The 57,671-nt window shown below is 45.2% G+C and carries 62 protein-coding genes and 1 pseudogene; 61 read left to right on the top strand and 2 right to left on the bottom strand.

Annotated elements, in window-relative coordinates:
- Positions 1-55 precede the first annotated feature (55 nt).
- From ACYQ3Q_RS05550 to ACYQ3Q_RS05470, 17 genes and pseudogenes are all read left to right on the top strand, one after another.
- Positions 56-2,731, top strand: a complete 2,676-nt coding sequence (locus tag ACYQ3Q_RS05550) for an ATP-binding protein (protein WP_459927631.1) — start codon at positions 56-58, stop codon at positions 2,729-2,731.
- 35 nt (positions 2,732-2,766) lie between these two features.
- A complete protein-coding gene (locus ACYQ3Q_RS05545; protein ID WP_459927630.1) occupies positions 2,767-3,849 on the top strand; it encodes a response regulator transcription factor in 1,083 nt (360 codons plus the stop codon).
- A 274-nt stretch (positions 3,850-4,123) separates the two neighbouring features.
- Positions 4,124-5,374: an urea ABC transporter substrate-binding protein gene (urtA, locus tag ACYQ3Q_RS05540; protein ID WP_459927629.1), complete on the top strand. Its 1,251-nt coding sequence runs from the start codon at positions 4,124-4,126 to the stop codon at positions 5,372-5,374.
- 90 nt (positions 5,375-5,464) lie between these two features.
- Positions 5,465-6,373, top strand: a complete 909-nt coding sequence (urtB, locus tag ACYQ3Q_RS05535; protein WP_459927628.1) for an urea ABC transporter permease subunit UrtB — start codon at positions 5,465-5,467, stop codon at positions 6,371-6,373.
- Between the two features lie 31 nt (positions 6,374-6,404).
- Complete coding sequence (gene urtC, locus ACYQ3Q_RS05530) at positions 6,405-7,511, top strand: urea ABC transporter permease subunit UrtC (protein ID WP_459927627.1); 1,107 nt, start codon at positions 6,405-6,407, stop codon at positions 7,509-7,511.
- Between the two features lie 58 nt (positions 7,512-7,569).
- Positions 7,570-8,322 carry an urea ABC transporter ATP-binding protein UrtD gene (urtD, locus tag ACYQ3Q_RS05525; protein ID WP_459927626.1) on the top strand — a complete coding sequence of 251 codons (753 nt, stop codon included), beginning with the start codon at positions 7,570-7,572 and terminating at the stop codon, positions 8,320-8,322.
- On the top strand, positions 8,315-9,007 hold the full coding sequence (gene urtE, locus ACYQ3Q_RS05520; RefSeq protein ID WP_459927625.1) for an urea ABC transporter ATP-binding subunit UrtE: 693 nt from the start codon (positions 8,315-8,317) through the stop codon (positions 9,005-9,007). The genes urtD and urtE overlap by 8 nt, the downstream gene beginning before the upstream one ends.
- Before the next feature lie 31 nt (positions 9,008-9,038).
- A complete protein-coding gene (locus ACYQ3Q_RS05515) occupies positions 9,039-9,347 on the top strand; it encodes an urease subunit gamma (RefSeq protein ID WP_459927624.1) in 309 nt (102 codons plus the stop codon).
- Positions 9,348-9,432: 85 nt separating this feature from the next.
- Positions 9,433-9,810: an urease subunit beta gene (locus tag ACYQ3Q_RS05510; RefSeq protein ID WP_459927623.1), complete on the top strand. Its 378-nt coding sequence runs from the start codon at positions 9,433-9,435 to the stop codon at positions 9,808-9,810.
- A gap of 24 nt (positions 9,811-9,834) precedes the next feature.
- The gene (ureC, locus tag ACYQ3Q_RS05505; protein ID WP_459927622.1) at positions 9,835-11,541 is read left to right on the top strand and encodes an urease subunit alpha; all 1,707 of its coding nucleotides are present in this window, start codon (positions 9,835-9,837) and stop codon (positions 11,539-11,541) included.
- Positions 11,542-11,709: 168 nt separating this feature from the next.
- The gene (locus tag ACYQ3Q_RS05500; protein WP_459927621.1) at positions 11,710-12,141 is read left to right on the top strand and encodes an urease accessory protein UreE; all 432 of its coding nucleotides are present in this window, start codon (positions 11,710-11,712) and stop codon (positions 12,139-12,141) included.
- A gap of 32 nt (positions 12,142-12,173) precedes the next feature.
- Entirely contained in the window at positions 12,174-12,815 is a 642-nt protein-coding gene (locus ACYQ3Q_RS05495) for an urease accessory protein UreF (RefSeq protein ID WP_459927620.1), read from the top strand.
- A 135-nt stretch (positions 12,816-12,950) separates the two neighbouring features.
- Complete coding sequence (ureG, locus tag ACYQ3Q_RS05490; RefSeq protein ID WP_459927619.1) at positions 12,951-13,562, top strand: urease accessory protein UreG; 612 nt, start codon at positions 12,951-12,953, stop codon at positions 13,560-13,562.
- Positions 13,559-14,437 (top strand): urease accessory protein UreD, encoded by an 879-nt coding sequence (locus ACYQ3Q_RS05485; RefSeq protein ID WP_459927618.1) that lies wholly within the window; start codon positions 13,559-13,561, stop codon positions 14,435-14,437. The genes ureG and ACYQ3Q_RS05485 overlap by 4 nt, the downstream gene beginning before the upstream one ends.
- 99 nt (positions 14,438-14,536) lie before the next feature.
- Positions 14,537-14,722, top strand: coding sequence for a hypothetical protein (locus ACYQ3Q_RS05480; RefSeq protein ID WP_459927617.1), 186 nt, complete (start codon positions 14,537-14,539; stop codon positions 14,720-14,722).
- Positions 14,661-15,025 (top strand): annotated as a pseudogene (locus ACYQ3Q_RS05475) (hypothetical protein); the annotation flags it as partial. The gene ACYQ3Q_RS05480 and the pseudogene ACYQ3Q_RS05475, both read left to right, overlap by 62 nt.
- Positions 14,999-15,382, top strand: coding sequence for a hypothetical protein (locus ACYQ3Q_RS05470; RefSeq protein WP_459927945.1), 384 nt, complete (start codon positions 14,999-15,001; stop codon positions 15,380-15,382). The pseudogene ACYQ3Q_RS05475 and the gene ACYQ3Q_RS05470, both read left to right, overlap by 27 nt.
- An 80-nt stretch (positions 15,383-15,462) precedes the next feature.
- On the opposite strand, the gene gpr is transcribed toward ACYQ3Q_RS05470, so the two are convergent.
- Positions 15,463-16,449: a GPR endopeptidase gene (gene gpr, locus ACYQ3Q_RS05465; protein ID WP_459927616.1), complete on the bottom strand. Its 987-nt coding sequence runs from the start codon at positions 16,447-16,449 to the stop codon at positions 15,463-15,465.
- 461 nt (positions 16,450-16,910) lie between these two features.
- Here gpr and rsmD point away from each other — a divergent pair, with 461 nt between their 5' ends.
- On the top strand, positions 16,911-17,480 hold the full coding sequence (gene rsmD, locus ACYQ3Q_RS05460; protein ID WP_459927615.1) for a 16S rRNA (guanine(966)-N(2))-methyltransferase RsmD: 570 nt from the start codon (positions 16,911-16,913) through the stop codon (positions 17,478-17,480).
- Positions 17,481-17,975 carry an ATP synthase subunit B family protein gene (locus ACYQ3Q_RS05455; protein WP_034140298.1) on the top strand — a complete coding sequence of 165 codons (495 nt, stop codon included), beginning with the start codon at positions 17,481-17,483 and terminating at the stop codon, positions 17,973-17,975. It begins immediately after the preceding gene.
- A gap of 54 nt (positions 17,976-18,029) precedes the next feature.
- Here the strand turns inward: ACYQ3Q_RS05455 and ylbJ are convergent, their stop codons facing one another.
- On the bottom strand, positions 18,030-19,181 hold the full coding sequence (gene ylbJ, locus ACYQ3Q_RS05450; RefSeq protein WP_459927614.1) for a sporulation integral membrane protein YlbJ: 1,152 nt from the start codon (positions 19,179-19,181) through the stop codon (positions 18,030-18,032).
- Between the two features lie 86 nt (positions 19,182-19,267).
- Here ylbJ and ACYQ3Q_RS05445 point away from each other — a divergent pair, with 86 nt between their 5' ends.
- The 42 genes from ACYQ3Q_RS05445 to ACYQ3Q_RS05240 all read left to right on the top strand — a co-directional run.
- On the top strand, positions 19,268-20,032 hold the full coding sequence (locus ACYQ3Q_RS05445; RefSeq protein WP_459927613.1) for a patatin-like phospholipase family protein: 765 nt from the start codon (positions 19,268-19,270) through the stop codon (positions 20,030-20,032).
- Positions 20,033-20,196: 164 nt separating this feature from the next.
- A complete protein-coding gene (locus ACYQ3Q_RS05440; RefSeq protein ID WP_459927612.1) occupies positions 20,197-21,396 on the top strand; it encodes an acetate/propionate family kinase in 1,200 nt (399 codons plus the stop codon).
- Between the two features lie 62 nt (positions 21,397-21,458).
- On the top strand, positions 21,459-21,992 hold the full coding sequence (locus tag ACYQ3Q_RS05435; protein ID WP_459927611.1) for a YceD family protein: 534 nt from the start codon (positions 21,459-21,461) through the stop codon (positions 21,990-21,992).
- A 32-nt stretch (positions 21,993-22,024) separates the two neighbouring features.
- A complete protein-coding gene (gene rpmF, locus ACYQ3Q_RS05430) occupies positions 22,025-22,204 on the top strand; it encodes a 50S ribosomal protein L32 (protein WP_082075005.1) in 180 nt (59 codons plus the stop codon).
- 246 nt (positions 22,205-22,450) lie between these two features.
- The gene (gene fapR, locus ACYQ3Q_RS05425) at positions 22,451-23,008 is read left to right on the top strand and encodes a transcription factor FapR (protein WP_459927944.1); all 558 of its coding nucleotides are present in this window, start codon (positions 22,451-22,453) and stop codon (positions 23,006-23,008) included.
- A 28-nt stretch (positions 23,009-23,036) separates the two neighbouring features.
- Positions 23,037-24,020: a phosphate acyltransferase PlsX gene (gene plsX, locus ACYQ3Q_RS05420; protein ID WP_459927610.1), complete on the top strand. Its 984-nt coding sequence runs from the start codon at positions 23,037-23,039 to the stop codon at positions 24,018-24,020.
- A gap of 37 nt (positions 24,021-24,057) precedes the next feature.
- On the top strand, positions 24,058-25,059 hold the full coding sequence (locus ACYQ3Q_RS05415) for a beta-ketoacyl-ACP synthase III (protein ID WP_459927943.1): 1,002 nt from the start codon (positions 24,058-24,060) through the stop codon (positions 25,057-25,059).
- The gene (gene fabK, locus ACYQ3Q_RS05410) at positions 25,056-26,012 is read left to right on the top strand and encodes an enoyl-[acyl-carrier-protein] reductase FabK (RefSeq protein ID WP_459927609.1); all 957 of its coding nucleotides are present in this window, start codon (positions 25,056-25,058) and stop codon (positions 26,010-26,012) included. The genes ACYQ3Q_RS05415 and fabK overlap by 4 nt, the downstream gene beginning before the upstream one ends.
- 3 nt (positions 26,013-26,015) lie before the next feature.
- Positions 26,016-26,954, top strand: coding sequence for an ACP S-malonyltransferase (fabD, locus tag ACYQ3Q_RS05405; protein ID WP_459927608.1), 939 nt, complete (start codon positions 26,016-26,018; stop codon positions 26,952-26,954).
- 1 nt (position 26,955) lies between these two features.
- Positions 26,956-27,699: a 3-oxoacyl-[acyl-carrier-protein] reductase gene (gene fabG, locus ACYQ3Q_RS05400; protein ID WP_459927607.1), complete on the top strand. Its 744-nt coding sequence runs from the start codon at positions 26,956-26,958 to the stop codon at positions 27,697-27,699.
- A 36-nt stretch (positions 27,700-27,735) separates the two neighbouring features.
- Entirely contained in the window at positions 27,736-27,963 is a 228-nt protein-coding gene (gene acpP, locus ACYQ3Q_RS05395; protein ID WP_034140309.1) for an acyl carrier protein, read from the top strand.
- Between the two features lie 151 nt (positions 27,964-28,114).
- Positions 28,115-29,074 (top strand): NAD(P)H-dependent flavin oxidoreductase, encoded by a 960-nt coding sequence (locus tag ACYQ3Q_RS05390; RefSeq protein ID WP_459927606.1) that lies wholly within the window; start codon positions 28,115-28,117, stop codon positions 29,072-29,074.
- A 23-nt stretch (positions 29,075-29,097) separates the two neighbouring features.
- Positions 29,098-30,309 (top strand): beta-ketoacyl-ACP synthase II, encoded by a 1,212-nt coding sequence (fabF, locus tag ACYQ3Q_RS05385; RefSeq protein WP_459927942.1) that lies wholly within the window; start codon positions 29,098-29,100, stop codon positions 30,307-30,309.
- Positions 30,310-30,328: 19 nt separating this feature from the next.
- Positions 30,329-31,114 carry a ribonuclease III gene (gene rnc, locus ACYQ3Q_RS05380; RefSeq protein WP_459927605.1) on the top strand — a complete coding sequence of 262 codons (786 nt, stop codon included), beginning with the start codon at positions 30,329-30,331 and terminating at the stop codon, positions 31,112-31,114.
- Complete coding sequence (gene smc, locus ACYQ3Q_RS05375) at positions 31,107-34,703, top strand: chromosome segregation protein SMC (protein ID WP_459927604.1); 3,597 nt, start codon at positions 31,107-31,109, stop codon at positions 34,701-34,703. Before rnc ends, smc begins: the two co-directional genes overlap by 8 nt.
- Before the next feature lie 401 nt (positions 34,704-35,104).
- A complete protein-coding gene (ftsY, locus tag ACYQ3Q_RS05370) occupies positions 35,105-36,040 on the top strand; it encodes a signal recognition particle-docking protein FtsY (protein ID WP_459927941.1) in 936 nt (311 codons plus the stop codon).
- The gene (mtnP, locus tag ACYQ3Q_RS05365; protein ID WP_459927940.1) at positions 36,040-36,822 is read left to right on the top strand and encodes an S-methyl-5'-thioadenosine phosphorylase; all 783 of its coding nucleotides are present in this window, start codon (positions 36,040-36,042) and stop codon (positions 36,820-36,822) included. Before ftsY ends, mtnP begins: the two co-directional genes overlap by 1 nt.
- Positions 36,823-36,836: 14 nt before the next feature.
- Positions 36,837-37,874: an S-methyl-5-thioribose-1-phosphate isomerase gene (gene mtnA, locus ACYQ3Q_RS05360; RefSeq protein ID WP_459927603.1), complete on the top strand. Its 1,038-nt coding sequence runs from the start codon at positions 36,837-36,839 to the stop codon at positions 37,872-37,874.
- 12 nt (positions 37,875-37,886) lie between these two features.
- On the top strand, positions 37,887-39,188 hold the full coding sequence (locus ACYQ3Q_RS05355; RefSeq protein ID WP_459927602.1) for an amidohydrolase: 1,302 nt from the start codon (positions 37,887-37,889) through the stop codon (positions 39,186-39,188).
- Positions 39,189-39,456: 268 nt separating this feature from the next.
- Entirely contained in the window at positions 39,457-39,825 is a 369-nt protein-coding gene (locus ACYQ3Q_RS05350) for a putative DNA-binding protein (RefSeq protein WP_459927601.1), read from the top strand.
- A 102-nt stretch (positions 39,826-39,927) separates the two neighbouring features.
- On the top strand, positions 39,928-41,286 hold the full coding sequence (gene ffh / locus ACYQ3Q_RS05345; RefSeq protein WP_459927600.1) for a signal recognition particle protein: 1,359 nt from the start codon (positions 39,928-39,930) through the stop codon (positions 41,284-41,286).
- Positions 41,287-41,420: 134 nt separating this feature from the next.
- Positions 41,421-41,792 carry a hypothetical protein gene (locus ACYQ3Q_RS05340; protein ID WP_459927599.1) on the top strand — a complete coding sequence of 124 codons (372 nt, stop codon included), beginning with the start codon at positions 41,421-41,423 and terminating at the stop codon, positions 41,790-41,792.
- Positions 41,793-42,131: 339 nt separating this feature from the next.
- A complete protein-coding gene (rpsP, locus tag ACYQ3Q_RS05335) occupies positions 42,132-42,398 on the top strand; it encodes a 30S ribosomal protein S16 (RefSeq protein WP_034140318.1) in 267 nt (88 codons plus the stop codon).
- A 25-nt stretch (positions 42,399-42,423) separates the two neighbouring features.
- Positions 42,424-42,654 (top strand): KH domain-containing protein, encoded by a 231-nt coding sequence (locus tag ACYQ3Q_RS05330; protein WP_034140319.1) that lies wholly within the window; start codon positions 42,424-42,426, stop codon positions 42,652-42,654.
- 64 nt (positions 42,655-42,718) lie between these two features.
- Complete coding sequence (rimM, locus tag ACYQ3Q_RS05325; RefSeq protein ID WP_459927598.1) at positions 42,719-43,222, top strand: ribosome maturation factor RimM; 504 nt, start codon at positions 42,719-42,721, stop codon at positions 43,220-43,222.
- Between the two features lie 81 nt (positions 43,223-43,303).
- Positions 43,304-44,113: a tRNA (guanosine(37)-N1)-methyltransferase TrmD gene (gene trmD, locus ACYQ3Q_RS05320; RefSeq protein WP_459927597.1), complete on the top strand. Its 810-nt coding sequence runs from the start codon at positions 43,304-43,306 to the stop codon at positions 44,111-44,113.
- A 225-nt stretch (positions 44,114-44,338) separates the two neighbouring features.
- A complete protein-coding gene (locus tag ACYQ3Q_RS05315) occupies positions 44,339-44,896 on the top strand; it encodes an RNA methyltransferase (protein WP_459927596.1) in 558 nt (185 codons plus the stop codon).
- Positions 44,897-45,043: 147 nt separating this feature from the next.
- Positions 45,044-45,391: a 50S ribosomal protein L19 gene (gene rplS, locus ACYQ3Q_RS05310; protein WP_034140323.1), complete on the top strand. Its 348-nt coding sequence runs from the start codon at positions 45,044-45,046 to the stop codon at positions 45,389-45,391.
- Between the two features lie 368 nt (positions 45,392-45,759).
- Positions 45,760-46,272, top strand: a complete 513-nt coding sequence (lepB, locus tag ACYQ3Q_RS05305; protein WP_459927595.1) for a signal peptidase I — start codon at positions 45,760-45,762, stop codon at positions 46,270-46,272.
- A 207-nt stretch (positions 46,273-46,479) separates the two neighbouring features.
- On the top strand, positions 46,480-47,316 hold the full coding sequence (gene ylqF / locus ACYQ3Q_RS05300; RefSeq protein WP_459927594.1) for a ribosome biogenesis GTPase YlqF: 837 nt from the start codon (positions 46,480-46,482) through the stop codon (positions 47,314-47,316).
- Positions 47,317-47,417: 101 nt separating this feature from the next.
- A complete protein-coding gene (locus ACYQ3Q_RS05295; protein ID WP_459927593.1) occupies positions 47,418-48,200 on the top strand; it encodes a ribonuclease HII in 783 nt (260 codons plus the stop codon).
- Positions 48,201-48,315: 115 nt separating this feature from the next.
- The gene (locus tag ACYQ3Q_RS05290; RefSeq protein ID WP_459927592.1) at positions 48,316-48,675 is read left to right on the top strand and encodes an NADH-quinone oxidoreductase subunit A; all 360 of its coding nucleotides are present in this window, start codon (positions 48,316-48,318) and stop codon (positions 48,673-48,675) included.
- Positions 48,666-49,187 (top strand): NADH-quinone oxidoreductase subunit B, encoded by a 522-nt coding sequence (locus ACYQ3Q_RS05285; protein WP_034140327.1) that lies wholly within the window; start codon positions 48,666-48,668, stop codon positions 49,185-49,187. The genes ACYQ3Q_RS05290 and ACYQ3Q_RS05285 overlap by 10 nt, the downstream gene beginning before the upstream one ends.
- Positions 49,177-49,665 carry an NADH-quinone oxidoreductase subunit C gene (locus ACYQ3Q_RS05280; RefSeq protein ID WP_034140328.1) on the top strand — a complete coding sequence of 163 codons (489 nt, stop codon included), beginning with the start codon at positions 49,177-49,179 and terminating at the stop codon, positions 49,663-49,665. The genes ACYQ3Q_RS05285 and ACYQ3Q_RS05280 overlap by 11 nt, the downstream gene beginning before the upstream one ends.
- An 11-nt stretch (positions 49,666-49,676) precedes the next feature.
- Positions 49,677-50,780 carry an NADH-quinone oxidoreductase subunit D gene (locus ACYQ3Q_RS05275; RefSeq protein WP_459927591.1) on the top strand — a complete coding sequence of 368 codons (1,104 nt, stop codon included), beginning with the start codon at positions 49,677-49,679 and terminating at the stop codon, positions 50,778-50,780.
- 25 nt (positions 50,781-50,805) lie between these two features.
- Positions 50,806-51,873 (top strand): NADH-quinone oxidoreductase subunit NuoH, encoded by a 1,068-nt coding sequence (nuoH, locus tag ACYQ3Q_RS05270; RefSeq protein ID WP_459927590.1) that lies wholly within the window; start codon positions 50,806-50,808, stop codon positions 51,871-51,873.
- A gap of 4 nt (positions 51,874-51,877) precedes the next feature.
- Positions 51,878-52,279 (top strand): NuoI/complex I 23 kDa subunit family protein, encoded by a 402-nt coding sequence (locus ACYQ3Q_RS05265; RefSeq protein ID WP_459927589.1) that lies wholly within the window; start codon positions 51,878-51,880, stop codon positions 52,277-52,279.
- A gap of 2 nt (positions 52,280-52,281) precedes the next feature.
- Positions 52,282-52,785, top strand: coding sequence for an NADH-quinone oxidoreductase subunit J family protein (locus ACYQ3Q_RS05260; RefSeq protein WP_459927588.1), 504 nt, complete (start codon positions 52,282-52,284; stop codon positions 52,783-52,785).
- Positions 52,782-53,126: an NADH-quinone oxidoreductase subunit NuoK gene (gene nuoK / locus ACYQ3Q_RS05255; protein WP_034143437.1), complete on the top strand. Its 345-nt coding sequence runs from the start codon at positions 52,782-52,784 to the stop codon at positions 53,124-53,126. Before ACYQ3Q_RS05260 ends, nuoK begins: the two co-directional genes overlap by 4 nt.
- Positions 53,127-53,147: 21 nt before the next feature.
- Positions 53,148-55,100 (top strand): NADH-quinone oxidoreductase subunit L, encoded by a 1,953-nt coding sequence (nuoL, locus tag ACYQ3Q_RS05250; RefSeq protein WP_459927587.1) that lies wholly within the window; start codon positions 53,148-53,150, stop codon positions 55,098-55,100.
- On the top strand, positions 55,100-56,647 hold the full coding sequence (locus ACYQ3Q_RS05245; RefSeq protein WP_459927586.1) for a complex I subunit 4 family protein: 1,548 nt from the start codon (positions 55,100-55,102) through the stop codon (positions 56,645-56,647). Before nuoL ends, ACYQ3Q_RS05245 begins: the two co-directional genes overlap by 1 nt.
- The coding region (locus ACYQ3Q_RS05240) for an NADH-quinone oxidoreductase subunit N (protein ID WP_459927585.1) at positions 56,647-57,671 on the top strand (1,025 nt) is incomplete at its 3' end. The genes ACYQ3Q_RS05245 and ACYQ3Q_RS05240, both read left to right, overlap by 1 nt.

The raw sequence follows: 57,671 nt of genomic DNA, 5'->3' as shown, positions 1-57,671 counted from the left end.
TTGAAGCGTCAAACTGACTCCGTTGCCTTTTTATTTACTTACGGAGGGGATTTATTTGCCACCCAAAATCTTAATTAAACAATCTACGATTAGTGCCTTAATGTTAGGTATCTTCTTTTTTATTGCCATACTGTTGGGCAGTAGTATTTTATATATGAGTTCAAGTATCAAAGATGAACAGGCTGCAGAAAAGAGAAGGACTGAATTCAAACAACTTGGCATCAATTTAGCAAATGCTTCGGATTATTTAACAGATGAAGCACGTAAATTTGCGGTAACAAGAGATAAGATTCATATGAGTAAATACTGGGAGGAAATCAACGTTACTAAAACGCGGGATAATGTGATATCACGACTTGGGGAGCTAAATTCTCCGAGTGAAGAAATGGCACTGTTAGCTGAGGCGAAAAAGAATTCAGATGCGTTAGTGGAGACAGAAAGGCGTTCGATGAGGCTGGTAATTGATGCTTTATGGGTGTCGGATGAGAAAATGCCGCTTGAAGTGGCTTCCTTTCGATTGAGTGCGGAAGATCAAAAGTTAAGTACTGAGGATAAACTTACCAAAGCGCGGGACATCATGTTTGATGCAAAGTATGACTTTGATAAACGGAGCATCATGGACCCTATAGCAGGATTTCAACAAATTATGAATGCCCGCTTAGAAGCAGAACTGGAGATTGCCAGAAATGCTACCAGTAGGGCAGCGATCTTGCAAGCAGTCCTGGCTGCCATTATCATCTGCGTGGTTGCGGTATTGCTGAGAATTATCTCCATCCAAGTAACGTACCCGATCCAGAATTATACGAAACTGTTAAAGGTGTTTTCATTTAGCAGTGAAAACTTTAGTCTAACGCCAGAGGGCTCTCTGGAGCTTAGGTTACTTGCTACTACATTTAATGACTTATATCAGTCGTTTCAGGAGGAATTGGTAAAAAGGAAACGTGCTGAAGATAAGATGAAAGCTGCCAAAGAAGAGGCCGAGAAGGCCAATGCAGCCAAAAGTGAATTTCTGGCAAATATGAGTCATGAGATAAGAACTCCCTTAAATACAATCATTGGCTATCACTTTTTACTTAATAATGCTGAATTTGCACCAAAACAAAAACAATATGTGCAAAATATAGGTATGGCGGCTAAAAGTCTTTTGGGAATCATCAATGAAATACTTGATTTTTCTAAAATCGAAGCTGGCCGGATGACCCTAGAAGCTGTTGAATTTAATCTCTACGAGACAATCAAAGGGCTCTGCAGTATGGTTCAAATAGATGCCCAGCGCAATGGTTTGGAGGTGCGCTGTGTAATCAGACCGGATGTTCCACATTATGTAAAGGGGGATACTACGAGATTAAAGCAAGTCCTTTTGAATCTTTTATCGAATGGAATTAAGTTCACAGATCAGGGTGAGCTGGAAGTTGTAGTTGAAGTTTTAAGAAACGATGGAAAGCAGGCTCAACTACGGTTTAACGTATCAGATACCGGGATTGGCATATCTGAGAAACAAATAAAGCAACTGTTTGAGGTGTTTACACAGGGTGATGCCTCAACTTCACGAAAATATGGGGGAACGGGCTTAGGGCTAGCTATCTGTAAAAAAATTGTCGGACTTATGGCAGGTGAGATTAGTGTCAGTAGTGTGGTAGGGGCTGGGTCAACCTTTAGTTTTACTGCGAACTTCGAAGTCGTCGATCGAGCACCTATGTCTTTAAAAGTAGACAAACTAAACCAGGGCATGTTTGCTACTAAAAAGATTTTATTAGTAGAAGATAATCAAATTAATGTGCAAATGACCCGAGAAATTCTTGAAAATTCAGGGTTTGAAACGGATACCGCTCAGGGCGGTTATACTGCTATTCAAATGGTCAGAAGAACACGCTATGATGCTATTTTAATGGATATTCGCATGCCTGAAATAGATGGGTATGAGGCGACCCATCGGATTTTAGAGATATTAGGGAAAGCTGCCCCGCCTATTATCGCCTTATCGGCGGATGCAGTTGAAGGGGTTGCTGAAAAGGCAAAATTGGCAGGAATGAGCGGGTATGTGACCAAACCGTTAAATCCTCTGAAGCTGATTGAGATTTTGATAAGGTGTCTTAGCAGTGAAACGACAGAAGACCTCCTGCCAGAAATTAATCTCCCAGCCCCAAATCAGAAAATTTGGCTCGATTTTGCAAGCGGTATCGAGCGTTTGGGAGGCAAACAAGAAAAATATAAACATATTCTCGAAAGATTCACCGAAAACCACGGAAATGACTATAACACTATTAATCAGTTGTTAGAGACTGGTAATTTTGCTGAAGCAAAGCTACTATTACATACCCTAAAGGGGATTGCAGCAAATATTGGAGCAATCCAGCTTAAGGAAGCATCTCAACGTCTAGAAAATGCTGTAGACTACCAGGATGAAGAGGAGATCTATAAGGAGAAATGCCAGTTTGAAATAGTCTTAATCGAAAGTTGTAACTGTGTGGTTCAGTTTGTAGCTGGCTTACCAGTAGAACCTGAGAAGATTTATGTTGAAAATATTGATAATGAAAACCAGATAATTAAATTAGTAAAGCTATTGGAAGAGGGAGATTCGGAGGCCTCCTCGGTTTATGCTGCTTGTAGATATTATCTTAAGCAAGAGTTAAGTCCTCTGGACTACAGCCAACTGAATGAGAAAATCACCACCTACAATCTTGAAGAAGCAGCTGTATATTTAAAAAAACTTATTGCTGAAATAGGATGAACTAAGACTGTCTCGACAGGGAGGGATTTTAGTAAATGTATAAAGTGCTAATTGTCGATGATGACAAAGTGGTAAGGTATATGTTAAAGAGGTATAAGAAGTGGGCTAACATTGGATTTAGTGTGGAAGAGGAAGCAAGTGATGGTAAAGAAGCATTGAGAAAGCTTTCATCTGGTCAAATTGACCTTGTCATAACGGATATTAAAATGCCAGGTATGGATGGGATAGAGTTCTTAAGTGAGCTTAGATTCAGAAAATGGGAAGTTTGTTCAATTTTACTCAGTACGCATAGCGATTTTGAGTACGCTAAACAAGGAATACGGTTAGGTGCCTTTGATTTTATAACCAAACCTTTAGAGGAGGATGTTCTGAGTGAAGCCTTGGAACGAGCGAAAAAATATTTAGATGAAAAAAATCAACAGAGAATCAGGGTAGAAGAAGAACGTAGGCTGATTGAAGACAGCCTGACGCATTTTTATCCGAAAAGACGAGAAGAAAGAATGGTAGTTCTCATCTTAGCAGGAAACTTAGCAGCTCTAACGGAAGCAGAAGCAGCCTTTTCTGAATTAACTAAGCTGTTGGATCAAGACCTGTTTAAAACAGCCAAGTTGCTGGAAATAATGCTTTCGAACCTTAGTGGGGCGATATATCAGGAGTTCTCCTGGATCCAAAAGGTTGAAGAAGCTGCTTTTAGTAGTGTTTTGCAGCACGTTGATTCCATGCAGGGCATGAAGTCAGAGTTTCTCAGCTGTATTAGGGGGCTGATCACTGTCGTCAAAAAATATGAGCTTCATCAAAGCGATAGTATAGTCAGAAAAACGTGCATATATATAACCGATCATATTGAAAAAGATATCAATCTTGAATTGGCTGCCAATGAGGTACATGTGAGTAAAGACTATCTGGGAAAACTTTTTAAACAAAAAACGGGCGTTAGTTTTAATGACTACCTGACAAAAATTAAAATGGAATATGCCAAGCATCTGCTTGGAACGGGTGAGTATAAGAACTATGAAGTAAGTGAAAAAATTGGCTATAGCAGTCCAGATTATTTCTGCCGTCTATTTAAGAATTATACTGGTTATACGCCTATGCAATTCAGAAAATTAGGGGTCTAAGTTAATTGCGGCAAACTTTTTTCTCCGATTTCTTAGGGGAAAATATCTAGTATTTACGGTTTGATTTCATTGGCATTAATGGCATAATGGTTACAAATAGAGTTGCTCAATTTGTAACCAGCAACGGCGCTGTGAGGAATGAACAGTATCCACGAGGATATCGAACATTCTTTACAGCGCTTTTTTGGTTAGTACGTTAGCGCTAACGAGATATTTCAACATTGATTCTGGCCAGTCATGTTGGAAAAGATCAATGATAGGAGAGGGGTAAGTTATGAGGAATTATTTTTCATTAGAAATTAGAAAACGGGCAACTGGGATTATCTCAGCAATGCTTATTGCAGGGTTAATTCTGACCGGATGTGGAGCCGCTCAGACGAGCAAACCTGCGGAAACCACGAGTTCAGAAGATACAATCAAGGTGGGGATCTTACATTCGTTAAGTGGAACGATGGCTATCAGTGAAGTATCCGTTAAGGATGCAGAAATGATGGCTATTGACGAAATCAACGCATCTGGTGGAGTGTTAGGTAAAAAAATCGTGCCAGTTATAGAAGATGGTGCTTCAAACTGGCCAAACTTCGCGGAAAAAGCTAAGAAACTGTTACAACAAGATAAAGTGGCAACAGTATTTGGCTGCTGGACTTCAGCAAGTCGTAAGGCAGTACTCCCGGTGTTCGAAGAAAATAATGGCTTGCTCTGGTATCCTGTTCAATATGAAGGGATGGAAGCATCTCCAAATATTTTTTACACTGGGGCAGCTCCTAATCAGCAGATTGTACCTGCTGTAGAATGGTTGCTTGAGAATAAAGGGAAGAAATTCTTCCTGTTGGGGTCTGATTATGTGTTCCCAAGAACCGCCAATAAAATTATTAAAGCTCAATTAACAGCTATGGGTGGCGAAATGATTGCTGAAGAATACACACCGCTTGGACATACCGACTTTAGTACCATTGTCAATAAAATCAACGCGGCCAAGCCTGATGTTGTGTTCAATTCGTTGAATGGAGATAGTAATGTCGCTTTCTTTAAGCAACTTAAGGATGCAGGTATTACTTCCAAAGAGCTCACAACACTTTCGGTAAGTGTCGCTGAAGAAGAAATCCGGGGGATTGGCGCGGCAAACATGATGGGTCATTTGGTATCTTGGAACTATTACCAAACGACAGACACGCCTGAGAATAAAGAATTCGTAAAGAAATATAAAGCAAAGTATGGCGCAGACCGTGTAACGGATGATCCTATCGAAGCTGCTTATAATGCAGTGTACTTATGGGCAGCCGCTGTTAATAAAGCAGGCTCAACGGATGTGGCTAAAGTAAAGGAAGCTGCTAAAGGAATTGAATTTAAGGCACCTGAAGGTTTGGTGAAAATTGATGGTGAAAACCAACACCTTTGGAAACCTGTAAGAATTGGTGAGGTAACTGAAGATGGTTTGATTAAAGAGATCTGGAGCACAAAAACAACAGTTAAACCGGATCCGTTCCTAAAATCATACGATTGGGCGAAGGGTCTTAGTAATTAGTGAAGAAACTTTGTGGGTTGTGGTTAAACGGTGCAGGTCAGATAACCTGCACCGTTGCTGCTAATACGCACACGAAAAGGTGGTGGAAAAATGGGAACGTATATCCTGCAAATATTTAATGGAATCAGTGTTAGCTCGATACTTATACTAGCTGCGTTAGGGCTTGCCATCACCTTTGGTTTGATGAAAGTCATCAATATGGCTCACGGTGAATTTATCATGATTGGAGCCTATGTTGCTTATCTCGTGCAAAATCTATTTATAGCGCATCTGGATAAGAGCCTTTTTGGATTATATTTTATTATGGCTATTCCAGCTTCGTTTATCATTTCCGGTCTTTTTGGGTTAGTTCTAGAAGGGACAGTAATCCGCCATCTTTACAATAGACCGTTGGATAGCATACTGGCAACCTGGGGCGTCAGTTTAGTGCTCCAGCAACTGGCAAGAAGTATTTTTGGAGCCCCTAATGTTGATGTAAAAAGCCCAGGCTGGTTGGAAGGCGGACTTGTTCTAAGCCAAGGGCTGCAACTACCCTATAAGCGTCTGTTTATTATCGCCTTAGTCATTGCTTGTATTTTAGGTATGATTGTCCTGCTTTATAAAAGTAAAACAGGACGTCGCATCCGAGCGGTCATGCAGAATAGGGAAATGGCGGAGAGCATGGGAATTAATACTAGGAGAGTAGATGCTTATACGTTTGCCATTGGATCTGGGCTTGCTGGAATTGCTGGGTGTGCTTTAACGTTGCTGGGTTCAATCGGGTCCACTTTAGGTACTAATTATATTGTGGATACGTTTATGGTTGTAGTCCTTGGCGGAGTAGGAACGCTTTTGGGAACTGTAGCAGGGGGACTATTAATCGGTACAACCAACACCTCGATTGAGTTTTTCACTAATACCTCGCTGAGTAAGGTGCTAGTCTTTATCATGATTATTTCATTTTTACAATGGAGGCCCAAAGGGCTGTTTAACATCAGTAGTCGTTCGCTCGACGAATAGGGTATATTCTTACAGAAAGGGGGACAGAACTGTGGTCGAGGTTCGAGGTGCGTGGTTCGAGGTGCGAAGTATAGTAAAATCAAAAGAAAAATTAGTATTCTCAGTTATCATCTTGGTTTTAATGCTAGCTCCTTTGTTTTTATCAGATTTCAGAGTAAACTTGCTCGGAAAATTTATTACCTATGCTATTTTGGCAATTGGTTTGGATTTGATCTGGGGATTCACGGGTATTTTAAGTCTTGGACACGGGGTGTACTTCGGGCTAGGAGCATACTGTATGGCCATGTATCTCAAATTAGAAGCTGCCCAAGGAAAACTACCGGATTTTATGTCTTGGAGCGGACTTGAGAGACTTCCTTGGTTTTGGCAACCTTTTTCCTATGGTTTTTTTGCAATCTCTATGGCAATTCTGATACCGACCCTATTGGCATTCTTTATTGGTTTTTTAACATTCAAGAATCGTATCAGGGGAGTATATTTCTCCATCTTATCCCAGGCTTTATCCATTATTTTCGTTGTACTGTTTGTTGGTCAACAGGCCTATACCGGTGGAACAAACGGTCTGACAAGCTACAAGACTATCATGGGCTTTTCGTTATCAAGTGGCTCAACGAAGCTTGTTTTGTATTACATCTCGATCGGCCTTCTCGTTTTGTCCTTTACTTTTTGTAATTTTTTAATTAAACAAAGAATCGGCAGGATCCTAGTAGCCATTCGGGACGGAGAAAACAGGGTCAGGTTCTCGGGGTATAATCCTACAACTTATAAAATATTTGTCTATTGTCTATCTGCAGGCTTAGCAGGGCTTGCCGGAGCAATCTTTGTCCCTCAGGTCGGTATTATTTCCCCGGCCGAAATGGGCATAGTGCCATCCATTGAAATGGTTATCTGGGTAGCAATTGGTGGACGTGGAACCTTGATCGGCGCTGTTATTGGGGCAATACTTGTCAATACCTTAAAAAGCGGGATCAGTGAAAGTTTCCCGGATCTATGGTCTTACTTTATTGGGTTTGCCTTTATTTTCATAGTCTTGTTTATGCCAAACGGTATTGTCGGATTGGTCAAAAACATTGCCGGGAAGTTTGGTAATCAGGCCCATAAAGATAGTCAGCGGATAAGGACAGATAAAGTGGCCTGATCAATTATGTAATACAAGGACTAAGGATTTTCGCAGATGAACGAAAGGCGGTGGGGATATGGATTCGGTATTAACTATTGATAATCTAACTGTAAGTTTTGATGGCTTTAAGGCCGTTAATAATGTGAATACTGGGATCCAGAAAGGGGAGATCCGTTTTTTCATCGGGCCGAACGGTGCAGGAAAAACAACTTTGCTTGATGCTATTTGCGGGAGGGTGAAGCCTCAGTCAGGGCAGGTTACGTTTTTTGATAGAGATGTTACCAGGTATGCGGAGCATGAGATTGTAAATGTAGGAATCGGACGGAAGTTTCAGGTACCCTCCGTATTTACTAACATGACTATTTATGAAAACATGGAACTTGCTGTTGTGAAGGATCGTTCGTTGTATTCTTCCATGTTTCAAAGACTGAAAAAGGAGCAGATCGAGAGGATTGAAGATATCTTAGTATCGATTGGCTTGTATGATAAAAGATTTAACACCCCGCTAGCCTTAGCGCATGGTGAAAAGCAGTGGCTGGAAATCGGTATGCTGCTCGCCCAGGAGCCTAAATTAATGCTTTTGGATGAACCAGTTGCTGGCATGGGTCGGGCTGAGACCGACAAGACTGGGGAACTTTTGAAAAGGATAGCTCAAAATTGTACCATTATTGTTGTCGAACACGACATGGAATTTGTCAGGGATTATGCAAGTAAGGTTACGGTGCTGCATGAAGGGGCGATATTAGATGAAGGCAGTGTCTATGACGTTCAGAATAATCAAAAGGTAATAGATGTGTATCTAGGACGGGGTGGGGAACGGGATGCTTGAGATAACTACCCTTGAGGCCTATTATGGGGAAAGTATTATTCTAAATGGAATAAATCTGCGTGTGGCAAAAGGGCAGATCGTCTGCCTTCTAGGTCGAAACGGGGTAGGAAAGACAACTTTTTTAAAAAGTATTATGGGCTTGGTTAGGACCCCTAAAGGAAGCATTAAGATCAATGCTCAGGAACTCATCACTAAGCCCACTTTTTTTAGGGCTCGACAAGGGATTAGTTATGTGCCGCAAGGCAGGGATATTTTCCCGCAATTAACCGTCCATGAAAACCTGCTACTTGGCCTTGAGGCATGCGGAGGGCAGGGAAGTATTGATGAAACGATCTATGAATTATTTCCGGTTTTGAAGGCCATGCTAAAAAGAAAAGGAGGAGACCTTAGCGGAGGGCAGCAGCAGCAACTGGCTATTGCCCGGGCCCTAGTGTCAAAGCCCAAATTGCTGATTTTGGATGAACCTACTGAAGGAATACAGCCGTCCGTGATCCAAGAAATCGGACGTGTCATCAAGCAATTAAAAATGGAAACAAACTTGACAATTCTGATTGTAGAACAGTATTTGGAGTTTGTCATTGAGGTATCCGATTACTATTACGTGATGGAAAAGGGACTTATTGTGACAGAAGGGTTCACTAAGGATCTAAATCAAGAGGAAATTCAGAAACGTATGGCTATATGATTAATAATTAGTTACGGAGGGGGGTTAGACGATGCATCTAAGTCCGACTGAAAGAGATAAACTGTTGATTTATACTGCGGGGCAGGTAGCACGTGAACGGTTAAAACGCGGGTTGAAGTTAAATTATCCAGAAGCAGTGTCCTTAATAAGCGCTGAACTACTGGAACGAATTCGTGATGGGTTTACAGTGGCCAACCTCATGGAAATGGGCACAAAGATCCTAAGGCGTGACCAGGTTATGGAGGGAGTCCCTGAAATGATTGTAGAAATTCAGGTTGAGGGAACTTTTCCGGATGGGACTAAATTAGTTACCGTCCATAATCCTATCCGGTTATCGTAACAGAGGCCGGAAGTCGGAAGTCAGAGGTCGGAAGTCAGATCAAGGTTTGAAGTCGAATATCGAACATCGCAGGGAGGTCAGAGTTATGATACCGGGAGAGTATAAATTGGCACAGGGAACCATTGAAGCGAATTCAGGCCTGCATATAGAAACGATAAAGGTTGTAAACACTGGCGATCGTCCGATCCAGGTCGGTTCTCATTACCATTTTTTCGAAGCAAACAGGTATTTAGTCTTTGACAGAGCATTAGCTTGGGGTATGCATTTAAACATTCCCTCCGGCACCGCTGTCCGTTTCGAACCGGGAGAAAGCCGTACTGTTACCCTTGTCCAATTTTCAGGTAAGGGGCAGGTGTTCGGAGCGAATAATCTAACGGCTGGTTGTCGGGACAAGAAGAAATGTATTGAACAAGCTAAGCGGCAAGGGTTTATAGAACAGAAGTCGGAGGCCGGATTAATCTGAAACAATGTGAGGAGGAGTTGAATTGTGACTTTAAGCATGTCAAGGCGTCAACATGCTGATATGTATGGACCAACCACTGGAGATAAAATTCGCTTAGCAGATACAGAGTTATGGTTAGAAGTGGAAGATGATCTTACCGGTCCGGGTGATGAAGCAAAATTTGGAGGTGGTAAAGTCATTCGCGATGGTATGGGGCAGGATCCACAAGCTTTGGATGAGGCTATGGATTTGGTCATTACAAATGCAGTAATTATTGACCATTGGGGGATTATTAAGGCTGACATAGGGGTTAAAGAAGGACGTATTTATGCCCTTGGTCAGGCAGGAAATCCTAAGACGATGGCTGGGGTTAACCTTCCCATAGGGGCCGGCACAGAGGTGATTGCTGGAGAGAACCATATCGTTACTGCAGGAGGAATTGATAGTCACATTCACTTTATTTGTCCTCAGCAGATTGAAACAGCGATTGCTTCCGGTATCACAACCATGTTAGGGGGCGGAACTGGCCCGGCTGCTGGAACAAATGCTACAACCTGTACACCGGGTAAATGGAACATATATCGGATGCTGCAGTCCGCGGAAGCGTTTCCAATTAATCTTGGTTTTTTTGGAAAAGGGAATAATTCTTGTCCGGAACCGCTGATAGCCCAAGTTAAAGCCGGAGTCATTGGTCTGAAACTACATGAAGATTGGGGATCTACTCCTGCCGCTATTGACTGCTGCCTAAAAGTTGCGGATGAATATGATATTCAGGTGGCCATACATACGGATACCCTTAATGAAGCTGGCTTTGTCGAAGATACAATTGCTGCGATTGCCGGGCGTACGATCCATACGTTTCATACCGAAGGTGCTGGAGGAGGACACGCGCCAGACATTATTAAAATTGCCTCCTTGCCCAATGTCTTACCCTCCTCAACCAATCCTACCCGGCCGTTTACCGTTAATACATTGGAAGAACATCTCGATATGTTAATGGTTTGTCATCATCTGGATAAACAAGTCCCTGAGGATCTCGCCTTTGCTGATTCCCGTATCCGCCCAGAAACGATTGCGGCCGAGGATATTCTCCATGATTTAGGCGTAATCTCCATGATGTCTTCTGATTCTCAAGCGATGGGACGGGTCGGAGAGGTTATTATTAGGACCTGGCAGACAGCGCATAAGATGAAGATTCAGCGTGGTCCCTTGGAGTCTGACAGTATAAATAATGACAATAACCGGATTAAACGTTACGTTAGTAAATATACGATTAATCCTGCGCTTACTCATGGCATTAGCCATATCGTCGGTTCGGTTGAAAAGGGTAAGTTAGCGGATCTTGTACTGTGGAAGCCGCAGTTTTTCGGTGTAAAACCTGAGATGGTGATCAAAGGTGGGTTTATTATGCATGCTGCTATGGGAGATGCCAATGCCTCTATTCCTACCCCACAACCGGTTATCCAACGACCAATGTTTGCCGCGTTTGGTAAAGGGATTGCCGCTTGTTCAGTTACTTTTATATCCCAAGCAGCTGATGCGGAAACGTTAGCTAAGGAGCTAAAACTGGATAAACAACTTGTTCCGGTGAAGAACTGTCGTCAAATTGGTAAGGCCGATATGAAACATAACTTTGCAACCCCGCACATTTCTGTGGATCCTGAGACCTATCAAGTGACTGCAGATGGAGAAATCTTAACTTGCGAACCAGCCGATATCCTGCCTCTAGCACAACGATATTTTTTGTTTTAAGTTTGACTTTTAACAGTGGGGATAGCGCTTGAGTTATTTAGAAAGAAAATAGCGATTTGTGAAAGTGTATGCCCCATTGGGCATAGGGGGTTGCTCCGAGTATAGATTGAGGGCTTTAGTTGCTAGCTTGTTGTAAATTTGAACGAAGTTGATAGGAGTTTGAAATCTATGATCATTACTAAAGTGATTGGAAAACTTGCTGACTTGGAACAGGATCATCAGCGCGAAAAAGAGTCTTTTACCATAGAACAGCTATTTCTTTCCTGGGATGAGCTCCAGAAAAGGATTCTGCGTAAAACAACAGATGTGGGCAGAGATATTGGAATACAACTAGAAAGTGGACAAATGCATCCTGGAGATATTCTCTATAGACAAGAAAACCATCTTATTGTCGTAAGGGTAAAAGAAGAGGCTGTGTTAATCGTTCCAGTTAGGACTATCAGGGAAATGGGATTGGCTGCGCATGCTATAGGTAATATGCATGCTCCAATTGAGCTGAAGAGTGATTCGGTTATTACGCCCTACAATTCAGTATTACAAGAGCAGCTCGCCAAACTAGGGTTATACCCGGTTAAAGAAGCCAGGGCTTTTGTACCATGATGCAGCAATCATCTCTGATAGGATTGCGCTTAATGCAGCTAGCAGACTCAGCCTTTCCTTCGGGTGGCTTTACTCAATCGTTCGGGCTTGAAACGTTTATTCAGGGCGATGACATTAAAACTAAGCAAGAATTAGCTCAGTTTATGCAGACCTTTCTCTACTTCACTTGGCGACCTACGGATTTGCTAGCGGTAAAATTAGCTTGGAAAGCCGCCCTACAATCAGACATGAAGCACCTTTATTTACTGGATAAACGGTTAAATGCCATGAAGTTACCGTCTGAAAGCCGTGAAGGAAGTGTTAAGATGGGGAGAAGGCTCCGGCAATTACTAGGAGAAATTGATCCAAATTACTTTTCGGGTGTTCATTTTCCATATGGTCACCAGGGCATTATTTTGGGACATTATGGCGCGGTAGTAGGTATTGAATTAACTTCACTACTTGCTGCCTATGCCCATATGACCACTGCGTCACTTATAGCGAATGGCGTACGGGCTATTCCGTTGGGACAGACCAGTGGTCAGCAGGTGCTTGCACTCCTGCAACCACTACTTGATACCTGTATTCAATGGGCAACAACTGCGACTGCAAAAGATTGGGGTGGCAGCGCACCAGCCTTCGATTGGGCAGGTATGGCTCATGAGAGATTATATTCTCGAATATTTATGTCCTAGACGAGGTTCGAAGTTTGAAGTTCGATGTTATTCACGTCTTAAAGGACGTGGAAAAGAGCAGCTCTTTTAATAAACGCAAGCATTCGAACCTCGTGTCTCGAACCTCGAAATTCGAATGTAAGGAGGTTTTTAATTGTGTGGCCGATTCGCATCGGGGTAGGTGGTCCTGTTGGGTCTGGAAAAACCGCCCTTGTTGAAAAATTAACACGCTATCTGGTAGAAGAGTATAGTCTAGCGGTCATAACCAATGATATTTTTACAAAAGAAGATGCTGAATTCCTGTGTCGTCACGGTGTTTTGCCCCCGGATCGAATCCTAGGAGTGGAAACGGGAGGGTGTCCCCATACTGCCATAAGGGAAGATGCCTCTATGAACCTGGAAGCGATTGATACCCTTAAGGAAAGATTCCCAGATCTGCAACTAATTTTTGTGGAAAGTGGTGGTGATAATTTAGCGGCCACATTTAGCCCTGAACTAGTAGATGTTTCGATTTATATTATAGATGTGGCTCAAGGGGAAAAGATTCCTCGTAAAGGTGGTCCGGGGATTACTCGTTCAGATCTTTTGATAATCAACAAAACGGATCTCGCTCCTCATGTCGGGGCTAGCTTGGAAGTGATGGCCAAAGATTCCAGGCGAATGCGCGGTGAGCGACCCTTTTTGTTTACTAATCTGAAAACTGAAGAGGGCTTAGAGGGCGTCTTACTATGGATCCGGAAAAACGTTATTATGGAGGATATTGAATGAAGGCACCGTTAAAACACGGTATTCTGAAAGTTGAAGTACAGCGGGAAAACGGTAGGAGTATTATCAGTTCCCTCCAACAGAGAATGCCGCTGCGAGCTTCAAGCCCGCTCTATTTTACGGACAAAGAAGAGGTTTTTTTCTATATCATGAATCCAGCTGCTGGTCTTCTGCAAGGAGACCAGCATAGTATTTTAGTGCGAATCAAGCAGGATGCTCAGGCGGTTGTTTTCGGTCAAGGGGCGACAAAGGTATTTCGCTCACCAGAAAGAAATCTCTCAAGAGTATTTACAACCCTGATTGTTGAGCCAAGGGCGAGACTGGAATACATGCCAGAAGTCGTTATACCCTTTGCCGAATCATGTCTGGTTAGTCGTACGAATCTCCAAATATCAAGCCAAGCCACGGCATTTTTTTGGGAGATCACGGCACCAGGGCGAGTAGCCCGGCAAGAGCTGTTTGATTATAATTTGCTTGATCAGCAAACCAATATTTTTCTTGACCGTGAATTAATTTTTAGTGACAGGTTTATGCTGGAGCCGCCTAAGGTACCGACATTTTTAAAAACCTGGAATAAGCAGCTTGGCATCATGCATGGCTACACGCATATGGGCACATTTTGGGCTATTGATCCTAATCTAGAAAAGGTGATGCCTGAATTAGTGCAGCGCAACACAGAAGCTGAAAACAGTTTTCTCGAACATATGGCTGAACGCTATAATATTTTGATTGCCGGAACAACAATTTGCAAGCAGGCTTATTGTTTCCGTGCCTTGGGCCATAGTGCAGAAGATATTCAAGAGGGATATAGGGAGATATGGAGAACCTTACGTTTGAGTTTATATAATGAGCCTGAGTGGCCATGGAGAAAATGCTAGCATAAGCAAAAACCTCGTATTTCTATGCAAATAGGAAATGCGGGGTTTTACTATAATCCAAACAAATGTTCGATGAAATATCGATGGAGGGGAGCTTGGGTGAAAACATGCAAGTTGCCAAATAGCACGAGCTTTATAGGGGTGCATAAGTGCAACAACGGCTGTTGCCTTAGCCAGAAGGCGGACAAGGCGTATGTGATGGAAACTGGGGAAATCACATTGCATGGGGAGGCCAAGGTACTGCTTCACGATGAAAGGGTACGCAAGGCTTATCTGGGCGAGTGACATCGTAAAGGAAAGGGTGGAACAAATGAATAAGTATATACATGCTGTGCCGAATTTCAGTGACGGAAGGCGCCAGGATGTGATCGAGTCCGTGGTAGGGGTATTCCGGGGAGTGCCGGGAGTGAAGCTGATTGATTATTTTCCTGATCCGGATTTTAACCGGACAGTGATTGAAGTAATTGGCAAACCGGAGCCACTGAAGAAGCCCTTTTAATAATGGCCCGAGAATCCATCAGGCTAATCAATATGGAGGAACAAAGCGGAAGTCATCCTCGCATCGGTGCACAGGATACCATCCCGCTTTTCCCGCTGAAAAACAGTTCTGTTGCCGAGTGTAAGCTTCTGGCCGAGGAAATCGAGCAGGAAGGTCCGAGCGGGGGCTTCACGACGGTCCGTTCGGTAGGATTAAAGTTTGAAGAGCGTAGCCAGGTGGCTGTCTCGATGAATATGTTTGACTACAAGCAAACTCCCCAGTATAGGACCTTTGAACTGGTAAAATTGGAGGCGGCCCGTTACGGTGTGCCGGTAGTGGGGACGGAACTGGTCGGTACTCTGCCTCAGGAGGCTATCGTGAACTCTCTGGAGTATTTTCTGCGCTTGGAAAATTTTAAGCAGGATCAAATCCTGGATAACCATCTGATTGAGATTGATACGGAATAAATGTGACTTGGTCAATGATTCTGCTCAGGAATCGCTCTTGGGGTCTATAATACTTTCAATTTCCATTCACCCATTCCATATTATTGCAAATAACGCTCGTAGTCTTCACGATCAATGCCTGGATGTAGACTGATGGCCAAAGCACCTGCAATAATTTTAGCTACAGTTTGAATTAGAGAATCAATTTCTTTAGGTGTTACCATTAGGTTTCCTTGGAAAGGAGAAAGAACATCATCGATGATTTGACTAAATGTTTCCGGTTTTATACCCTTGTATAGTTGATACAACTTGGGACTGGTAACAAATTGTTGAAAAACCCCTTCAACCACGTCATGAGCAATCACGCCAGCATTGACAACTGTTGGTAGACCGATGGCAATCACTTTGCAGCCTAACGTTTCTTCGGTAATGCCTGCCCGCCGGTTTCCTACACCTGAACCAGGGTGGATTCCAGTATCGGCGAGCTGAATGCTTGTCCCAATCCGTTCTAGGGAACCAGCTGCAAGGGCATCAATGGCAATGACTAAATCGGGCTTGACATGTTCTACGATACCCCGAATGATTTCAGCGGTTTCAATTCCAGTAATCCCTAAGACGCCAGGAGCAATGGCACTGATTTTTCTCATTTGGCCTTGTAATTCGTCCGGAGAGAGTTGGAAAAGATGACGGGTAACCATAGTTTTGTTAATAACTTGGGGACCTAGAGCATCGGGTGTAGCATTCCAATTACCCAACCCCACGATTAGAATGCTAGCATCTTCTTTAAGATCCATTAGTTCAATTAATTGATCTGCTAGAACATGGGTGATGTTTTCGTGGATGACATAATTATTAGTACGGATTTCAGGAGCATCAATGGTTATGTAATGTCCTTTTGGCTTACCAATTGCAGAAACCCCTTCATCAGTTTCTACAGTGATGATGGTAACTTTAGCGTGTTCGAGTTGCTCTTCATTCATGCGAACGCCTGGTATTTCTTCCCCGCTTTCCCCACGGAGGAGCTGATGGGCCTCCACGGCTAAGTCAAGCTGAACATTGAGGTGTCGATAGAGATCGGATTTGTTCATTTTAATAACTCCTTTAAATTGCATTTATACATAACTTAGCTGGCGCTCATACAAGCTTAAAAAAGTCACTGGGGCGATTAAGCTCCAGTGAACAGAGAGGAAAAACGAAAGGAAGAGTTGGATGGGGGAAGGGCAATCAATGATTAGTAATGTTCATCGTTGCCATCTTTAGTATTAACAAAAACAGCAAGGATATACAGGAAATTTAGTTATTCACTGTGGTATACTATTACATAAAAGAGATGGAGGAATCGTAACAGGATCCTTTCTTAGTGATGCTTCGGCATCTGAATATGATAAATGGCATCAAACTACGAAGCAATGAAACAGTGAAGAAAGTCAGCGTGGGAAACACTGGATTTCTCGTTGAAAAATGGCTAAAAGCATGAGATAAATGAACTGATTGGCAGTTGTAGCTGTAAAGCTTAATAAGCTCTGCTATAATACAATATGGAGGGTGTATGAGGATTATTGCTGGCGAAATGCGTGGTCGACTAGTTAAGGCTGTCGAGGGAATGCAGACACGCCCGACTTCGGACAAAGTAAAGGGTGCGATTTTTAGTGTTCTAGGGGACAAAGTTTTAGATGCGCGGGTTTTAGACCTTTTTGCTGGAACCGGTAACTTGGCGATTGAAGCGCTCTCCCGAGGTTCTCGTGAAGCGGTGTTGGTCGAAAAGAGTTTTGAAGCGCATCAGGTCATACTGAAAAATCTTGATCAAATTGGGGTAAGCCAAAAGACCAACCTCTTTTTGATGGATGCCTTTAAATACATAGATAGATACCCTAATGAAGTTTTCGACCTTATTTTTCTGGACCCCCCTTATCGTAAGGAGCTTGTGCTTAAGGTTCTATTGACCTTAAAGAAATACTCTTATTTGACACCAGACGGAGTGATTGTTGCTGAAACAGCCAATGATGAAGAATTGAGTAATGATACTATTTATCCGTTTGAAGTCCGTAAATCACGGGAATACGGAGACACAAAAGTATGGTATCTACAGAGAATTGATGATGAAGAGGGAGAGATATAAGTGGAAAATGATATTCTGAGCTTGCTCAATGAAGTGGAAGAGATCATAGATCATGGGACGAAGATCCCCATGACAGGAAAAGTATTAGTGGATGATTCTGTAGTCTTCGAGTTGCTTGATCGAGTGAGAGCAGCCTTACCGGAAGAGCTAACAAATGCTAAGTGGGTTTTAAAAGAACGGCAACGTATTCTAGATGAAGCTGAAGCGGAAGCGCAAAAATTAATCGAGCGTGGAAAAACGTACGTTGATAAGATGGCGATAGAAAATGAAGTGGTTAAACAAGCTCAGAGCTATGGCGAGGATATCGTTAAGCAGGCGCAAACATTTGCTCGGGATGTCAAGACTGGTGCTGTGCAATACGCTGATGAAATGCTTCAACATGTTGAACAAAGTCTATACCAGACGCTTCAGGCTCTGCGTAAAAACAGGGAGGAATTAAAGGGGTTAGCGAAGGAAGACCGGGACCGGAAAACTGTCATCACTGAAAATGAGTAGGGTGAGTAAATCTCACCCTACTTAACGTCAGAGAACCCGATGCCGCTGGTCGAACTACGATCTGCGGACTCGGATTAAGGCGAGAACGATTAGAGTGCTCATCATCCCAATAAATACGAGAGAACTTAAATGCCAAGTATTCCAAACCAGGACGGTAGTGTCTGGAACTTGAATGGGAAGAGTCGCGGTGGGTACCTTAGCAACTAAAAGGAAAAGCTGGCTCAGACCCATTGCCAGAATTGCCTGGAGTGCGCGGGCAATTACAAAGGACGAGAAGCGCAAATCGGTGCCGCTGATTAATCCAGCAACTTGCGCGAAAACAGAGAGTCCTCCCCAGCCCATAAGAAAGGTCAAGAGTGCTACTTGGTGATGGAGTGAGGAAAGCGCTCGGATTGCTTCCTGACAACCTAACGTCATCTCAAAAAGACCATTGAAAAAGGCCTGAAAAACAGAAATAGGAATGCCTTGTACAACCATATGACTTAGGGACGCCAAAAACAAGGTGATGTGCCAGAGGTTTAAGAGTCTTAGAATTACCGAGAAAAAAGCCATGTAACCAGCTACCATGAGAACGGTGTTAGTACTTTGCTTGACGGCATCCCCAAGGACCTGTCCGAAAGTACGGCTGTCTCTGTTCTGGGCAGTTTTCATTTCGTTCCAAGCCCGTTTGAAAGAGGGAAGCTGCAGACGTTGCGGTGAACTAGAAGTTACCCGATAAAAACGGTAGAAGAATCCAACGATCAAATTTGCCAAATAAACTGAGCTTGCTAGCAAGATACCGAGTGCTGGTTTCCCTAACATACCTGAAGCAACGGCACCAAACATAAAGCCTGGGCTGGGGTTGTTAGTAAAAGCTAAGAGACGTTCCCCCTCCTCACGTGAAATATCTCCGTCTTTACTAAGCCGAGCGGTGAGTACTGCCCCCATTGGAAAGCCTGACGTATAGCCCATAGCTACGACAAAAGCGGCTTTGCCAGGAAGACGGAAGACCGGACGCATAAAAGATTCCAGAAGAACACCAAGAAAATGAACAAATCCTGAAGCCATCAGCAGTTCAGAGAGAACAAAAAAGGGGAGTAATGCAGGGAGGACAAAACGCCACCATAAGGTCAAGCCACCGCCGGCAGAACTAAGCACTTCCTGTGGATACATAAACATGCCGAGGGCAAGGAGGCTCAAGGCCAAGACCCGGGTAACGTTAGACATAGAAATATCACCTTCCTTCACCTTCCTACATAATTTATATGGAAGTATGCCAGGCCCTAGAAGTCTTGGTGAGGAGGAAACTATCAATGAATCCCATAAGAGGACTTGTTTTGGGCGCCGGAGGCGCTCGAGGTTTTGCCCACTTAGGTATCTTACAAGTACTTGAAGAAGAAAAGATCAGTATGGACGTTGTAGTCGGATGTAGTGCAGGTGCTATATTCGGCGCTTTGTTGTGCTCTGGAATGGATCTTTATCGAATTGAACGATTATTGACGTATCCAGGTTTTGCTAAGAAGATTCTCGATCCTGCTGTATCTAAAGAAGGACTAATCAAAGGAGATCGGATACTTGAAGTTATTCGACTCTTAACCAAAGATATGTCATTTTCGGATCTGAAAATTCCTTTAGCGGTCGTAGCAACTGACATCGAATCTGGGGAGCTTGTCGTATTTCGTGAAGGTAGTGTAGCGCAAGCAGTTCGAGCGAGTATTTCTATCCCCGGTTTTTTTAAGCCCTATCGTTATCAGGGGCGTCTCTTGGTCGATGGTGCCGTTAAAAATCGCTTACCTGTACATATTGCTCGGGACATGGGGGCGGAGAGAGTCTTAGCAGTGGATGTAAAAAAAGGACTAGTTAACAAACTAACTAGTGCCATGGATATTTTACTTCAGTCCATCGAAATACTCGAAGAGGAAGTGTTTCAGGCCTATTGCCATGGTGCAGATCTGCTAATTCAACCGGATATTGGACATATTGGAAGTTTTCACTTTGATCGTGCTGAAGAAGCAATACAACTTGGACGCGCAGTAGCTTTGGCGAAATCTTCTGAAATTAGGAGAATAATGGCGTAAGGGGTTAAAAAACCAAAGATTTTGTGCTACACTCTTGGAAGATACACAATCAAAAGGTGGAAAGAAATGGAGCAAGTTAGGAAGCGGAAAACTAATTTTTCAGGGAAGACTATAGAATAATACTTATCGAGCTAAAGATTGGAAAACACAAAGGGGTATTAACAATGAAAATACTAGTTATAAATTGTGGCAGTTCTTCTCTGAAGTATCAAGTGATTGATATGGCCACAAAGAATGCTATAGGCAAAGGACTGGTTGATCGCATAGGGCTTCAGGGGTCGATGCTTACACATCGAACAGGATCAGGAGAAAAACACGTCATTAGGTCTGAAATTCCAAATCACACCATGGCTATCAAGCTCGTACTAGAGGCCTTGATTTCCCCTGAATACGGTGCCCTTAAGGATTTAACCCAAATCTCTGGAATCGGGCACCGTGTGGTTCACGGGGGGGAAAGGTTTTCAAAGTCCGTAGTTATTGATGAAGCAGTCATGAAGGCTCTGAAGGACTGTATTGAGCTGGCCCCCCTCCACAATCCTCCAAATATTGCAGGAATTAAAGCTTGTCAGAAAATGATGCCTGGAGTTCCCCAAGTGGCAGTTTTTGATACTGCCTTCCATCAATCCATGCGACCAGACAGTTATATCTATGGATTACCCTATGAATATTATAAAAAGTATGGAATTCGGAAATATGGTTTTCATGGGACTTCTCATAAATATGTCAGTCAACGTGCTGCGATTCTTCTCAAGAAACCACTCAAAGAACTAAAGATTATCAGTTGTCATTTAGGAAACGGTGCCTCAATTGCTGCCATCCGAGGAGGGAGATCGATTGAAACGTCAATGGGCTTTACTCCTTTAGACGGTCTGATGATGGGGACGCGCTCTGGAGCCTTGGATCCAGCTATTGTGACCTACATTATGTGTCGAGAAGGCTTTAATGTTGATCAAATGAATGATTTTCTCAATACAAAATGTGGAGCTTTAGGGGTTTCAGGGATAAGCAGTGATTTCAGGGACATTGAAGTGGCAGCAGAACAAGGACACGCCCGTGCGCGACTAGCCTTAGATATTTTCGAACATGATGTTAGGCAATATATTGGTGCTTATGCCGCAGTGTTGGGTGGAGTCGATGCTATAATATTCACCGCAGGAGTTGGCGAAAACGCGGCAAGCATGCGAGAAGCAATCTGTAAAAACCTAGATTACCTTGGCGTAAGCCTTGACCGTGAGAAAAATAAGGTACGAAGTGAAGAAGTAGATGTTTCTAAACCTCACGCTAAATGTCGGGTTCTTGTAATACCAACCAATGAAGAATTAATGATTGCGCTGGATACGAATGAATTAATCCGTGAAAAATAAAGCCATCCAAAATCTATGGTAAAGAGTTTTCCTTGACAAAGAAAAATGCGCCAACTATAATAATGAATGTGTATTGGGGTGGTAATATGAAAGTGAACGTAGCTCAGGTTCGTTATAGAGGTGGGGAAAGTGTCCATTTTGATTTAGTGGAAGACTTTACTGCTCTGGATTTGGGAATAGAAGCCCTCTCATTTCAAGCACCGGTACGCGTACAACTTCAGGTAAACAACACAAGTAAAGCGATGCTCGTTAATGGAACGATTCACACAGAACTTAAAGCTATGTGTGGACGTTGTCTGGAGTCGTTCGTATATCCCTTAAATCTCTCCTTCCAAGATGAATGGGTTTTTCGAACGCTTGCAACAGACGATCAACTAGAGACAGCTCTCCTTTTGGACAAAGATGAGATTGATATTAAGGATCGAATTCTTGAACAAATTGTAGTAGCTTTACCGATGAAGTTTATATGTTCAGCAGAGTGTCAGGGGCTATGCCCGACCTGTGGTGCAAATCGAAATCTGACCCCGTGTGATTGCGGGGAAGGTGTCAGGGACCCTCGGTTAGCAGCACTGGCTAAGTGGCAAACCAATGACTGATAAAGTTTTGAAAACATAAAGGGGGTGTAACTATGGGTGTTCCGCAACATCGACAATCGAAATCAAGAGTGCGTAAACGTCGGGCTATGTGGAAACTAACTGCACCGAACCACATCAAATGCCCCCAATGCCATCAGCCAAAAATGCCTCATTATATATGCCCAAGTTGTGGGTTCTATAATTCTAAGGCAGTTATTACTGTTGAAGCATAAAGCTTATACGCCAAAAACAAAGAACTCTTTGCATAAGAGTTCTTTGTTTTTTAATTTTCGAATACTTTCGACAGGTTTATTTCTTGATAAGTCTCTAAAGATAGTCTATAATTGTGACCAGGTACTAATTTCGAGGTGCGAGGCACGATGCGCGAGGCACGAACTTAGGGATTTAAACCTTGCTTTAGTAGTGGTAGTCTTAGGTGAAGTAATTAGAAAAAAGCATGATGAGAAATGGTGATATACATGGGTCGTTATCATAAAGAAGAACGGCGTAAAGTTTTAGGGGAAGCTCTCGCCAAGGATCCGTTCTTTACTGACGAGGAACTTTCTGAACGCTTTAAAGTGAGTGTCTCAACCATACGTTTAGATCGAGGCGTACTGGGGATCCCGGAACTCCGAGAACGAACTCGGGTCGTAGCCCAAGAAGTTTATTCGTCCTTAAAATCCTTAGATGATCAGGAATTGATCGGAAATTTAGTAGAACTAAAGATTGGGGAAAGAGCTCGTTCTGAGTTGAAGATTGAAGAGAGCATGGTTTTAACCAAGGCGCGAGTGGCTCGAGGGCATTATTTATTTGCCCAAGCAAATTCCTTAGCGATTGCCTTAGTGGATGCGCCGATGGCTTTAACCGGAAGTGTTGATTTAAAATTTTTACGACCCGTTCGATTAGGTGAGGTTGCTGTTGCTGAAGGAAAGGTAGAGAAACGAAAACTGAATAAATATTGGGTTCAAGTAACAGTAAACGTCAATTCAGAGGAAGTACTCCGTGGAAATTGGGTTCTTTTCGCGATCGATGATTGATTGGGTGTGCGGATAAGGAGATGAAACAATGAGAATCGCTGTGGATGCAATGGGTGGTGATCATGCCCCAGAGGAGATAATCAAAGGTACCCTGATGGCAGCAGAAGCAAATCCGAATGTACAGCTAATTTTGGTAGGGCAAGAAGAACGGATACGACCGCTACTCTCTGACTCGAAATTGAAGAATATTTCAGTCTATGGAGCTTCTGAAGTTATAGAGATGGACGAACATCCGGCCAATGCCGTTCGTAAAAAGAAGGATTCTTCGATTGTTGTAGCGACTAAATTAGTCAAGCGGGGAGATGCTGATGCCGTTGTAAGTGCTGGAAGTACAGGTGCCCAAATGGCTGCTGCGCTTTTAGGTTTGGGGAGGATCAAGGGAATCGAACGCCCAGCCATTGCTACGGTTTTGCCGACTCCGGAAGGTGGGAAACTCCTCCTCGATGTAGGGGCAAATATGGATGCAACGCCGGAGCAACTTTGTCAATTCGCTTTAATGGGCAACATCTATGCCAAGAAAATTTTGGAGATTTCAAATCCACGCGTGGGTCTATTGAATGTTGGGAGCGAAGAGGGAAAGGGCAACGAACTGACCCAAAAGACTTACCCTTTGCTAAAAGCAAGTGCTCTTAATTTCATGGGTAACGTTGAAGGACGGGATGTTCCTTATGGACGTGCTGATGTGGTGATTTGTGATGGTTTTGCGGGGAATATCTTGCTAAAAACCTTGGAAGGTTTGGCCGGGGTATTGTTTGAGCAGATTAAGGAGAGAATTACTTCGAACCTGGTTCGAAAACTAGGCGCTCTCGCTGTAAAACCGGGCTTAAAAGAAATTGCTCAAATGATGGACTATGCGGAATATGGTGGAGCACCCTTACTTGGAGTGAATGGGATTAGCATTATCTGTCACGGAAGTTCGAAAGCGAAGGCAATTATGAATGCCATCCGCGTCGCCAGAGAATGTGTGCAAGTGGGTCTGATTGAACAGATTCGGGAAGATCTCCCCAAGTGAGCCTGGTGTTACTAATGAGAAAAGAGGACTGCGATTGATGCGTAGTGTGGGAATTGTGGGTTTAGGGTCATACGTTCCTGAAAATGTAGTGACCAATCTGGATTTAGAACAATTTGTGGACACAAATGATGAATGGATTGTATCTCGAACAGGGATTAAACAGCGTCATATAGCCCCTAAGGACATGCCTGTGTCGGAATTATGTTATCAGGCAGGTTTGAAGGCCTTAGAGGATGCTCAGATCGCCCCTGAAGAGGTGGAATTGATTATCGTCGCCACGATAACACCCGATTATGCTTTCCCAGCAACAGCATGCTTGGTTGCTGACCGTTTGGGAGCAAAAAATGCGGCGGCCTTTGATCTGGAAGCCGGATGCACAGGGTTTATCTATGCTGTGGCGACTGGCAGCCAGTTTATTGCCTCAGGATTATATAAAACGGTGCTCGTCATTGGTGGGGAAACGTTGAGCAAAATCCTTAATTGGCAAGACCGTTCAACCTGTGTTCTTTTCGGTGATGGTGGTGGAGCTGCGGTTTTACAGCAAGTGGAAGAGGGTTTTGGTTTTTTAAGTTTCGAATTAGGTTCAGACGGTTCTGGTGGCGCGTTATTAAGCCAACCCGCTGGAGGTTCAAAGTGTCCAGCTAGTCTGGAAACCGTGGAGAAGAATCTGCACACCCTTCAGATGGAGGGCAAGGAAGTCTATAAATTTGCAGTGCGGATTATGGGGGATGTTTCGGTCAAGGTTCTTCAGAAGGCTAGTTTGACGAAGGACGATATTGATCTACTAGTTCCCCATCAAGCTAATATGCGGATTGTCGATGCTGCTGTCAAGCGATTGGGAATTTCAAAGGATAAAGTGGTGATCAATTTAGATAAATATGGTAATATGTCGGCTGCGTCCATTCCGATTGCCTTAGATGAGGCTTTTCAAGCAGGTCTCATCTCAGAGGGGGATATCATTGTGATGGTTGGATTTGGAACAGGCTTGACTTGGGGAGCGTGTGTTTTGAAATGGACGAAAGTAGGCCTAAAACGATGATTAAAACGAGGATCTGTGAACTTATCAATATTGAGTACCCAATTTTCCAAGGCGGAATGGCTTGGGTTTCGACGGGAGAATTGGTCGCCGCGGTCTCCGAAAGCGGAGGTTTAGGCATCATCGGATCAGGACAGGCACCGGCTGATTGGTTGCGTGAGGAAATTCGTAAAGTAAAAGCCATCACAAAAAAACCATATGGGGTCAATGTCATGCTCATGTCCCCATTCGTAGATGAAGTCATGCAGGTCATCCTTGAGGAACGTGTCCCGGTGATTACAACAGGGGCAGGGAATCCGGGAAAATACGTGCCAATGCTTAAAGAAATTGGCACGAAAGTAATACCTGTAGTCGCTTCGGTCGCCTTGGCCAAACGTTTAGAAAGGGCAGGGGTTGATGCACTCATTGCAGAAGGCATGGAATCTGGCGGGCATATTGGGGAAATTGGAACCTTTCCACTAGTACCCCAAGTTGTCGATGCTGTGAAAATTCCAGTGATTGCAGCAGGAGGAATTGTGGATGGCCGTGGTTTAGTAGCGGCTTTGGCTCTCGGCGCTGAAGGGGTCCAAATGGGGACGCGTTTTATGTGCGCGGAAGAATGTACTATTTCCCATCTTATCAAAGATAAAATTACCAAAGCGAAAGATCGCGCTACGGTCATTACCGGGCGCTCCACGGGTCACCCAGTTCGTTGCTTGGATAACCGCTTTACCCGTCAAATAGAACAACATGAACGAGAGGGAATGCTGGCTGCGGATATAGAGAAACTGGGAATCGGAAAATTACGCTTAGCCATGGTGGAGGGGGACGTCGAGAATGGTTCTATCATGGCCGGTCAAATTGCAGGAGCGGTTCAGCGTATTGAACCTGCCGCCGAGATTATTCAAGACATCATGCAATCTGCAGAACGGGAATACAAGCGTCTGGCTGCGCGATTTGGAGAGGGGAGGGCTTGATCGTTGGGTAAACTAGCCTGTATATTTCCAGGACAAGGATCTCAATATATTGGCATGGGAAAAGAACTCTTCCAGACTCCGAGTGGCGGGAAAGCACTGGAGCTGGCGCGTGAAATTCTGGGTAATGAGTTTATCTCCTTAATCGAAGAGGGCCCGGAAAACGAACTCCAACAGACGATCAATACCCAACCTGCGATTCTTCTCGTAAGCGTCGTGGCTTGGCAGCAACTTCAGGATGCAGGGATAGAACCTGATTTTGTTGGAGGGCACAGTTTGGGCGAGTACTCGGCACATGTCGCTGCGGGTAGCTTTAATTTAGCAGAGGCTTTACGTGTCGTGAGACTACGTGGAGAACTTATGCAAGCGGCGGATCCAAAGGGCGTAGGAGGGATGGCTGCCATCCTAGGACTAGCGGTGGATCAAGTGGAAGAAGCTTGCCGGCTTGCCTCAGGCCTCGGTGTTGTGGCACCGGCAAATTATAATTGTCCAGGACAAGTGGTTATCTCTGGGGAAAAAGAGGCCGTAGCCAATGCCATAGAGATCGCTAAGGGTTTTGGTGCAAAACGGGCTATACCGTTAACCGTGAGCGGGGCATTTCACTCTAGTTTGATGGCAGGTGTGGGCGAAGCTCTGCGTTTAGTCTTAGAAAAAGTGCCTTGGCAAACCCCTCGTTGCCCAGTCGTGGCCAACATTGATGGGATAGAGGTTTTTTCTTCGGAACGTACTGTTAGTACCTTAATCAAGCAAGTCAGTAGAGCAGTTTTATGGGAGCAATCGGTTCGTCATCTTCTAGACTTAGGGGTCGATACGTTCATAGAGTGTGGACCTGGTAAAGTCTTGACAGGTTTGGTTAAAAAAATTGCTCCTGACGCTAAGCTCCTCCGGATCGAGGATAAAGCGTCCCTAGAAATGTCACTTGCATATTTGAAGGAGAGTCGTTAAAATGGTGCTGAATGATAGCGTAGCCATTGTTACTGGGAGTGGGCGTGGAATCGGGCGCGCCATAGCTTTAGAGCTGGCAACCGCAGGGGTAAAGATCGTGGTCAATTATGCCGGTCGTTCCGATAAAGCAGAGGAAACGCTAACCTTGATCCGTGAAGCAGGTGGAGAAGGTTTAGCCGTTCAAGCGGATGTCAGCCAAGCAGCGGAGGTTGATCGGTTGTTAAAAACAACCATGGATCATTTCGGAAAGGTTGACATTCTTGTCAACAATGCAGGGATTACTCGGGATTCGCTGTTGCTCCGCATGAAAGAAGCAGACTGGGACTCGGTCCTGGCAACCAATCTCAAGGGGGCTTACCTTTGCACTAAGGCGGTCAGTAAAGGAATGCTAAAACAACGCTCGGGGGTTATCGTTAATATTTCCTCTGTTGTAGGCTTATCAGGGAATGCTGGACAAGCCAATTATGCAGCAGCCAAAGCGGGCATGATTGGATTTACCAAATCCATTGCTAAGGAATTTGCATCGCGTGGAATTCGAGTTAATGCGGTCGCACCTGGGTATATTTTCACAGATATGACGGAAACATTATCAGAAGGGATGCAAAGTGATATCTTACGTGCAATTCCACTCGGTCGCATGGGAAAGCCTGAAGACGTTGCCAAAGTGGTTCGATTCCTTGTGTCCCCAGAGGCGTCCTACATAACTGGACAGACTTTATGTGTTGATGGGGGTATGGAAATGTAGGTTCAAGTTAAGTTTTGAGAGGAGGTGAAGAAGCAGATGGGAGTTTTCGATAAAGTGAAAGCCATCGTCGTCGAACAACTTGGGGTAGATGAAGCAAACATTACCCCGGAAACCTCCTTTGAAGAGCTAAATGCAGATTCTTTGGATATCGTTGAATTGATTATGGCTCTTGAAGAGGCATTCGACTTGGATATTCCGGATGAAGAAGCAGAAAAAATTCGGACAGTTGGAGATGCAGTGAACTTCATTAAAGAAAACAAATAACCTCAGAAGGTCCCGTATTCAAATGCGGGACTTTCTTTTAAAGAAGGTTGTTTCTCTTGTCTATTTTGAGATTAAGAGAAATTGAAATAGATTGCAAAGATAAGTGTTAGGCGATTGAAAGAGGAAAGATCTCTAAGTGGGAGGAAAAATCGTGAAAATACCTGGACTTCGTATTGCAAATTTAGTAGCCAAAATTCCTGTAATCCAAGGAGGAATGGCTGTAAGGATATCCATGGCCCCTCTCGCAGTTGCAGTAGCTGAAGAAGGAGGAATCGGCATAATAGCGGGCAGTGGTTTGTCTGTTGAGGAACTGAGAGCTGAAATTCGTGAGGCGCGCAGACGAACCAAAGGAATTATTGGGGTTAACATTATGTTTGCTGTCCGCGAATTTGCTCAATTAGTTCAAGCCGCCTTTGAAGAGAAGATTGATCTTTTAGTTTCGGGAGCCGGATTTTCAAGGGATATGTTTGCCTGGGGAAAAGCAAAGGGCATACCCGTAGTGCCGATTGTATCATCTGCCAAACTTGCTAGATTATCCGAAAAGCTGGGTGCGGCTGCAGTGATTGTGGAAGGAGTAGAGGCTGGCGGACATCTAGGAACAGATCGCTCCATCCACGATATTCTGCCAGAGGTCATTGCGGCTGTCAGTATTCCTGTCATTGGCGCGGGGGGAGTCGTTGATGGCCAAGGCGTTGCTGAAATGTTGAAGCTTGGTGCAGATGGGGTGCAAATGGGAACCCGGTTCGCGCTTAGCGAAGAGAGCAGTGCAGCTTTCGCTTGGAAAGAGGAAATGTTAAAGGCTACTGAAGAGGACGTCGTGTTCATTCATAGTCCTGTTGGGATGCTGGCCCGGGGGATAAAGAATCCCTTCACAAAAATGCTCGATGAAAACGTGGACGTCACGCCGACGGATTGCATGGGTTGTCTTAAACAGTGTGAGGGAAACTTCTGTATTATGAATCGTTTAATTAAGGCGCAAACGGGTGATGTTCATGAGGGCCTAATTTTTTCAGGGGCCAAAGTCCATAAAATTAATGATATTTTATCGGTCCATGAGATTTTTGAAGATATTAAAAAAGGAATCCTGGGATTAAAGGAGGAGTCGGTGTGAAACATCGTGCAGTAATTACGGGAATGGGAGTAGTCACTCCCTTGGGAAACCTTCTGGATGAATTCTGGAATAATTTAATGGCAGGAAAGTCCGGAATTGGATTATTGACACGGTTTGATGTTGCCGGTCTCCCCACAAAAGTTGCCGCAGAGATTAAGGATTTTGAGCCAACGGACTATATCGATAAAAAGGAAAGTCGGCGCATGGACCGCTTTACCCAATTTGCTATGGCCGCAGCTAAACTGGCGTTGCAAGATTCCGGACTAAATATGGAAAACGTAGACAAAGAACGAGTTGGAACGGTGATTGGATGTGGAATCGGTGGCGTGACCTCGTTTGAGGACCAAAAAGAGGTACTTATGAATAAAGGCAGCAACCGAATTAGTCCCTTTTTTGTTCCCATGCTGATTAGTAATATGGCAGCGGGGCATTTATCGATTGCCTTTGGCTTTCAAGGTTCGAGTATTACGGTTGTTACAGCCTGTGCTTCAGCAACGAACGCCATAGGAGAAGCGCTGCGTATCATTCAACGTGGAGAAGCAGACATCGTGATCTGTGGAGGCACCGAGGCACCGATTACCCATTTGGCGTTTGCTGGTTTTTGTTCCATGAAAGCGATGTCAACCGAGAAGGAACACCCTGAACAAGCTTGCCGACCCTTTGATAAACGCCGCAGTGGATTTGTCATGGGTGAGGGAGCGGGGGTTTTGGTTTTAGAATCTTTGGAGCATGCTGAGGCTCGTGGTGCTCGTATCTATGCTGAACTGGCGGGCTATGGGAGCACATCGGATGCCCATCATATTACGACCCCAGCTCCAGGCGGCGCGGGCGCCGTTCGTTCAATGCGTCTGGCCTTAAAGGATGCTGAGGTAAATGTTGAAGAGGTTGATTATATTAATGCGCATGGTACGGGTACGGGTCCCAATGATGCAACGGAAACAGAGGCCATTAAGACGTTGTTTGGCAGTCATGCAGCGAAGCTGGCGATTAGTTCGACTAAATCCATGACCGGGCACTTAATGGGGGCAGCTGGTGCTATTGAGGCGATCATTTGTGCCCTGACCATCGATAGGGGTTCGATCCCACCGACCACCAATTACGGAGAACCTGACCCGGAATGTGATCTGGATTATGTTCCTAATTACTCGCGAAAACAGGCTGTCAACGTGGCAATGTCTAATTCACTAGGTTTTGGTGGACATAATGCTACGATCGTGTTGAAGAAATTTGCCTAAAGGTAAGGAGATCAAGAGTATGGTCGAAAAGAGATCCAACGCAACTGCAAACTCAACAAAAACAGAGGGAAGATCAGGGCGAAAAAAATACGCCCTATCTTCCTTTAAATTAGAGCCGGGAATTAAGCTGGCCAAACGCTTGGAATTGGGGACCCCTCCTAATCGGTTGTTTGTCACTGCCTTGACGCATCCTTCGTACATCTTTGAAAATCCACAATTTGGCAAAGAAAACAATCAACGCTTGGAATTTTTAGGGGATGCGATTTTGGATTTTGTAATTGCAGAGTATCTATATCTCAGTTATCCGGATCGCCCAGAGGGAGAGCTCACCAAAATGCGGGCAGCTGTTGTGAATGAGACAACCTTGGCTCGCAAGGCCTTTGAAATAGAGTTAGGACAAGAGCTATTATTAGGTAAAGGGGAACTGGTATCTGGGGGACGGGAACGGCCTTCTATTTTGGCTGATGCCTGGGAGGCAGTCGTTGGTGCAATTTATTTACAATATGGATTGCTAGAAGCTCGACGGGTTATATTAGAGCTGCTTAAACCGTCGATTGAGGAAGTCGCTAAGGGAAATTATGGGGACTATAAGACCGTACTACAGGAAAAAGCACAACGGGAAGAAAAAGAAGTCAACTATCAGATTTTAGTGGAGGAAGGCCCTGATCACAGCAAGTGCTTTACGGCTGGTGTTTTTATCGGAGGAGATTTATTGGGGAAAGGTATGGGCCGAACTAAAAAAGAAGCTGAGCAACATGCTGCCAGGCAGGTACTAGACCATTGGGGGAGTGAGAACGATGGTTAAACCTGAGAATTTCCCAGTCTTCTTGAAGGGGATTCATATTCAGGGTTTTAAGTCGTTCGCTGATCGTGTGAAATTGGAATTAGGCCAGGGATTAAGCGTTATTGTCGGTCCGAACGGGAGTGGAAAAAGTAATGTTGCTGATGCTGTTCGTTGGGTCTTAGGTGAACAAAGCGCTAAGAGCCTTCGAGGTGCAAAAATGGAGGACGTTATCTTTTCTGGAAGTACACAACGTCGCCAAGTCGGAATGGCAGAAGTAGCCCTGATTTTTGATAACTCGACTGGAATTTTCCCGTTAGACTTTCGGGAAGTGACGATCACAAGGCGGGTTTATCGTGATGGTGAATCCCAATATTTAATTAATAAAGCTCTTTCTCGACTTAAAGATATTCAGGAACTTTTCATGGATACGGGGGCGGGAAAAGAAGGATTTTCGATCATTGGGCAGGGGCGGGTTGAGGAAATACTAAACCTAAAGTCAGAAGAACGGCGATCACTCATCGAAGAAGCGGCAGGGATTACCAAATTCCGTTTTAGAAAGCGCGAAGCCTTAAAGCGTCTCGATGATACGGTCCTGAATCTGCAACGGCTGGAAGATATTGTCCAAGAAATTGAGGATCAGTTGACTCCTCTGGCTGCCCAAGCCCAAGTGGCCGAACAAAGCCTAGCTCTCTCTGAAGAACAAAAACGCCTAGAAATTCTGGGAGTAGTCTTAGATATCACCGAGGTAAAACAAAAGTTGTCTGCAGGAGAATCGAACTCTGAGACGTTGCAAGCAGCGCTGATGTCAGTGCAAGCAGCGTTAGCCCTTAAAGAGAGTCTAAATATTGAGGACAAGGTTAACCTGAAACATAGTGATGAAACAATTCAAAGGCAGCAAAATGAGGTATTCCAGGCAGAGCAAGCCTTAAATGCTTTAAAACATGAATTAAATCTGAGGGTTGAACGGGCTGGATATTTCGCTGATCAAATCACCCGCTTGGCACGCGAGCGGTTTGTCGACGAAGAGCGGCTTAAGGACGTGCTGGAACGGATTAAGGCCCTGGAAGCCAAACAGAGTGTCTTAAAACATACGGTTGGAAAAGCGCAGCAGAATGTCATGCTCCAGGAAGAGAGACTATCTGAAGCACGCAGAAATAATGGGACAAAGGAGATCGAACAATTAAAAACAGACTTGTTCGATGCCCTATCAGAACAATCCCACAGTTCGAATCAATTAACTGGAACCCAACACACGCTTTCGTCTTTGGAGCAACAAGTCAGGCAACTTGAACAAGAGCTGTTGCAAAAAGAAAAAGAGCTTGGAACTTTACAGGATAGACACCTGGCTCAGGAAAAAGAACAGCTAGAGATTGAAACTGCTCTACGGATTACTGACCAGGAACGGCTTCGCTTAGTAGATGAACTCGAGAAGTTGAAGAGACATGGACAAGAGAAGCAACAGCATGTACAGAGACTCATGAACCAAGCAGATCAAACGAGGGCTCGACTCCAGGCGCTTCAAGCCTTAGAGGACAATCTAGAGGGGTATCAACGCGGGGTTCGTGAGGTGATGCTGGCTAAGAAGAAGGGCATCCCCGCAGGTGAGGGATTGTGTGGAACGGTTGCTGAATTGATCAACGTCAAAGAAGATTATGAACTAGCTTTGGAAACTGCTTTAGGAGCCGGATTGCAAAATATCGTTGCGGAGAGTGAACAGGCGGCGAAAGCAGCGATCCACTACTTAAAATCCCGGCAATTGGGGAGAGCTACCTTTCTTCCACTCGATGTTATCCAAGGGAGTCAGATGTCTGTTCTACCCGCAGTCCAAAAAGATCCTGGTTTTGTGGGCATAGCCCTCGATTTAATCAGTTCCGAAGAAAAATATCGACCCGCGTTAGCTTCACTGTTAGGTCGAATTACCGTTGTTACAGATATGGATGCCGCAACTCGAGTGGCACGTTTTTCGGGTTATAAGCTAAGGATTGTGACCTTAGAGGGAGATCAGGTTCACCCAGGAGGTTCATTAAGTGGAGGGAGTGTCCAGCGCAAAGGCGGAAACTTGCTCGGACGTTCCCGCGAAATTGAGTCCCTAGCTGAAACCCTATCTCGCCTGAAAAACGAAGGGCGTCAAAAGGAGCAAGAACGAGCAAAAATCGAGGCAGAACAAGGTCGGATTCAAGCAGTGATCGAGCAGCTTACCCAAGAACAGCGTGAAAAACAAGAGTATCTCGTCATGCTTAGGACTCAGCTGGATAGCGCGTCTACTCAAATTCGACGCTTCAAGGAAGACGTGCAGATTGCCTCCCATCGTTACCAAGGGGCCATTGAACAGAAGGCAGAACTGTCTTTGGCGATGGAAGGGCTGAAAGACCGCTTTGAAGCCGCTGAAAAGAAGTCAATCTCTTTGCGGGAGGCACTTCATAAACGTGAGCGAGAAGCGAAGACAGCTGCCGAGTCGTTGGAGGTTGTCGGAGAGCAATTAACTCAGGAAAAAATCCAACTCGCAAAATGGGAACAAGAATTATCCCAGTGCCTAGAAACGTTAGATCAGGAACGTTTGGTATTCCAAGAAAATGAAGCCAGCCTCAAACTCAAAATCAAAAATCTTGAAGAGGTTCAGCTTGCGAATTCTGGGGTTGACGATGAAAAGACTGCTTTAATAATCCAGTTAGAGGAACAAAGTCAGTCTCAAGCTGCCCTGCAATTTTTATTGATGCAGAAGCGTCAAGAACGCGAAGTTTTAGCGACTCGTGTGCTTGAGTGGGAAGCGGATATTCAGAAAAAACGTGAGGAAGCCCATACGCATGAGCAACGTCTTCATGCCAATGAATTGCGTGTTGCACGTTGGGAAACGGAGTGGCAAACGGGAATCACTCGGTTAAGCGAAGAATTCTCTCTGTCCTGGGAGGAGGCCATGATTTATAAGTCGGTCGAAGAGCGGACGACTATTGGGCAACGAATCCAGGAGCTCAAGCAACAGATCAAGGCATTAGGCCCCATTAACCAAGCGGCAATAGAAGCATATCCTAAAATGCTTAGTAGGCATGAATTTATGTTAAATCAACGAGAGGATTTGGTCGAGGCCAATCAAACCTTGCGCCAACTCATTGCGGAATTAGATAAGATCATGATGGAGCGTTTTGCTGAGAGTTTCAATGCGGTGAACCAAGCGTTTAAGGATGTTTTTAAAGAACTTTTTAAAGGTGGAAGTGCAGAACTATGTTTAGTTGATCCCGAGCATTTATTAGAGACGGGCGTAGAGATTATCGTTCAGCCACCCGGCAAAAAACAACAACTTCTCTCTTTATTATCAGGAGGGGAACGGGCGCTAACAGCCATCGCCTTACTGTTTGCATTGCTTCGCGTGAAGCCCAGTCCGTTTTGTCTACTTGATGAGATCGAAGCTTCGTTAGATGATGCTAACGTTCAGCGTTTTGCCGAATATATTCATCGTTTATCACATTCCACTCAATTTATTGTCATCTCCCATCGCAAAGGGACCATGGAATCAGCGGATGTTCTGTATGGGATAACAATGGAAGAGTCAGGCGTTTCAAAATTACTTTCTGTGCAACTTGACGATCGGACGCATAGAGACGAGTCGGCCTAGGTAGAGAAAGAGGTTATAAGAGTCAGTGAACGGAGAAGTGGGAAAACCGCTTCTCCTTGGCTTTATTGCGGTGGTCGCTTCTCGCCATCCCTGGCTACAGCGACACTCGGCCATCTATGGCCAGCGGTCTAAATCTCAAGCGTCCTTTTTGAACTTGGGTACAGGGACATTCAGTTGTCCATGGCCAGCGGTCGCTTCTCGCCATCACGACACCTTGCCATCCCTGGCGGTGTTCTAATCTCAACCATCCTTGGTTGGGTCATGGCTACAGCGACACTAGGTCGTCCATGACCGTCGGAAGTATTTTTCCTTTATCGGGAGACTTCATGGTAAAATGTTTGAGACAAGCCCTTGATTATGTTAAAATAACGACAATAGTGACCATGAGAGGAAGGAAAAACGTGGCAGGATTTTTTTCTCAACTTAAAGCAGGCCTTACGAAAACTCGGCAAAACTTTGTGGAAAAGATTGAACAGGTTTTTACAGGTCGCAAGAAAATAGATGAAGAACTATTTGAAGAATTGGAAGAAGTATTGATCCGGTCGGATGTCGGTGTCAACACCTCCTTTGAATTAGTTGAACGGTTACGTAAAGAAGTAAAACTACGCAAAGTTTCTGAGCCAAGTGAACTGACCCTAGTCCTACAAGAATTAATCGGGGAGTTATTAGGGGAAGAAACACACCTCACCTTCGCCAAGCAAGGTCCAAGCATTATTCTCGTGGTTGGGGTCAACGGAGTGGGTAAAACCACAACCATTGGTAAGCTCGCTAACCGCTTCAAAAAGGACGGCAAACGGGTTATGATGGCAGCTGGAGATACCTTTCGGGCTGCAGCCATTGACCAACTTGAGATTTGGGGAGAACGATGCGGGGTAGAAGTGATTAAACAGCGGGAAGGTGCAGACCCTGCTGCCGTTGCCTATGATGCAGTCCTTGCTGCTAAGTCTCGTAATATCGATGTTGTAATTGTGGATACGGCTGGTCGTCTTCACAATAAGGTAAACCTAATGGAAGAGCTGAGAAAGGTCAAGCGGGTGATTGAACGCGAAATTCCAGGTGCACCTCATGAAGTCTTACTTGTGTTAGATGCTACGACAGGACAAAACGCTTTGCAACAAGCAAAACTTTTTCAGGAAGTGGCCGGCGTGACTGGAATCGTCTTGACTAAGTTGGATGGAACGGCCAAAGGGGGAGTTGTGCTGGGAATTCAAGGGGAAACTCGGATTCCGGTAAAATTCATTGGCATTGGTGAAGCAATGGAAGATTTGCGACCGTTTGTTCCTTTAGATTTTGCAGCAGCATTGTTCGGAAACCCTGAAGAGGAGGAAGCATTCTGATAAATTATGCACTTATTGGGGGAACCGGAGTTGAACACTTTACCCTCACTGAACAGCGCATTATTACAGTGAAGACTCCCTATGGGACGGTTGAACCAATAGTTGGAAAACTTGCTAATCGAGAACTAGTTTTCATGAGTCGACATGGCAGTGGTCATGTCACACCTCCCCACCTCGTGAATTACAGGGCAAATATTTGGGCGCTTCGTGAACTAGGCGTACGGAAGATTCTTGCTACGGCGGCTGTCGGTTCTCTATCTGCAGATTACCGCTTGGGTGAATTGGTCCTCTTCGACCAGTTTCTTGATTTTACTAAAAGTCGCCCATTTACTTTCTATGAAGGAGGGCACCACGGTGTACTCCATGTCGATATGACAGAACCCTATTGTTCTGCTGTGCGCCAGGTAATCGTGAATGCGGCAGAAGACCTAGGGTTTGCAGTTAAGAATGGGGCATGTTATGTTTGTACTGAAGGTCCACGTTTTGAAACCCCAGCAGAAATTCGGATGTTTCAACAACTTGGTGCTGACGTTGTCGGAATGACCAGTGTTCCTGAAGTAGTTCTGGCACGTGAACTAGGAATGTGTTATGCTTCCATCGGGATGGTGACCAATGAAGCGGCTGGAATCGCAGCTCATCGCTTAAGCCATGCCGAAGTAATGGAGAGCATTAAGAAATTAGGAAACAAGGTTGCACAACTCATTCAAGCGACCGTTGAATTATGGTCTCCAGATCAGGAATGTCTATGTGTCTCAGCGAATGTTGAAGTTGGAAAATTTTAAAAGGCGGTGGGACTTTGAAATCGATTGAATGGCTTGGTAATGCATTACGAATATTAGATCAGTCCAAGCTCCCAGTGGAAATTGTCTATCGAGATGCTACGTCTTATGAGGGAGTGGCTGAGGCCATTGAACAAATGGAAGTGCGCGGTGCGCCTGCCATTGGAGCAGCTGCTGCCTATGGATTTGTGTTAGGAGCTCTTGAGTACCAGGGAAGTAGAGATGAGTTATCAGGTTACATGGATGTTGTACAAGCTAGACTAGCTGCTACTCGTCCCACAGCCGTTAACTTGTTTTGGGCCCTTCGGCGCATGGAGGACAGGCTACGGGAGTGCTGGGATGTTGATGATTTGGAGGATGTACGACGGATTTTACTCGAGGAAGCAAATCGTATTTCTGAAGATGATCGTCGTATGAATCGCCTAATTGGAGAATTTGGCAATGAGATTGTTCCTGAAAAGGCAAATATCCTGACCCATTGTAATGCGGGAGCCTTAGCTACGGTGGAATATGGAACTGCCCTTGGTGTTGTTCGAAAGGCTCATGAATCAGGAAAGGGAATCCATGTTTATGCTGATGAAACACGACCATTTTTGCAGGGGGCTCGTTTAACGGCCTTGGAACTTCATCAAGACAAGATCCCAGTGACCTTGATCGCCGATAACATGGCTGGGTATTTAATGCAGCAAGGTAAGATTGACCTCGTGATTGTGGGTGCAGACCGCATCGCAGCCAATGGTGATACCGCCAACAAAATCGGGACATACTCGGTAGCGGTCTTGGCGCAAGCTCATGGTATTCCTTTTTATGTGGCAGCCCCAACCTCGACCATTGATTTAAAAGTGGCTACAGGGCAAGAAATCCCCATCGAACAAAGGTCGGCTAAAGAAATTCAGGAGTTTTGTGGGATAGCCGTGGCACCTGGGGAGGTTAAGGTTTATAATCCAGCCTTTGACGTCACTCCAGCGAAATATATCACGGGAATCATTACTGAAAAAGGGATTGTTGTTGCACCGTATTCGGTCAACCTCCTGAAATTAATGGTTCGCCCGTAAGGAGATGAAGCTATGTCCAAATTTTTAATTAGGGCTATGGTTTTGCCCATGACCGAACCAGATTTATTTTATCCCCAAGGGGAAGTTGCAATCGACGGTGACAGGATTGTTTCAGTAGGGGAAAGGGGTTCAGCACCGCCAGGATTTAGGCCGGATCGAATTCTGGATTTGCCGGATGATGTGGTAATGCCCGGCTTGATTAACACTCATACTCATGCAGCCATGACTTTGCTCAGGAGCTATGCAGACGATCTTCCGCTCATGCCTTGGCTCAACGAGAAAGTTTGGCCTTTTGAAGATAAGTTAACGGCGGAGGATATTTATTGGGGGACAGCCTTAGCGCTTTGTGAAATGATACGCTCTGGAACGACCACGATGCTCGACATGTATGCCTCCATGGATCAAGTTGCGGAAGCAGTACTGCAGGCTGGAACACGTGCTGTTCTTTCTCGAGGAATGATCGGGAACGGACCGAACGGAAATCTAGCCCTCCAAGAAAGCCTCGATTTAGTGAAGCAGTACCACGGGGCGGGTGGAGGGCGTGTGCAGGTTATGTTCGGTCCCCACGCACCCTATACATGCTCAGGAGAGTACCTCCAGCTTGTGAAAGCAGAGGCAGATCGACTGGGTGTTGGTATTCATATTCATGTCGCAGAAACCCTGGATGAGATTAAAATCATTCAAGATCAATATGGAAAAACCCCTGTTCAGTGGCTTGAAGGGCTTGGAATCTTAGGAGGACACGTAGTGGCAGCGCACTGTGTCCACTTAACGCCGGAAGATCGAGAAATTTTAGCTTGCAGGCAGGTTTGTGTGGCCCACAATCCGGAAAGTAACATGAAACTAAATAGTGGAACCGCCCCCATACCGGAGTTGCGAGCAGAAGGGGTCGTAGTTGGGCTTGGTACAGACGGAGCTTCAAGCAATAACAATCTCGATCTTTTTGGAGAGATGAGATCTGCTGCCTTTCAGCAGAAGCTAAGACTGGATTCAACGGTGCTTCCGGCCTATGAAGTGTTAGAAATGGCAACCGTAGGGGGGGCCCAGGCACTTAGGCTAAAAGATGTTGGGATGCTTGCCCCCGGTTTTAAGGCGGATTTGATCACCATTGACCTAGATCAACCCCATTTCTATCCTCGGTTTTCAATTCCAGCGCATCTAGTCTATGTAGCCCATGCTGGAGATGTACGCACAGTCATGGTGGATGGAAAACTTCTCATGGAAGAACGAAAACTATTAACCATGGATGTCAAAAAAGTTTGCCAAGAAGCAGAGACTCGGGCTAAACGGATTTCTGCCCTGTTCGAAGCATAACTTCCGTCCCGTTGACAGTCGGAAGGTTCCTTCTGACGTAATTCCGAAAATCCCTTTAATTCAGGTGAGGGAGTAAAGAGCATACTGAATTTCTCAGATAAACGAGTCCACTAATCGAAAAGAGTCTTTCACCATTTGGTTAAGTGAAAGACTTTTTGAATTCAGAGTGGGCACCATTTCAAACTAGAATACTAAACTACTCTTGACAAACTTATAGATATAGTCTAAAATTCGGTTGTAAAGTAATAATGCTTTACAGGGGGTTGCGATGGATAAACTCGCCGAAATGGCTCTCTTAGTAGATTTTTATGGTCCACTTCTTACTGAGAAACAACAAAATGTTTGGGATTTGCATTACCAACAAGACCTATCCTTAGCTGAAATTGCTGAGATTGAACATATTAGTCGACAAGCTATTCATGATTTGCTTAAACGGACAGAACGGATTTTAGCCGAATATGAAGAAAAGTTAGGGCTTGTTCAGAGGTTCTGGACAGATCGTGAAAAGTTAATGGAAGTGCAAACTTTGTTAGAAGGATTGAATAAAGAAGATTTTACCAACCCGGCTGCCTGGGAGCGCCATTGTCAAATGCGTAGCATGTTCGAAGATGTTTTTAAAAATATTACTGCAGTATGATAACAGAAGTCGGTGGTCAGAAGCCGGAGTTTATGGCTACAGAATACCCACTAAGAGAAGTGAGACTCTTGAAGGCGGATCAAATCGAAAGCGGGGACAGGCATGTTTCAAGGGCTAAGCGAAAAACTCCAAGAAACATTTAAACGGTTAAAAGGAAAGGGCAAGCTAAAGGAAGCGGATGTCAATGATGCGATGCGTGAAGTTCGCGTTGCATTATTAGAAGCGGATGTTAACTTTAAAGTTGTCAAGGACTTTGTTGCTAAGGTAAAAGAACGTGCGATCGGGCAGGAAGTTCTAGAGTCCCTTTCGCCAGCACAATATGTTATTAAGATCGTACATGAAGAAATGATCCAACTTATGGGTGGCGCAACAGGAAAGATTCTCATCTCCCCGAAGCCCCCAACGGTTATTCTTCTAATAGGCTTACAAGGGGCAGGAAAAACGACTCATGCTGCAAAATTGGCCAATATGCTTAAAAAACAAGGAAAACATCCTTTACTTGTAGCCTGTGATATTTATCGGCCGGCTGCGATTAAGCAATTGCAGGTTTTGGGTGACCAATTGAATGTTCCCGTTTTTTCTATGGGGCAGGAATCCCCGCCCAAAATTGCTAGTGAGAGTATAAAACAGGCTCATCAAAATGGGCAAGATGTTGTGATCATTGATACTGCCGGTCGGTTGCATATCAATGAAGAATTAATGGGCGAATTACGAGATATTAAAGCTACAGTAAGGCCTCATGAAATATTACTAGTGGTCGACGCGATGACCGGTCAAGATGCAGTCAATGTCGCTGAGTCATTTCACAGAGATTTAGGTCTTGACGGGGTTATTCTCACAAAACTGGATGGAGATACTCGTGGTGGAGCAGCTCTTTCGATAAAGGCAGTCACAGGGTGTACCGTGAAATTTGTTGGTTTAGGGGAGAAAATGGACGCTTTGGAGCCTTTTCATCCTGACCGTATGGCCTCCCGGATTTTGGGGATGGGGGATGTTCTTACTCTAATCGAGAAGGCTCAAGAGTCTTTCGATGAGAAAAAAGCCAAAGAAATGGAACAGAAGCTACGTAAACAAGAATTCACCCTCGACGATTTTTTGGATCAGATGCAGCAAATGAAAAAAATGGGCCCACTTTCTTCAATTCTGGAAATGATTCCCGGCGTCGGAAAGCAGCTAAAAGATGTGCAAATTGACGAAAAAGATACTTCCCATATAGAGGCTATCATTCGTTCGATGACGACAGAGGAGCGCAGGAAACCCGCAGTTATCAAAGATTCTCGCAAAAAGAGGATTGCCAAAGGTAGCGGGACATCAGTGCAAGAAGTAGGTCGCCTCATAAAACAGTTTGAACAAATGCAAAAGATGATGAAGCAATTTGCTGGTGGCGGCGGCGCCTTGGGTATGCTCGGAGGTAAAAAAGGTAAAAAGGGCAAGAAGCCGGGCTTTAGAGGACTTGTGTGACACAGCGCTCGGTGCTTACGACGCAGAGCAAACTAATCGTTCAAGCTCCTACTGTGGGGATCGGGGTTCATCCTTCGGCGATAGTATTATATAAAAGAACCCGCCTACGGCGATAATCTCCACTGGAGACTATCGTGCCAAACTCGCCGTCCGACGACCATGGATGGTCTAGTGTCCCTGTAGCCATGGACGGCGAGAAGGGACCTTGGCTCGGTTGGCGGCAGTGCACATCCGCTGGCCAAGGATGGCCGAGTGTCCCTGTAGCCAAGACTCGAACAGGACGTTCGAGATTAGAGCGCCGCCATGGATGGCAAGGCGCCGTGATGGCGAGAAGGGACCTTGTGCACTGCCCCGTGTCTGGGGTCGGTCGCTTGAACGGAAGTTTGCTATTCTGCTTACGTAAAGACGTCGCGCTCGTGTCACACTGCGTCCTTGGCTTGGGTCGGTGGAACGGAAAGCTATGCAAGTCGTGCAAGTTGGGGACGGTTCTTGACTTGCGAACTTGAATAACTTGCACAAGCTCTTTCTATGGGGCTCGGGGTTCGGGCAAAAGTGGCGTCCTTGGTGCACAGCCCCGTTCGAATGTAAGTTGGGGACGGTTCTTGGCATGCATGATGCACGACTCTGAAGGTTTCGGGGCTCTGCCTCGAACCACGCATTTACTTTGATGGACCACGCTATAATAAGCGTTGTTTATATAAAAAACTCTTTAATGGAGTTTAAACTCCATAAGAAGTTTAGTAGAACTAATTTAGGGGCAAAATGTGAGATGTACGATCTTGGATGCTAGTCATTCGAACCTCGAACTTCGAACCTCGAACCTCGATAAATGAGGAGGTGAAAACATGGCTACTAAAATCCGTTTATGCCGAATGGGCGCAAAAAAGAATCCGTTCTACCGCATGGTTATTGCTGATGCTAAAGCTCCCCGTGATGGTCGTTTCATTGAACAAATTGGGTATTATGATCCAACAAAAAGCCCGGTAGTTTTAAATATCGATGAGGAAAAGGCTATCAAATGGTTATCAACAGGAGCTCAGCCTTCAAATACTGCTAAGTCTTTGCTGAGCCAAGCTGGTATCATGACCAAATTCCACGAGTCCAAGAACTAAGTGTAGAGTTTGGGGGGTGGTTCCTGTGAAGGAATTAGTAGAAATCCTCGCGAAAGCGTTGGTGGATCATTCTGACCAAGTTCTCGTTATCCAGTCTGAGACTGAGAAAAGTGTGCATTTACAATTGAAAGTTGCACCTGAGGACATGGGAAAGGTTATCGGGAAACAGGGGAAGATCGCAAACGCTATTCGTACGCTGGTTAAAGCGGCTGCCGTCAAAGATGGACGCCGAGTTCATATGGACATTGATCAATAACGTTGAGAAGGGCTTAATGCCCTTCTCAACGTTTAAAACTATCTGCTCGAAAGGAGCAAAGAGAATGGATGAAGTGCTGATTGGTGAAGTGTTACGTCCACAGGGGTATGATGGTGAGTTGAAGATTTACCCGTTAACAACAGACCCTGATCGGTTTCAAAATCTGCAAAAAGTAACCTTGCGACTTGGAGAGAACGATCAACACTTCAAAGTTATTTCAGCTCGTAAACAGATGGAGTTTGTCTATCTTACAGTTGAAGGAATAGAATCTTTAGAACAGGCAGAAAAGTACAGAGGGTGGGAAGTGCGTATTGACCGATCCGAAGTCCCTCCTCTCAAAGAAGGATGGTACTATTTCGAGCTTGAAGGAATGCAAGTCTATGAGGGCGATGCCTTGCTAGGTACCTTATCTCAGGTCTTGGAAACTGGGGCAAATGATGTCTATTTGGTCAAAGGGACCAAAGGGGAACTATGTGTCCCAGCCCTGAAAAGTGTGGTTCAGCGTGTAGATGTTCCGGGGCGGCGTATGGATGTCATACTTCCCCCAGGCCTACTCGATAATCGATAATCGATAATCGATAATCGATATTCGTAGTTCGAACCACGAATCACGAACTTCGAACCACGATTTGGGGGGGTTAGACAACGAATGTTGAAAATAACTGTTTTAACATTATTTCCTGAAATGTTTGCGCCTCTGCAAGAAAGCATTTTGAAGCGCGCACAAGAGACCGGTTTGATACAGATTAAGCTGGTTAATTTCAGGGATTATGCGACCAGTAAACATAAAAATGTCGATGATGTCCCCTATGGAGGGGGAGCAGGGATGCTCTTAAAACCTGAACCTATTTATGCGGCAATTCGAGATTTGCCCCAGGTTAGTGCTGGGCGGAGGGTTCTTCTCATGTCCCCGCAAGGGGAAGTCTTTCACCAAGAAAAAGCTAAGCAGTGGTCGACCCAGGAAGAACTTGTTTTTATATGTGGGCATTATGAAGGTTTTGATGAGCGTATTCGTGACTTAGCCGATGAAGAAGCTTCCCTAGGGGACTATGTATTGACGGGCGGCGAGCTAGCAGCAATGGTTATGATTGATTCCGTAGCACGACTTATTCCAGGAGTGCTCGGTGAGGGTGCTTCTGTAGAGGAGGATTCGCACTCCTCTGTGCTATTGGAATACCCGCAATATACTCGACCAGCTGATTTTGAAGGGCAGAAGGTTCCGGATGTGTTGTTATCGGGGCACCATGCAATGATAAGACGATGGCGAAAAAAGGAATCTCTGCGGCGTACATTTTTACGGCGTCCGGATTTAATGAGTGGAATGACGTTTAGCGTGGAGGATTATCCAATTATGGAGGAACTTCTCCTTGAATACCCTGAGATGGCAATTTTGCGGGAGAAATGGGAAAACCTTTGCCCAAAGCCTAAACGAAGACGGCGGACTATATCCGATGGCTAACCACCACTAGTCGTGGTTCGTGGTTCGAAGTTCGAATATTGAACATCGAAACATCGATTAAGCCCCTGGATAAGTTCAACTAGACTTCGGATAGAGCGGAACTCCACCGAAGTAGGTTTCCTACATCCGATGGCTAACCGCCATTAGTCTTGGTTCGTAGTTCGAACCTCGAACATCGATAAAGGGGCCACTAATTTCAAGAAGTACGATTGGGAGGAAATCTGCGTGGCAGACATCTATTTAGCACTAATTCATGCCCCTGTCTATAATAAAAACATGGAGACAGTCGCAACTTCGATCACAAATCTAGATCTTCATGATATCGCGCGCTGCGCCACTACTTATGGTGTAAAACGTTATTACGTAGTTCATCCTGCTGAAGCCCAGCGTCAGTTGGCTAAACGAATCATGGGTTTCTGGCAAGAGGGTTATGGTGCAGACTATAATCCAGATCGCCAAGAAGCGTTTTCAAGAGTGAAAATCGCAGATAATTTAGCTGAAGTTTATGCTGAGATTAAAGAAATGCACGGAATAGGGCCGATTAAAGTTGCTACTGATGCTCGAAAATATGCCAATACTGTTACTTATTCACAGCTTCGTGAGGACATAGAAACGTCTGAAACCCCTATTCTGTTGTTGTTTGGAACGGGTTGGGGGTTGCTCAAAGAAGATGTTGAGAACATGGACCAAATATTGGAGCCAATCTATGGACCGACAGCGTATAATCACTTGTCGGTTCGTTCCGCAGTGGCCATTATTTTAGACCGACTACGTGGTCACTAAGCTAAAAAGCATGAATCAAAGAGACGGTTTAAGAAACTAATTGCATAACCCAATAGGTTGTGATAAAATAAATTGGTCTATGACAGATGGTCCGCTCGCTGAAAGTCAGTGTATGAACATCTAGGCAAGGAAGGGGGGAATATTATAATGGATTATATTCGGATGATTGAAGAAGAGCAAATGAAAAAGGATCTTCCTAACTTCCGGCCAGGAGATACAGTACGCGTACATGTGCGTATTGTAGAGGGTACTCGTGAGCGTATTCAGGTTTTTGAAGGGCTTGTCATCGCAATGAAAGGTGGCGGCATCAGAGAGACCTTCACTGTTCGTCGTGTTTTTGCTGGCGTTGGGGTAGAACGAACTTTCCCTTTACATTCACCTCGTTTGGAAAAAATTGAGGTGGCACGTCGAGGTGTTGTTCGCCGGGCTAAGCTTTACTATCTACGTTCACTCTCAGGTAAAGCGGCGAGAATTCGCGATCGTCGTATCGGCTAAGCAGTGAACTCGTCCAGCTAAAGTTGATATCTTAACTTGAGATTGGAAAGGCTCCTGTGACGTTAGTCTTCGGTACGATAGTCGCACTGGAGACTATCACCGTAGCCGTGATCCTACAAAAGGATCACTTCGCGGCGCAAGAGGACCCACCTAAGTTAAGAAGAAACCCAATATTAGAAATGGGTGACTGAAAGTTGGATAAAAGAGCTAGAGCAATCTGGCTCTTTTTTTACTGCTATCAGAAATAGTATTTGTTTGAATTTATTTCAAAAGAACATAAACTAAATTTTTTTTAAGGTAGTTCTTCAACGTATGCTCTTCTAAATCTTGTTCATACTAAAAGAGTAGTGCAAGAGGGGAGCGAAATAATGGAGCATAAGAAGTCAAAAACAAAATGGGTTTTGATATTGCTTGGCGTAGTATTGCTGACTGGTGGGTTATTGCGTTGGGCAGTATTACAACCCTATTTAATTCCATCACCTTCTATGGAACCCGGTCTTATTCCGGGTGACCGTATTATTGTCAATCGACTTTCGTATCGCATGTGGGCTCCAACTCGTGGAGATGTGATTGTATTTGCTTTTCCAAAGGACTTAAAGCGAACTTTCGTAAAACGAGTAATTGCAGTAGAGGGTGAAACGGTTGAACTTCGTGATAATAAAGTCTTTGTCAATGGCGCTGCAATTGAGGAACCTTACGTCAAACCCGGGGATTACCCACCCTATGGTCCAGAAATTGTACCAGTAGATAAGGTATTTGTGTTAGGGGATAATCGCCGTGAGAGCGAAGACTCTCGAGAATGGGGTCTTCTTCCTAAAAATGATCTACTTGGTAAAGCTTGGTTTATTTATTACCCCTTGCAGCGTTTTAGGTTCTTTTAGCGAGGAAGGAACTGCGAAACTAGGGTATATCGCTAAGTCGACCTTAAACGTCATCCTTCATTATGAAGAATTTATTATCCAATCGGGAGACTCCCACTTCAAGTGGGAGTGGTACCCCGTACTCTGCCTCACTGGGGGTTCTTCTAATTATAGGGATTTGCTCCCAATACTGTGAAGGCTATGCGAGAAGAATGATGAGGGATATTCATGAGTATTCAATGGTTTCCAGGGCATATGGCTAAAGCAAGACGTCTTTTACTGGAACAACTTCAATGGGTTGATGTTGTTTTAGAACTTGCCGATGCTCGTATACCCATTAGTAGCCGTAACCCGATGCTGGATAAATTACTAAGTAATAAGGCAAGGGTGTTAGTGCTGAATAAAGCAGATTTAGCCGACTCTAAGTTGACGGCAAAGTGGCTCACATACTTAAAAAAATCAGGTCCCGTTTATGCGGTTAGTGCAACTACAGGACTAGGGGTTAAACAGATTGTACCTGAACTGGAACGCATGGTCCAAGTTAAACAAGCAAAGCAAGCGCAAAAGGGCATCCGTCAGCAGATGATTAAGGTGATGATTGTTGGGATTCCGAACATAGGTAAATCCTCTTTAATCAATCAATTAACCGGTGGAGCCCAAGCGAAAGTAGGGAATAAGCCAGGGGTGACTCGGGGAAATCAATGGGTTAGGATTCATGAACGAGTTGAACTTCTCGATACTCCAGGGATGTTATGGCCCAAATTTGATGACCCCGAAGTCGGTCGAAAGCTAGCGGCACTCGGCGCCATAAAAGATGATGTTTTTGATATAGAGGAGTTATCGACATGGATTATAGACTGGCTAACGTTGTATACTCCCAATGCCTTACTTCGCTATCAAGTTCCGGATTCAGGGGTCACCTTGGAGAGCTTGGGACGGAAACGAGGATGCTTGATTCATGGTGGACGAGTTGATACCCTAAAAGCGGCCCAAATTTTCCTGCGTGAACTTCGAATGGGGCAACTTGGTCCAATTACCATGGATGTCTTACCGAACGGTGATTAATGATGAAGTGTTACCATGAGTATAGCGAACACTTATAACTAAAAAAAGGAGATTGTCTTATTTCGTTGAACTGAATTTTATAGAGAGAAGAGGTGAAAAGTGTGGAGCAGTTATCCCGGATGAATATTAGGGAAGTTGAAGAAGCACTCTTTAAGGACCCTTCACCTCGCATGCTGATTGCCTGCCAAAACGATCAGCGCCAAGGTGTTCGACGACTAGCCGATCGTCTAATCAAGTGTCAACAAGCAGAAGTGCTTGAACAAATCCGTATCCAGAAACTGCTTGTGGAAGAGAAAAAGTTATGGGAAAAAGGATATTTATTACTGGCGGGAATTGATGAAGCTGGCCGGGGACCGTTAGCTGGACCGGTCATTGCAGGGGCTTGTATATTACCTGCGAAGTTTGATTTACCCGGACTTAATGATTCGAAAATGCTGACGGAAAGCAAACGAGAAAAGCTCTTTATTCAAATTCAAAACCAAGCGATTGATTATGCCATTGGAAGTGCTGAACCAGCTGAGATTGACGCCTTGAATATTTTGCAAGCGACTAAATTGGCCATGAAGCGCTCGATAGAAGGCTTAACAGTTCGCCCCCACTACTTACTAATCGACGCCCTAATACTCCCTGAAATACAACTTCCTCAGCTTCCGCTCATAGGGGGAGATCGTTTAAGTGCCTCAATTGCGGCGGCCTCGATCTTAGCAAAAGTGACACGGGATCGCTTGATGGTTCAACTTCATTCTCTTTATCCGGAATATACGTTTTCGAAGAACAAGGGGTATGGCACAAACGAACACATGCAGGTTCTAAAGCGCTTAGGACCATGTCCGCTGCACCGAAAGAGTTTTACTCCGGTGAAGCAAGAGACATCTATTAGTTAAGTAGGAAGAAATTAACAGAATACTCTATTAATTGACCATTATCGATGGTTGTGGCACAATATGCTTAGCATATAGAAGCATGCTATTGAAAATTTTTATGAAGGGAGGTTAGTCAATGCTTGATAATAATTTTGCTGCAGTAGGTGTGTTTCTTGTAGGTGCAATAGCGGTAGCTATCATTATGATGATTATGCCAAAATTGCTGGCGCCCAATAAACCACATAAAGAGAAGTTAACAACTTATGAATGTGGTAACGAGACCATCGGAAGAACATGGCTCGGTTTTAAGAGCAATTATTTTATGTATGCCTTAGTTTTTGCTGCCTTTAGTGTTGAAACAATATTCTTGTATCCTTGGGCCTTAACGTTCCAAAAACTGGGAACGTTTGCCTTCGTGGAAATGTTCATCTTTATTGTCATTCTCTTAGTTGGTTACTGGTATGCTTGGAAAGAAGGTGCTCTAGAGTGGATGTAGCCTCAGAAAAACGTCTTCGCGAAGAGGAAGCGTTGATTGAAAAAAATGTTTTGGTTACTACGATCGATAAAGCCTTGAACTGGGCAAGAGGGCATTCCTTCTGGCCGGTCACTCTGGGCTTAGCTTGCTGTGCGATCGAAATGATGGCTACCGGTGGACCTCGTTACGATATTTCCCGCTTTGGTTATGAGGTTTTCCGTGCTTCACCGCGTCAGGCTGATGTTATGATTGTAGCGGGAACCTGCACACGCAAGATGGCCCCACTGTTAAGACGAATTTATGACCAAATGCCTGAGCCAAAATGGGTAATCGCCATGGGCAGTTGTGCAAATGCTGGAGGCCCCTTCGTCGATTCTTACTCTATGTTGGCGGGTGTCGATAAGATTCTACCAGTCGACGTTTACATCCCAGGTTGCCCTCCAAGGCCAGAATCCTTAATTTATGGGCTTTTGCAACTTCAATATAAAGTTTCAAATCCCGCTAAGGTGAGGTTAATGAGACATGGAAAATAAAGTATTAAGCCGATATGTGGACGAACTTGCTACCCGGGTGAACGGTGAAGTTGAAGAGAGTTTCGGAGTACTTGTTTTAAAAGTTAAAGCTCCATTTATTTCTGAAACCTTAATCGGTGCTAAAAACTTCCCCGATGTCCCATGTGACTTTCTGCACGACCTATGTGGTGTAGACGGTGGAGATCATTTAGAAGTCGTTTATCAATTATCAAGCCTCCATGGGCCACAGCTCTTGCGAGTGAAGGCGAGCATGGACCGTGAAAATCCGGTGATTGATTCCGCAACTCGTATATGGGAGGGTGCAAACTATCTAGAGCGTGAAGCCTACGACATGTTTGGCATTAAGTTTAAGGGACACCCTAATCTGAAGAGGATTTATATGTGGGATGATTTTGAAGGATATCCGCTTCGCAAAGACTATGTGACCGAGCCCATCGAGGTTCGCAATGTCGTGCGCACGCGAATAGAAGGGGAATAGGGGGAAACGTCATGTCGATTGAAAAAACGGAAGAACTTATCTTAAACATGGGCCCCCAGCACCCGAGTATGCATGGTCTGTTTCGCATGGTGGTCCATTTATCAGGAGAAACGATTACCAATATCGAACCGAAAATTGGGTATTTACATCGAGGCATGGAAAAACTAGCTGAAAGTCGGACTTATTCTCAGTTTATACCTTATACAGATCGGTTGGATTACTTGGCCTCACCCCATAATAACTGGGCCTACGTGCAAACGGTAGAGAAACTGATGGGTGTTGAAATACCAGAACGTGCGGAATACCTACGAATTATCTTTGGTGAACTTGCGCGGATTGCTAGCCACCAAGTTATGATTGCCAGTACAGCACTCGATATGGCGGGCTGGTCAGCATGGTCTTATGCTTTCCGAGATCGTGAACGGATTTGTGATATGTACGAAATGACCGCAGGAAGTCGCTTAACCGTCAACATTATGCGCATAGGAGGAATGATTGCAGAGCCACCGGAAGAATTCTGGCCTGCTTTAAAATCGTTTCTTGATGACACGCCTGAGATGCTTGAAGAGTATTATGGTATCTTTTTCGGCAATGAAATTGCAATGGGTCGGTTAAAGAACGTGGGTATCTTATCCAAGGAAATGGCGGAAAATCTTTCGATCACGGGTCCAGTCTTACGAGCCTCTGGTGTCAATTACGACGTGCGTAAAGCAGAACCTTACAGTATCTACAATCGATTTGACTTTGATGTGCCGGTTCGAACAGGGTGCGATAGCTATGATCGTACCATAATCCGGATGGATGAGATTGTGGAAAGTATCAAAATCATTAAACAAGCAGTCCGTGACATTCCCGACGGTCCGATTATGGCCAAGGTTCCCAAGGTTATTAAACCACCGGTGGGGGAAGTATATCACCGTGTTGAGAACCCCAAAGGAGAACTAGGATTTTATATTGTCAGTGATGGAACGACTAAGCCTTCACGGGTCCGTATCCGACCAGCTACATTCATAAACTTACAAATGCTCCCAATAGTAGCTAAAGGCTGGAAAATTCAAGATGTTGTAGCTATTTTTGCCACCTTAGATGCTGTATTGGGTGAAGTTGATAAGTAGTAAATTGCGATGAGGGGAGAATAAGATGGAGACTCTAAATTATCTGCTGGAGACTCTAGATAATCTGTTTTTGATTATTGCGGCTTTCATCCGTAGTCTTTTTGCGGATCCCCACTCAGTTTGGGCTAATTTAACCATGAATGTGATAAATTTTATCATCGTGGTTATCATTGTTGTCCTGGCTGCTTTGATTTTGATCTTACTTGAACGCAAAGTAGCAGGTTGGACTTCACAAAGGCCAGGGCCCAATCGTCTCGGTCCGCGCGGATGGTTCCAGACCATAGCTGATGCCTTAAAACTCATGGGTAAAGAAGATGTTACCCCTGCAGGTGCTGATAAGTTCATTTTCAAAGTTGCACCGATGATTATCTTCTGTCTCCCAATGATGACCCTGGCAGTCATACCCTTTGGGGATGGACTGGCGCCGATTAATCTCGATTTAGGTATCTTTTACTTTGTTGCGATCTCCTCAATTTCAACCTTAAGCTTCTTAATGGCGGGCTGGGGATCCAATAATAAATACTCGTTACTCGGCGGCATGCGAGCAGTTGCCCAAATGATCAGTTACGAAATTCCTTTACTCTTTTCATTACTAGGGGTCGTCATGATCACTCAATCCTTTAACTTAGGAGTGATTGTAGAAGCTCAAGGAACGGTTCCTTTCATAATGCTTCAACCTCTAGCCTTTGTGATCTTCATTATTGCAGGAATGGCAGAGCTAAACCGTGCGCCCTTTGACTTAGTTGAAGCGGATCAGGAAGTTGTAGCTGGACCGTTTACTGAGTATACGGGACTTCGCTGGGGATTATTTTTCCTTGGTGAATACGGGAACATGACCGCTGTGTCGGCACTTGCCGCGACTGTATTTTTAGGCGGTTGGCAAGGTCCTGCTTTCTTACCAGGATATGTTTGGTTCTTTATGAAAGTCGGAGTTATCATTTTCTTTATGATGTGGGCTCGTTGGACCTTCCCGAGAATACGTATTGACCATTTAATGCACTTGGCTTGGAAGGTCTTGTTACCACTTTCAATTTTAAACATTTTGTTAACGGGTCTAGGAATTTACATTTACCGATTCGTGATGGGAGGGTGACACAGTGTTTGGTAAAGGTCTACTACAAGGTCTAGGCATCACATTCAAACGCATGGTCGGTCCGAATATCACTGAGTTTTACCCTGAGGAAAAACCGAACCTTCCGACTAGGGTGCGTAGTTCCATGGGGCTTGAAAAGGATAAGTGCATTTCTTGCAATATGTGCGCGATGGCCTGCCCTAACTCAGTCATCAAATTGACCAGCGAAAAGAATGAAGCCAATAAAAAAGTTCTCAAAACCTATCATATGGATGTGGGTCGCTGTTTGTTCTGTGGTATGTGTGCAGAAGTCTGTCCAACCAAGGCTTTAAAGGTAACTCAAGACTTTGAAAACGCGATCTATGAGCCGGACGACATGCAGTGGGATATGATTCAACGCGCGGAGCGAAAAGGGAAGGTGGAGTGAGCATGGGCACTATCGTTTTCTTTATTTTTGCGATCCTGTCGATTGCAGCCGCTTGGGGTGTCGTGACCTCCAAGAACATTGTGCACAGTGCGCTCTATCTAGCCCTTTCGTTTTCGGGAGTTGCCGTGCTCTATATTCTCTTGAATGCCGACTATTTGGCAGCGGTGCAGTTGTTAATCTATACGGCAGCGGTCTCCTTGATGGTCGTCTTCGCAGTCATGCTGACTCTGCGTGGTGATATCTGTGATAGCAATCCAGAAAACCGTAGTTGGCTAACCGGAGCGCTGATCTCGGGTTCAGTTTTTGTGATCATGGGGCTCGTCATTCTCTCCAATGCGGACTGGCGCGTTTTGGCCACACCGTGGACGAGCGGCGGCTCAGCAGAGGACCTTTCGCTCCTGTTACTCACTCGGTTTATGATTCCATTTGAAGCGGCGGCAGTCTTGCTCACCGTAGCCTTAGTCGGAGCCGTGATCTTGGCGAAGGGAGTGAAGGAGAGCAAATGAGTTTAGCAAATTTTAGTGTCGGGCTTTCGACGTATCTCCTAGTGGGAGCGATGCTCTTTTGTATCGGACTTTACGGGGTCTTTGCCAAGCGAAATATCATTGCAGTCCTGATGTCCATTGAGCTGATGCTTAATGCGGTTAATATTAATTTTGTGGCGTTCAACCGGTTTATTTGGAACGAAAAGATTGACATACACTATGTGCTGACAGGGCACGTGGCGGCACTTTTCGTGATCGTCGTAGCGGCCGCCGAAGTGGCGGTGGGACTGGCCTTGATCATTACGATTTATCGTAACCGTCAATCGACCAACGTGGACGAATTAACTTGGTTGAAGTGGTAAGAGAGACTATGGAGAAGGTAGGTGTTCAAGGAAATGCATGATCTCTTTCAGTGGGCGTGGTTAATTCCTGCTTTGCCCTTCTTGTCGTTTCTAATCATCGCCTTTATCACGAAGCGATCCAAAGGACTGTCTTCCACAGTGTCGATTCTGGCGATTCTCGCCTCGTTGGGCTTAGCGATAGCGATAGGCCTCGGCGTTATTCAGGCGGGCGAAAAAATTGTGGAACATCCAGCGATCGTAACAGTGAATTGGCTGAGTATTGCGGGGTTAGAGATTGATTTTGGAACCATCATTGATCCCCTAAGTGCTATGATGCTGTTCGTAGTGACCCTAGTAGCCTCGATGGTACAGATCTACTCGTTGGGCTATATGCACGGGGATGAGGGTTTCTCACGGTATTATGCGTACCAGTCGTTGTTTGCATCCTCCATGCTGGGCATGGTTCTGGCGACGAACTTGTTACAATTGTTCATTTTCTGGGAATTAGTCGGACTCTGTTCCTATTTGTTAATTGGCTTCTGGTTCTTCAAAGTATCGGCACGGGAAGCTGCCAAGAAAGCGTTTATGACCACCCGTGTCGGAGACTTCGGCTTACTGCTCGGGATGCTGTTCCTCTATACGAAGTTTGGCACGCTGGATTTTGTGGCGCTATCCGCCGCCTTAAACACCAATTTTCAGGATGTCTTAGTGGTTGGAACCGCAGGCTATGTGACGATCACGGCGTTCCTGATCTTTATGGGACCGATCGGGAAATCGGGCCAATTTCCACTGCACGTGTGGCTCCCGGATGCCATGGAAGGTCCTACCCCTGTGAGTGCTTTGATTCATGCCGCCACCATGGTGGTTGCCGGGGTTTATTTAGTTGCTCGCATGTATTTTCTGTTTGATTTTGCCTCCCCAGAAGCGCTGCAGTTTATTGCAGGGTTAGGGGCGTTCACCGCCATCTTTGCGGCCTCGATTGCGGTCGTCCAAGATGACATTAAACGGATCCTGGCTTACTCGACCTTAAGTCAACTCGGCTATATGATGTTTGCGCTCGGAGTCGGTTCCTACTCAGGCTCCATGTTTCACCTCATGACCCATGCCTTCTTCAAAGCCTTAATGTTCTTAGGCGCAGGTTCCGTCATCTATGCCTTGCATCATAAACAAAACATTTGGGATATGGGTGGACTTTGGAAGAAGATGCCGATCACCGGAACCACCTTTTTCATTGGGGTCTTAGCCATCTCTGGCATGCCGCCGTTTGCAGGATTCTGGTCGAAAGACGAAATCTTAGCCAACGCCCTGCATAATGGCCACCCCATTATTTATTCAGTGGGTCTGTTTACGGCCTTCTTAACCGCCTTTTATATGTCAAGATTGTTCTTTGTGGTCTTCATGGGACCTGAAAAAGCCGAAAACCATCCCCATGAATCCCCTTGGAGTATGACCATCCCCCTCATGATCCTTGCCTTCTTCAGCGTCTTCGGGGGATTTGTAGCCTTACCAGAGCATAATTTTGCGTACTATGTCCGCTATGGAGAATTCCATCATGAAGCGATCGCCTGGGGCTTAGCCGGGATTTCCGTGCTGGCGGGAGCGCTGGGGATTGGTTTGGCTTACGCTACCTACGTCAAACAAGCGATCTCAGCCGAGAATGTTGTTGCCCGCTTCCCCTTCGTGTATAAAGTCCTCAAAAATAAATACTATGTGGATGAGTTCTATCTCTGGATCATTCATAACCTCATGGATGGCTTGGGTAAAGTCCTGTACTGGTTTGACATCTATGTCGTTGACGGAGTGGTCAATGGACTAGCCCTGATCACGCGCGGCAGTGGCAAGGTTCTCCGTCGGACGAACACAGGACAACTACAAACGTACGCTATGGTGTTCTTTATCGCAGTGGTCGTCATCTTCTTAGTCTTCGCCTTTGGGGAAGATCAACTGACGGCACTTAAGTTTAACCCCTTAGCAACGCTAGGAGGTGTGAAATAATGTCGGTACTACCAACCGTGGATTCACTATCCCTGCTTCTGCCCTTCACGCTGCTAGCTCCGTTAGTGGCCATGCTCTTGATCGTCTTCTTGCCCAAGGAAGAGGCCAAAACCATAAAAATCGTAGCAGCGCTGGGAATGTTAGTGTCTTTGGTGCTCTCTCTTTACGCCTTCTTCGCCTATCAATGGGCAGAGGGTGGGATGCAGTTTACCCTAACGATTCCCTGGGTTCCCGATCTCGGGGTCAACTTAGCCTTAGGCGTCGACGGCTTAAGCTTACCCATGCTTCTACTGACCAACCTGATCGGGTTTGCGTCCATCTATGCCTCCTGGAATATTGATAAGCGAGTCAAAGAGTTCTTTATTCTATTGCTGATTCTGATTGCCGGAGTCATGGGAACCTTTATAGCCCGCGACCTGTTTATCTTCTTCCTCTGCTATGAAATCGTGGTCATTCCAATCTACATCATGGTCATCATCTGGGGAAGTACGAAACGGGTTAGTAAAGAATACGCGGGTATGAAGTTAACCATTTACTTGCTGATTGGATCGGCCTTCCTGCTGGTTGGCATGGTTGCCCTTTACCTAGCAGCCGCCGTCAATGGCAATCCAACCTTTATGTTTGATGAACTAGCCGCAAGGCAAGACCTGTTTAGTCCGGCGTTCCAAAAGGTCGCCTTTGCCTTAATGGTGATTGGTTTTGGATCCTTGATCTCCATGTTCCCCTTCCACTCCTGGTCTCCTGACGGATATGCCGGTGCGCCGACCGCCGTGAGTATGATTCACGCAGGCGTGTTAAAGAAAATTGGGGGCTATGGCTTAATTCGGTTAGGGGTTTATGTCCTGCCGGTGGGCGCAAGTTTCTGGGCACCGTACATTGCCACGCTGGCTGTGATCAGCGTCCTCTATGCGGCCTTCATCGCCTTGGCGCAAAAAGACCTCAAATATGTCGTCGGATACTCCTCCGTAAGCCATATGGGCTACGTGATCATCGCCATCGCGGCCTTGAACCCGACAGCCGCCACCGGTGCCGTGGCCATGATGTTTGCGCACGGAGTCATGGCAGCGCTCTTCTTCGCCATGATAGGGTTTATCTACGAGAAGACCCATACACGCAATATCGCGGATCTAGGCGGACTGGCCCATCAAATGCCACGCTTGGCCACGGGGTTTGTGATTGCAGGTATGGCCTCGCTCGGCTTGCCGGGAACCGTGAACTTCATTGCTGAGTTCACCATCTTTATGGGAGCCATCAAGGTTCTCCCCGTGCAAACGGTGCTCGGAATTGCCGGGATTATCTTTACAGCCGTCTATATCTTACGGATTATTGCGAACGTTATGTTCGGGCCGCGTCGTTCCGAATGGGATCATCTCACGGACATTCGAGGGGTTGAATTAGTTCCACTCGTCTTATTCGGGTTCGTGATCTTTTTTGGCGGCATATTCCCGAACGTATTACTGGGTTTGATCGATACCGGAGTTACCTCCTCAGGCCTTGCTAAGGTCCTTGAGACGGTAAGTCAGGTGAAGATGGGAGGGTTGTTCTAATGGTAGAGTTCAATCTCGCAACCGTGCTCACGCCTGAAATTGCGCTGGCCACCCTGGCCTTAATGTTGATGGCCATTGGACTCCTGATTCCAGCCGGTGCTCGCCAAGGCATGATGCCACTGACCGTGTTCTCGCTCTTAGGGGTTCTGGGTTATACCTTGTCTGACTTTTTCAACGGTGAGTATGCCTCGTTCCTAGACGGACTCTATATGCACGATCAGTTCGCAGTCTATTTCAAAGTGCTCTTCTTAGCGGCTGCCCTGCTCGTGGTGCTCTCGTCAGGGGGGTATGTGCAGAAATTACCGAAACACCGTGGAGAATTCTACGCCTTGCTCTTAATGGCCACCTTGGGAATGATGCTGATGGCTGGAGCAGGCGAACTGATAACCATGTATGTTGGCCTTGAGCTGATGACGATTTCCTTCTATATCCTGGTCGCCTATTTAGCCAATGACGCCCGTTCTTCAGAAGCAGGCATCAAATATCTGGTCTTAGGTGCCACGTCTTCGGCCATCTTGCTTTACGGCATCAGCCTGATTTATGGGTTGACCGGCTCCACCCAACTGACGGAAATCGCCGGTGCCCTGGGTGGGAACTTGAGCCCCGCGTCCTTCCTGGCGACAGCGTTCATCCTGGCAGGCTTGGGTTTTAAGATTTCCTTGGTTCCGTTCCATCTTTGGTCCCCCGATATTTATGAAGGGGCACCGACACCGGTTACGGCATTTTTGGCCATTGCTTCCAAAGCAGCAGCCTTCGCCGTGCTGATTCGAGTGTATCTCTTAACGATGAACAGTCAAGCCTTTTCAGCGACAGGCCAATCCCTCTTAGTGGTGATGGCGGCCATTACGATGATTGTGGGTAACTTGATTGCCATACCACAAACCAACATTAAGCGCTTGCTGGCGTTTTCCAGCATAGCGCAAGCGGGTTATCTCATGGTGGGTATTATCGCCGAATCATCAGCGGGAATCAAAGGAGTCCTCTTCTATGCGATGATCTATGTCTTCGCCAATATGGGAGCCTT

It is taken from the genome of Desulfosporosinus burensis, from assembly GCF_054657535.1.
Note: the sequence above shows the minus strand (reverse complement) of the source record. Positions and strands in the feature narration are given on the sequence as shown.

Bases quoted from the DNA above. Each gene is read 5' to 3' on its own strand.
- rnc (WP_459927605.1), top strand. From the start codon at position 30,329: ATGGTCGAAAAGAGATCCAACGCAACTGCAAACTCAACAAAAACAGAG.
- nuoK (WP_034143437.1), top strand. From the start codon at position 52,782: ATGAGTTTAGCAAATTTTAGTGTCGGGCTTTCGACGTATCTCCTAGTG.
- urtD (WP_459927626.1), top strand. From the start codon at position 7,570: ATGGATTCGGTATTAACTATTGATAATCTAACTGTAAGTTTTGATGGC.
- nuoH (WP_459927590.1), top strand. From the start codon at position 50,806: ATGGAGACTCTAAATTATCTGCTGGAGACTCTAGATAATCTGTTTTTG.
- ACYQ3Q_RS05290 (WP_459927592.1), top strand. From the start codon at position 48,316: ATGCTTGATAATAATTTTGCTGCAGTAGGTGTGTTTCTTGTAGGTGCA.
- rimM (WP_459927598.1), top strand. From the start codon at position 42,719: ATGGATGAAGTGCTGATTGGTGAAGTGTTACGTCCACAGGGGTATGAT.
- smc (WP_459927604.1), top strand. From the start codon at position 31,107: ATGGTTAAACCTGAGAATTTCCCAGTCTTCTTGAAGGGGATTCATATT.
- rsmD (WP_459927615.1), top strand. From the start codon at position 16,911: ATGAGGATTATTGCTGGCGAAATGCGTGGTCGACTAGTTAAGGCTGTC.
- rpmF (WP_082075005.1), top strand. From the start codon at position 22,025: ATGGGTGTTCCGCAACATCGACAATCGAAATCAAGAGTGCGTAAACGT.
- urtA (WP_459927629.1), top strand. From the start codon at position 4,124: ATGAGGAATTATTTTTCATTAGAAATTAGAAAACGGGCAACTGGGATT.
- fabK (WP_459927609.1), top strand. From the start codon at position 25,056: ATGATTAAAACGAGGATCTGTGAACTTATCAATATTGAGTACCCAATT.
- ACYQ3Q_RS05260 (WP_459927588.1), top strand. From the start codon at position 52,282: ATGGGCACTATCGTTTTCTTTATTTTTGCGATCCTGTCGATTGCAGCC.
- rpsP (WP_034140318.1), top strand. From the start codon at position 42,132: ATGGCTACTAAAATCCGTTTATGCCGAATGGGCGCAAAAAAGAATCCG.
- ACYQ3Q_RS05355 (WP_459927602.1), top strand. From the start codon at position 37,887: ATGTCCAAATTTTTAATTAGGGCTATGGTTTTGCCCATGACCGAACCA.
- ACYQ3Q_RS05510 (WP_459927623.1), top strand. From the start codon at position 9,433: ATGATACCGGGAGAGTATAAATTGGCACAGGGAACCATTGAAGCGAAT.
- ACYQ3Q_RS05445 (WP_459927613.1), top strand. From the start codon at position 19,268: ATGAATCCCATAAGAGGACTTGTTTTGGGCGCCGGAGGCGCTCGAGGT.
- ACYQ3Q_RS05350 (WP_459927601.1), top strand. From the start codon at position 39,457: ATGGATAAACTCGCCGAAATGGCTCTCTTAGTAGATTTTTATGGTCCA.
- ACYQ3Q_RS05545 (WP_459927630.1), top strand. From the start codon at position 2,767: ATGTATAAAGTGCTAATTGTCGATGATGACAAAGTGGTAAGGTATATG.
- ACYQ3Q_RS05280 (WP_034140328.1), top strand. From the start codon at position 49,177: ATGGAAAATAAAGTATTAAGCCGATATGTGGACGAACTTGCTACCCGG.
- ACYQ3Q_RS05275 (WP_459927591.1), top strand. From the start codon at position 49,677: ATGTCGATTGAAAAAACGGAAGAACTTATCTTAAACATGGGCCCCCAG.
- ACYQ3Q_RS05440 (WP_459927612.1), top strand. From the start codon at position 20,197: ATGAAAATACTAGTTATAAATTGTGGCAGTTCTTCTCTGAAGTATCAA.
- ACYQ3Q_RS05500 (WP_459927621.1), top strand. From the start codon at position 11,710: ATGATCATTACTAAAGTGATTGGAAAACTTGCTGACTTGGAACAGGAT.
- ACYQ3Q_RS05485 (WP_459927618.1), top strand. From the start codon at position 13,559: ATGAAGGCACCGTTAAAACACGGTATTCTGAAAGTTGAAGTACAGCGG.
- plsX (WP_459927610.1), top strand. From the start codon at position 23,037: ATGAGAATCGCTGTGGATGCAATGGGTGGTGATCATGCCCCAGAGGAG.
- ylbJ (WP_459927614.1), bottom strand. From the start codon at position 19,181: ATGTCTAACGTTACCCGGGTCTTGGCCTTGAGCCTCCTTGCCCTCGGC.
- ylqF (WP_459927594.1), top strand. From the start codon at position 46,480: ATGAGTATTCAATGGTTTCCAGGGCATATGGCTAAAGCAAGACGTCTT.
- urtB (WP_459927628.1), top strand. From the start codon at position 5,465: ATGGGAACGTATATCCTGCAAATATTTAATGGAATCAGTGTTAGCTCG.
- ffh (WP_459927600.1), top strand. From the start codon at position 39,928: ATGTTTCAAGGGCTAAGCGAAAAACTCCAAGAAACATTTAAACGGTTA.
- ACYQ3Q_RS05435 (WP_459927611.1), top strand. From the start codon at position 21,459: ATGAATGTGTATTGGGGTGGTAATATGAAAGTGAACGTAGCTCAGGTT.
- acpP (WP_034140309.1), top strand. From the start codon at position 27,736: ATGGGAGTTTTCGATAAAGTGAAAGCCATCGTCGTCGAACAACTTGGG.
- ACYQ3Q_RS05515 (WP_459927624.1), top strand. From the start codon at position 9,039: ATGCATCTAAGTCCGACTGAAAGAGATAAACTGTTGATTTATACTGCG.
- ACYQ3Q_RS05415 (WP_459927943.1), top strand. From the start codon at position 24,058: ATGCGTAGTGTGGGAATTGTGGGTTTAGGGTCATACGTTCCTGAAAAT.
- lepB (WP_459927595.1), top strand. From the start codon at position 45,760: ATGGAGCATAAGAAGTCAAAAACAAAATGGGTTTTGATATTGCTTGGC.
- fabF (WP_459927942.1), top strand. From the start codon at position 29,098: ATGGGAGTAGTCACTCCCTTGGGAAACCTTCTGGATGAATTCTGGAAT.
- urtE (WP_459927625.1), top strand. From the start codon at position 8,315: ATGCTTGAGATAACTACCCTTGAGGCCTATTATGGGGAAAGTATTATT.
- rplS (WP_034140323.1), top strand. From the start codon at position 45,044: ATGGATTATATTCGGATGATTGAAGAAGAGCAAATGAAAAAGGATCTT.
- trmD (WP_459927597.1), top strand. From the start codon at position 43,304: ATGTTGAAAATAACTGTTTTAACATTATTTCCTGAAATGTTTGCGCCT.
- gpr (WP_459927616.1), bottom strand. From the start codon at position 16,449: ATGAACAAATCCGATCTCTATCGACACCTCAATGTTCAGCTTGACTTA.
- fapR (WP_459927944.1), top strand. From the start codon at position 22,451: ATGGGTCGTTATCATAAAGAAGAACGGCGTAAAGTTTTAGGGGAAGCT.
- fabG (WP_459927607.1), top strand. From the start codon at position 26,956: ATGGTGCTGAATGATAGCGTAGCCATTGTTACTGGGAGTGGGCGTGGA.
- ACYQ3Q_RS05495 (WP_459927620.1), top strand. From the start codon at position 12,174: ATGCAGCTAGCAGACTCAGCCTTTCCTTCGGGTGGCTTTACTCAATCG.
- ACYQ3Q_RS05245 (WP_459927586.1), top strand. From the start codon at position 55,100: ATGTCGGTACTACCAACCGTGGATTCACTATCCCTGCTTCTGCCCTTC.